At 42.3% G+C, this 57,671-nt stretch carries 42 protein-coding genes and 1 pseudogene (1 of these 43 running past the window's edge); 2 read left to right on the forward strand and 41 right to left on the reverse strand.

All coding sequences use genetic code 11. The features are described from left to right. Positions 1-282: 282 nt before the first annotated feature. The 13 genes and pseudogenes from BM049_RS03650 to BM049_RS12175 all read right to left on the reverse strand — a co-directional run bounded on the left by BM049_RS03650 (position 283) and on the right by BM049_RS12175 (position 19,513). The gene (locus BM049_RS03650; RefSeq protein ID WP_091528740.1) at positions 283-2,022 is read right to left on the reverse strand and encodes a glycoside hydrolase family 35 protein; all 1,740 of its coding nucleotides are present in this window, start codon (positions 2,020-2,022) and stop codon (positions 283-285) included. A gap of 33 nt (positions 2,023-2,055) precedes the next feature. Then, the gene (locus tag BM049_RS03655; RefSeq protein ID WP_091528741.1) at positions 2,056-3,939 is read right to left on the reverse strand and encodes a beta-N-acetylhexosaminidase; all 1,884 of its coding nucleotides are present in this window, start codon (positions 3,937-3,939) and stop codon (positions 2,056-2,058) included. Between the two features lie 421 nt (positions 3,940-4,360). Beyond that, positions 4,361-5,194 carry a carbohydrate ABC transporter permease gene (locus tag BM049_RS03660; protein ID WP_091528743.1) on the reverse strand — a complete coding sequence of 278 codons (834 nt, stop codon included), beginning with the start codon at positions 5,192-5,194 and terminating at the stop codon, positions 4,361-4,363. Beyond that, a complete protein-coding gene (locus BM049_RS03665; protein WP_091529184.1) occupies positions 5,191-6,036 on the reverse strand; it encodes a carbohydrate ABC transporter permease in 846 nt (281 codons plus the stop codon). Before BM049_RS03665 ends, BM049_RS03660 begins: the two co-directional genes overlap by 4 nt. Positions 6,037-6,182: 146 nt before the next feature. After that, positions 6,183-7,499 (reverse strand): ABC transporter substrate-binding protein, encoded by a 1,317-nt coding sequence (locus BM049_RS03670; RefSeq protein ID WP_218147199.1) that lies wholly within the window; start codon positions 7,497-7,499, stop codon positions 6,183-6,185. A 35-nt stretch (positions 7,500-7,534) separates the two neighbouring features. Continuing rightward, positions 7,535-10,588 carry a glycoside hydrolase family 2 TIM barrel-domain containing protein gene (locus BM049_RS03675; protein WP_218147200.1) on the reverse strand — a complete coding sequence of 1,018 codons (3,054 nt, stop codon included), beginning with the start codon at positions 10,586-10,588 and terminating at the stop codon, positions 7,535-7,537. Between the two features lie 233 nt (positions 10,589-10,821). Next, positions 10,822-12,279: pseudogene (gtfA, locus tag BM049_RS03680) on the reverse strand (sucrose phosphorylase). A gap of 344 nt (positions 12,280-12,623) precedes the next feature. Continuing rightward, positions 12,624-14,855, reverse strand: a complete 2,232-nt coding sequence (locus tag BM049_RS03685) for an alpha-galactosidase (RefSeq protein WP_091528746.1) — start codon at positions 14,853-14,855, stop codon at positions 12,624-12,626. Then, a complete protein-coding gene (locus tag BM049_RS03690) occupies positions 14,855-15,682 on the reverse strand; it encodes a carbohydrate ABC transporter permease (RefSeq protein ID WP_091528748.1) in 828 nt (275 codons plus the stop codon). Before BM049_RS03690 ends, BM049_RS03685 begins: the two co-directional genes overlap by 1 nt. A gap of 12 nt (positions 15,683-15,694) precedes the next feature. Then, positions 15,695-16,561, reverse strand: coding sequence for a carbohydrate ABC transporter permease (locus tag BM049_RS03695; RefSeq protein ID WP_218147205.1), 867 nt, complete (start codon positions 16,559-16,561; stop codon positions 15,695-15,697). A 152-nt stretch (positions 16,562-16,713) separates the two neighbouring features. Beyond that, on the reverse strand, positions 16,714-17,982 hold the full coding sequence (locus BM049_RS03700; protein WP_091528751.1) for an ABC transporter substrate-binding protein: 1,269 nt from the start codon (positions 17,980-17,982) through the stop codon (positions 16,714-16,716). Between the two features lie 156 nt (positions 17,983-18,138). Beyond that, positions 18,139-18,987, reverse strand: a complete 849-nt coding sequence (locus tag BM049_RS03705) for an AraC family transcriptional regulator (RefSeq protein WP_091528752.1) — start codon at positions 18,985-18,987, stop codon at positions 18,139-18,141. Between the two features lie 376 nt (positions 18,988-19,363). Continuing rightward, entirely contained in the window at positions 19,364-19,513 is a 150-nt protein-coding gene (locus tag BM049_RS12175; protein WP_177188579.1) for a hypothetical protein, read from the reverse strand. A 425-nt stretch (positions 19,514-19,938) separates the two neighbouring features. Here BM049_RS12175 and BM049_RS03710 point away from each other — a divergent pair, with 425 nt between their 5' ends. After that, on the forward strand, positions 19,939-21,129 hold the full coding sequence (locus tag BM049_RS03710) for a DUF8173 domain-containing protein (protein ID WP_091528754.1): 1,191 nt from the start codon (positions 19,939-19,941) through the stop codon (positions 21,127-21,129). A gap of 585 nt (positions 21,130-21,714) precedes the next feature. Here BM049_RS03710 and BM049_RS03715 read toward each other — a convergent pair. The 7 genes from BM049_RS03715 to BM049_RS03745 all read right to left on the reverse strand — a co-directional run bounded on the left by BM049_RS03715 (position 21,715) and on the right by BM049_RS03745 (position 33,069). Beyond that, positions 21,715-23,022: a TIGR02679 domain-containing protein gene (locus BM049_RS03715; RefSeq protein WP_091528756.1), complete on the reverse strand. Its 1,308-nt coding sequence runs from the start codon at positions 23,020-23,022 to the stop codon at positions 21,715-21,717. A gap of 8 nt (positions 23,023-23,030) precedes the next feature. Next, positions 23,031-27,158 carry a TIGR02680 family protein gene (locus BM049_RS03720; RefSeq protein WP_091528757.1) on the reverse strand — a complete coding sequence of 1,376 codons (4,128 nt, stop codon included), beginning with the start codon at positions 27,156-27,158 and terminating at the stop codon, positions 23,031-23,033. Next, complete coding sequence (locus BM049_RS03725) at positions 27,158-28,327, reverse strand: TIGR02678 family protein (RefSeq protein WP_091528759.1); 1,170 nt, start codon at positions 28,325-28,327, stop codon at positions 27,158-27,160. Before BM049_RS03725 ends, BM049_RS03720 begins: the two co-directional genes overlap by 1 nt. After that, entirely contained in the window at positions 28,320-29,819 is a 1,500-nt protein-coding gene (locus BM049_RS03730) for a TIGR02677 family protein (protein ID WP_091528761.1), read from the reverse strand. Before BM049_RS03730 ends, BM049_RS03725 begins: the two co-directional genes overlap by 8 nt. 740 nt (positions 29,820-30,559) lie before the next feature. Beyond that, entirely contained in the window at positions 30,560-30,814 is a 255-nt protein-coding gene (locus tag BM049_RS03735; protein WP_091528763.1) for a hypothetical protein, read from the reverse strand. A gap of 89 nt (positions 30,815-30,903) precedes the next feature. Beyond that, a complete protein-coding gene (locus BM049_RS03740; protein ID WP_091528764.1) occupies positions 30,904-32,346 on the reverse strand; it encodes an amidase family protein in 1,443 nt (480 codons plus the stop codon). Between the two features lie 27 nt (positions 32,347-32,373). Continuing rightward, positions 32,374-33,069 (reverse strand): nuclease-related domain-containing protein, encoded by a 696-nt coding sequence (locus tag BM049_RS03745; RefSeq protein WP_245751851.1) that lies wholly within the window; start codon positions 33,067-33,069, stop codon positions 32,374-32,376. 534 nt (positions 33,070-33,603) lie between these two features. Between BM049_RS03745 and BM049_RS03750 the strand changes: the two genes are divergently transcribed. After that, the gene (locus tag BM049_RS03750) at positions 33,604-34,509 is read left to right on the forward strand and encodes a nuclease-related domain-containing protein (RefSeq protein WP_091528768.1); all 906 of its coding nucleotides are present in this window, start codon (positions 33,604-33,606) and stop codon (positions 34,507-34,509) included. A gap of 192 nt (positions 34,510-34,701) precedes the next feature. Here BM049_RS03750 and BM049_RS03755 read toward each other — a convergent pair whose 3' ends face one another. From BM049_RS03755 to BM049_RS03855, 21 genes are all read right to left on the reverse strand, one after another. Further along, positions 34,702-34,971 (reverse strand): barstar family protein, encoded by a 270-nt coding sequence (locus BM049_RS03755; protein WP_091528769.1) that lies wholly within the window; start codon positions 34,969-34,971, stop codon positions 34,702-34,704. Beyond that, positions 34,972-35,463: a ribonuclease domain-containing protein gene (locus tag BM049_RS03760; protein ID WP_091528771.1), complete on the reverse strand. Its 492-nt coding sequence runs from the start codon at positions 35,461-35,463 to the stop codon at positions 34,972-34,974. It abuts the gene before it with no gap. A 663-nt stretch (positions 35,464-36,126) separates the two neighbouring features. Next, positions 36,127-36,792, reverse strand: coding sequence for a sugar transferase (locus BM049_RS03765; protein WP_091528773.1), 666 nt, complete (start codon positions 36,790-36,792; stop codon positions 36,127-36,129). 1,316 nt (positions 36,793-38,108) lie between these two features. After that, positions 38,109-38,783: an IspD/TarI family cytidylyltransferase gene (locus BM049_RS03770; RefSeq protein ID WP_245751852.1), complete on the reverse strand. Its 675-nt coding sequence runs from the start codon at positions 38,781-38,783 to the stop codon at positions 38,109-38,111. Then, the gene (locus tag BM049_RS03775) at positions 38,764-39,660 is read right to left on the reverse strand and encodes a LicD family protein (RefSeq protein ID WP_177188580.1); all 897 of its coding nucleotides are present in this window, start codon (positions 39,658-39,660) and stop codon (positions 38,764-38,766) included. The genes BM049_RS03770 and BM049_RS03775 overlap by 20 nt, the downstream gene beginning before the upstream one ends. 253 nt (positions 39,661-39,913) lie before the next feature. After that, positions 39,914-40,930 carry a glycosyltransferase gene (locus tag BM049_RS03780; protein ID WP_177188581.1) on the reverse strand — a complete coding sequence of 339 codons (1,017 nt, stop codon included), beginning with the start codon at positions 40,928-40,930 and terminating at the stop codon, positions 39,914-39,916. Positions 40,931-40,983: 53 nt separating this feature from the next. Further along, a complete protein-coding gene (locus tag BM049_RS03785) occupies positions 40,984-42,012 on the reverse strand; it encodes a glycosyltransferase family 2 protein (protein WP_091528779.1) in 1,029 nt (342 codons plus the stop codon). Positions 42,013-42,204: 192 nt separating this feature from the next. Further along, a complete protein-coding gene (rfbB, locus tag BM049_RS03790) occupies positions 42,205-43,233 on the reverse strand; it encodes a dTDP-glucose 4,6-dehydratase (RefSeq protein ID WP_091528781.1) in 1,029 nt (342 codons plus the stop codon). Positions 43,234-43,257: 24 nt separating this feature from the next. Beyond that, complete coding sequence (locus BM049_RS03795) at positions 43,258-44,256, reverse strand: glycosyltransferase family 2 protein (protein WP_177188582.1); 999 nt, start codon at positions 44,254-44,256, stop codon at positions 43,258-43,260. 161 nt (positions 44,257-44,417) lie between these two features. Continuing rightward, positions 44,418-45,536, reverse strand: coding sequence for a glycosyltransferase (locus tag BM049_RS03800; RefSeq protein WP_091528785.1), 1,119 nt, complete (start codon positions 45,534-45,536; stop codon positions 44,418-44,420). Continuing rightward, a complete protein-coding gene (locus BM049_RS03805) occupies positions 45,537-46,667 on the reverse strand; it encodes a glycosyltransferase family 1 protein (RefSeq protein ID WP_091528786.1) in 1,131 nt (376 codons plus the stop codon). A 105-nt stretch (positions 46,668-46,772) separates the two neighbouring features. Beyond that, positions 46,773-48,179, reverse strand: coding sequence for a lipopolysaccharide biosynthesis protein (locus tag BM049_RS03810; RefSeq protein WP_091528788.1), 1,407 nt, complete (start codon positions 48,177-48,179; stop codon positions 46,773-46,775). Between the two features lie 52 nt (positions 48,180-48,231). After that, a complete protein-coding gene (locus BM049_RS03815; protein WP_177188583.1) occupies positions 48,232-49,617 on the reverse strand; it encodes an O-antigen polymerase in 1,386 nt (461 codons plus the stop codon). Between the two features lie 109 nt (positions 49,618-49,726). Continuing rightward, on the reverse strand, positions 49,727-50,431 hold the full coding sequence (locus tag BM049_RS03820) for a CpsD/CapB family tyrosine-protein kinase (RefSeq protein ID WP_091528791.1): 705 nt from the start codon (positions 50,429-50,431) through the stop codon (positions 49,727-49,729). Between the two features lie 17 nt (positions 50,432-50,448). Further along, on the reverse strand, positions 50,449-51,192 hold the full coding sequence (locus BM049_RS03825; RefSeq protein ID WP_091528792.1) for a YveK family protein: 744 nt from the start codon (positions 51,190-51,192) through the stop codon (positions 50,449-50,451). Positions 51,193-52,324: 1,132 nt separating this feature from the next. After that, the gene (locus BM049_RS03830; protein WP_091528794.1) at positions 52,325-53,560 is read right to left on the reverse strand and encodes a hypothetical protein; all 1,236 of its coding nucleotides are present in this window, start codon (positions 53,558-53,560) and stop codon (positions 52,325-52,327) included. 396 nt (positions 53,561-53,956) lie between these two features. Further along, positions 53,957-54,262, reverse strand: a complete 306-nt coding sequence (locus BM049_RS03835; RefSeq protein WP_177188584.1) for a hypothetical protein — start codon at positions 54,260-54,262, stop codon at positions 53,957-53,959. Positions 54,263-54,522: 260 nt separating this feature from the next. Continuing rightward, the gene (mazE, locus tag BM049_RS03840) at positions 54,523-54,732 is read right to left on the reverse strand and encodes a type II toxin-antitoxin system PemI/MazE family antitoxin (RefSeq protein WP_091528796.1); all 210 of its coding nucleotides are present in this window, start codon (positions 54,730-54,732) and stop codon (positions 54,523-54,525) included. Between the two features lie 229 nt (positions 54,733-54,961). Further along, positions 54,962-56,380, reverse strand: a complete 1,419-nt coding sequence (locus BM049_RS03845) for a hypothetical protein (protein ID WP_091528798.1) — start codon at positions 56,378-56,380, stop codon at positions 54,962-54,964. A 2-nt stretch (positions 56,381-56,382) separates the two neighbouring features. Further along, a complete protein-coding gene (locus BM049_RS03850; RefSeq protein WP_091528800.1) occupies positions 56,383-56,934 on the reverse strand; it encodes a hypothetical protein in 552 nt (183 codons plus the stop codon). Positions 56,935-57,402: 468 nt separating this feature from the next. Continuing rightward, positions 57,403-57,671, reverse strand: the 3' portion of a protein-coding gene (locus tag BM049_RS03855; RefSeq protein ID WP_091528803.1) for a glycoside hydrolase family 5 protein. 847 nt of this gene lie beyond the right edge of the window; 269 of the gene's 1,116 nt are visible here — the last part of the coding sequence; the start codon falls outside the window, past its right edge — the gene reads right to left on this strand; its stop codon occupies positions 57,403-57,405.

Genomic DNA, 57,671 nt, shown 5'->3' on the forward strand with positions numbered 1-57,671 from the left:
TGAGAATAGAATAAGCTTATTTGATGTGCTCTTAAAACCACAAAAATCATCACGCTAATTTTGCACCCTATCGCTTGACTTTATATAGTTAGTCTTTCAGAAGGTGGAGTGACTTTATTTTTATACTAGGTGTCACGATAGATCATACACCTAGTATAACGAATACAGAAAGCAGTATACAAAAATATGAGCGGGTTCAGTTAAGAAATCTGATCAAGACCAATGTCAGTAAAAAAGGCAATGCTCAACTGAACGTTGCCTTTTCTTATAATATAATAGAATTTAGTACGGCGGTTTATCTGTAAAGGCCAGTTCGTCTTTCACTTTGCCTTCTGTTTCAAACACCACGATCTGATTTAAACCTTCTTTCAATATTGGTGCGGGGACGTAAAGTTTATACTGGGGACCGATCTCCCAGAAACGTCCGAGATTGAAGCCGTTCACAAAGACCACCCCTTTGCCCCACCCAGTCATATCGATGAAAGTATCGGCTTTCTCATCGATTTCCAGTTCAAACAGCGAAAAGCTCGGTGTATTTTCTTTATAAGGTTTTGTGAACTCCACATCTTCGATATTATCAAGCGGCAGCGGGAAATGAGTCCAGCCGCTTCGGTAAGTCCCGTTCACCAAAACACCGTCTGTTATGCCCTTGGACTGCTTCTTGAGCCACGGACCGTAGTTGACACGTCCCATGTTTTCAACGAGGATGTCCATGGTCATATCATTTTCAGTCAACTCGAAGGTCTCTTTCCGGCCAAGTTCCTTGGCGTATTGGGTCAGTTCCAGCGCTCCGTTCAGGAACACTTGAGCACGGTCACTCGTTCCCAGCAGGCGGAAGTCTTCCACTTTCCGTTTCTTGCCGGTGTTTTGACGGTACAGGACATAGCCATAGTCCTGATCCAGTTCTTCCATGGAAAGCGTGTAGGGACTCATTACGCCTTCACTTAAATTATCCAAGTTATCGAATAAAGACGTGCGAGACTTTAACAGTACGTTTCCGAAATCCGTTTTTTTGACAGGTTCCGGTAAGGCCGGCAGTTCTTCTGGAGTGAAGTCTTGGATCACTTCACGAAACGCCTTGTATTTTTCAGTTATGTCTCCCCACTCGGTCAAGGGTGCATCATAATCGTAAGAGGTGATGTCCGGAGAGAATTCTTCATAATAATTGGCTCCATTCATGAAACCGAAGTTCGTCCCGCCATGGTACATGTAGAAGTTGACATGGCCTTTATTTAAAATGTTCCGCAGCTCTTTTGCCTGTTCCTTATAGTCTGTCCGGTTGTATTTCCCATTGCCCCAGGCAGTGAACCAGCCGATCCAGAATTCCATCACCATTAAGGGAGAATCTTTACCAATGAACTGTTCAAGTTCGCCAAAGTGATGCGCGCCGTCCGATCCGAAATTAACGGTCGGATGAGCTTGTTCTGGGAAGGTTCCATTTTCCAGCATATCCAGCCAGGTCCCGTCACTGGTGACCAGCGGGACATCCACACCGTACCTCTTCATCAGCTCGACCAGAACCTTCAGATAGTCCTTGTCATTGTTGTAGCTGCCGTATTCATTCTCCACCTGCATCATGATGATCGGTCCGCCCTTAGTTGCTTGGAGAGGCGCGAGTTCTTTAAATAAAACTTCAAAATACCGGTCGACCATATCTAAATACGGTTCATAAAACGTCCTCAGTTTCATGTCCTTATCTTTCAAAAGCCAGCTAGGCAGACCGCCGAATTCCCACTCGGCACAAATATAAGGGGACGGTCGGACGATGACGAACAGGTCCAGCGACTGAGCTGTCTCGATGAACTTTGCTACATCTTGCATCCCGTCAAAATCGTAGTGTCCTTCTTTCGGTTCATGCACGTTCCACGGGGCATACGTTTCCACCGTATTGCCCCCCATCGCCTTCAGCTTTTTAAGCCGGTCTTCCCAGTATTCAGGGACAACTCTGAAGTAATGAATGGCGCCGGAAATGATCTTGATCGGCTTTCCGTTCCAGTAAAAGTCTTCTCTGATCTCAAACATTTGCCTCTCTCCTTTATTGACGATTTGATTGCCTTACACACCTGAGAGTTTACTCGTGCTGGCCAGATCTCTGTAAAAGCCTCTTCCCAAGCCGTTAGTTGTTGAAGACGGATCGAGCAGTTTGTCTTCTTCCAGTTCTTCGATAACTGACAGTTCGCCATTTAAGTAGGCTTCTAAACGTGAGCTGACTGTCTTCATTCGGGCCACCGCCCCGCCGTACCGGATATCCAGCACTTCCCATCCGAAAGGTTTGTTGTAAGTCGTCCAGGCCTTTTGATGAGCCAGGCGAAGCTCCTCCAGGTCTTCAGTCAATTCTGCAGCGATACCTGCTAGTCTACTCAATGCTTTCCTGTCTTTCTTATCATAGGCCGCTTTCATCCGAACGCCAAATTCAGCTTTCTTGGACAGGACAAAAGCCAGTCGCGTGTATAAGGCAAACAGCTCTCTAAAGGATTTCTTCTCGTTAGTGATCTGCCTCAGCTGTTCAGCCAAGTCTTTATAGTAGGTATTTAAGTCATGTCCCTCAATTACTTTATCAAAACGGCCCAGAAGCGGATCCTGCCATAAAAGCACCTTGGAACCCGCCGATGTTTCCAGATTATTCAACTCTACCCCCGGCGTCTCATCCAGACGGTTCAACAGATAAAAGATATCGAAGGGCATCCCGAAGTTATTTTCAAAAACGACAGCCAGCTCTTCAAAATCGACTGTTTCCCTGTAACACAAATCCGCAAAATATTGAAGTCCAGGCAAGGCAGCAATGGCTGGAGTTTCTGCACCATCGTCTCCCCACATCGTCGCGAAGACTTCTCTGATATCAAGCTCTTTACATATCGGTAAAGCCGCTTTCGTCGTTTCCAGTGACTTGCCGTAGTTCGGTGCGATACCGTTCCAGGTCCAGACACCTCCGGCAAAAATCACTTTCTGTTTCATTTCGATATGTTTCATTAAGAAGTGTTTGTACGCTTCGGGCTCGTCATGATAATAATCCCAGAAGACCATGTCCACCTCGGGGATCTCTTTGATGATTTCTTCTGGGACCTCTGCATCCTGATCATAGTAATCCCCCGTTTTGGAACCTGCCCGGTAATACATGTCACTCCACATCATCGCTTCCAGACCCAGTTTCTCTGTAATCCCAACGACTTTCTGGACATGCTCATTCATTATGTCGAAGGTATCTCTATTTCCGTTTTTCTGTCTATAACGCCCCGTCCCGACACCAAAGGCTTCATCCATACCAATATGTATCCGTTTGGAGCGAAAAGGCGCTGTGGCATTCGTTATAAGTTTCTCAATAAAAGCATAGGTTTCAGGTTCACCGACCAGAAGGACATCCGAAGTGTCCTGGATATCTGCATGGGTGCCGTACTGCAGGACCTGATACAAATGGCCGAGTATCTGAATGCACGGAATCATCTCGATGCCAAGGTCATCAGCGTAGTCGTCGAGTGCGTTAAGCTCCTCTTTGGAATACCTTCCGCGGAGATACCCGAAATAAGGAAAGCCTGCCACCTCGTAAGTATCTTCTGAATAAAGCATGGCCTGATTGAATCCCATTTTCGCCATATGCCGAAGGAGTTCTTTCGCTCCGTCAAGATGCAGCACGGCGTTACGAGAAACATCGATCATGGTTCCGACCTTATTGAAGGAGATGGTCTCTTCTTTATAAAAAGATGTTTCTTTTTCATAGAACGCCAGCCAGCGACTGAGCTGACGGAAGAAGGAGTTGCGGGTCGTATACCGAATCGTTCCTTCGCTGCCATCAAACCCGGTAGCTAAAGCGGCAGAACTTGGATCGTGTTGAAGTTGAATGACGACACCGTCCGAACTTATCTCGAATCCAAATTCGTCTTTAAAATAGTCAATTCCTTTTTCCAGACCTTCTATCTCTCCCTTAAAATGTAATTGAAGCATATTCTGACCTCCAATTCTTTACTGTCTACCTTCTCACCTTCTATCTAGCAATGAGACGGTAAGCGATCCGTTTAGCTTACTCACTCATCAGCTGCTTACTCCACGAGTTAACAGGCCATTCGTTTTGCTTACCAACCCGCACGGTACTCTATTAATGAGATAGTAAGCAATCAGTATTGCGTACATACTTAACCCATTTTCTTCTACTGAGTTGGTAGTCAATCAGGCTTTCCCTACTATCTCAAGGCTGCATAATATATTCAGTTAGTACGCGCTGTAAGTTGCTTACACACCCATGTTAGAAATCCCAATGAGTTGGTATGGAACTCGCTAACCTTATACACGGCATAGCAGAAAACACCCAAAAAGGATAAGCACATCTTTTCGGGTGTCTCTTCTCTATACTAACGTATTAAAAAACTTATTTGATCGAGCCGACCATGCCCTGAACGAAGTACTTCTGAAGGACAAAGAAGATGACGGCGGTCGGGATCGTCGTGATGAAGATGGCGATCATGACAGAGCCGTAGTCGATCGTGTAACCGGAACCCATAGCCGAAATGACCAAAGGAACCGTATAGTTGCTTGGTGACTGCAAAACGATCAGCGGCCACAGGTAGTTGTTCCAGGAGTTCATGAAGGTTACGATCCCAGCCGCGGCATAGGTCGTTTTCATCGTTGGAATGAAGATTTTGACGAAGATGCCGAGTTCGGACAAGCCGTCGATACGTCCCGCTTCGATCAGTTCTTTCGGGAACATCTTGGTGTTCTGTCTGAAGAAGAAAACCAAAAAGGCTGTCGAGACATAAGGCAGGACGACACCGAACAGCGTGTCGATCCCCAAAGCCGGTACGATGCCGGAAATGGTCCCGAACAGTCGGAACAGAGGAACCATTAGTGCGGCAAACGGGATCATCATGGAAAGTAGAATGATGTTATAAACGACTTCTTTTCCGCGGCTTGGATGGACTTCAAAGCCGTACCCTGCCAGAGACGACACAAAGATCGAAATGATCGTCTGGCCGACAGAGACCAGAGCCGAGTTCCAGATCGACAGGCCGATCGGAGTCGTTTCGATCATCGTACGGAAGTTTTCGATAAGATGACTTCCCGGCAGCAGATCCCCTCTAGTGATGTCGATGGAAGGGTTGGTGATGCTGACGATCAGGAAATAGAACGGGAAAAAGAAGATGAAAGAGACAAGTATGAGAAAGACATAGGTGGCAATACGTTTCATGCGTTTTTCGTTTTTCATTTTCTTTCCCTCCCGACTCTAAACTGAATGGCTGACAGGATCAGTACAAAGACGACAATACTGTACGAGACCGCCGCTGCATAGCCGAAATTCGGCGTATATTCGAACGACAAGTTATAAATATACTGCGAAATAGTCGTCGTGGCATTCCCGGGACCTCCACCGGTCAAGTTCATCGGTTCATCGAACAACTGCAAAGTCCCGATAGTTGAGGTGATGGACGTAAACAGGATGACCGGACGCAGCATCGGAATCGTGATCCGAAAGAACTGCTGCACGGCACTCGCCCCGTCGATACGGGCGGCTTCATAAATTCCCGGATCGATATTCTGTAAAGCGGATAAGTAAAAGATCATATTGTATCCGGTCCAGCGCCAGGTGATCGCGATGATGATCAGCACTTTCGCCCAGAAAGGATCACCCAGCCAGAATATCGGTGCATCGATGAGGTTCATGAACATCAAGGCCTGGTTGACGACCCCGTCATTGGAAAATAAGTACCTGAAAATCAGTGAGTAGGCAACCAGCGACGTGATGGCCGGCAGGAACACCAGTGTTCTGAATATCCCTTTGAAATGCAGGGTCTTCTGATTCAAAAGCACTGAGAAAAATAAAGCCAGAATGATCATCAGTGGAATCTGGAAGATAAAGAAGATGAAGGTATTCGTGACGGCCGTAATGAAGGCCTGGTCGTTGAACAGACGTCTGTAGTTATCCAGTCCGGTAAAGTCCAGATTGACCCCGGTCCCCGTGTGGAGTGAGATCCAGAAGGCCTGGATCATCGGATAAAAGTAAAACGTGATAATAAACAGCGTGGGAATCAGGACAAAGGTCCAGCTCATCCAGATGCGGTTGCGTTCTAATTTCCCTTTTTTAGTCTTTTTTATCTCCTCAGTCATTTCAGTCAACGTAACTCCCCCTTTTATACTGATATTAAAGACTCTCCCAAGATATAGCTTGAAAGAGTCTTTAACAGTCTAACTAAATATTACATGTTTGACTCTGCCTGTTCCTGGGCATTCTGGAGGACCTCGTCCAAGTCAGCTCCATTCAAGTAATCCTGAAGGGCCACAGCCAGGATATCCTGGATTTCGTAAGTTCTTTGACCGAATTCGACTTCAGGGATCTCCTGTGTCCATTCGGATAAGTCTTGGAATATCTGCTGGCCACCATAGAATTCACTTTCTTGTTCATATGCTTCACCTTCCATTGCCGGCTCATAAGCCCCTAAAGCATTGATTTCTGTGACCAGTTCCTGGTAGAACTCGACGTCTGAACCGAATGTTGCAGCCAAAAATTCTGCTGCAGCTTCCTGTCCTTCGCCCTGCAGGACATAAATGGATGATCCGCCTAAGTTGGAGGCGTTGACTGAGCCTTCCATATCCTGACGTGGGATCGGTGCAATACCCCAGTTGCCCGACTGGTCTTCAGCCTGCATGATGGAAGCGGAGATCCAGTTACCTGTAGGCACGGTTACGACATCGCCGTTATTGAATGTCTGGATAAACTGATCCCATTCATTATGGACATTCATGATGTCCGCCTCGACCATTTCTTTGTAGTCTTCAAAGGCCATTTTGAGTGCTTCGTTATCAGCTATATACGGTGTCGTACCGTCGTCTTCTGTCCACCACACGCCCGATGACTGAAGCATGATACGCATGAGTCCTAAATCGCCGTGATCATTCGTGATCCACTTGATGCCTGTCTGATCATAGACATCTTTACCGATTTCAATGTACTCGTCCCACGTGATGTCTTCCAGATCCTCAAGACTATACCCTGCTTCTTCCAGATAATCCGTACGGGCATACAGGCCAGTCACCCCTGTATCAAAAGGCACATTATAGACGTTGCCATCCACCGTACCTGCCGCTACTTTATAGTCGGCAAATTCATCGGTGTTGTAATAGTCGCCTAATGGATAGAACGCATCGTCATAAGAGTTCAGGAAACTTGGTGCACGGTAGTCTTCAATAAAGACGATCTGCGGCAATCCTGTATCGACACCGGAACTCAAGCTGGTGTTCAGACGCTGCACAACATCTTCCTGTGAGTTCTCAACGATATTGAGTGAGAAATCCGGGTTCTCTTCCTGATAACGTTCTTCAGCCATCTCCAAAGCCCTAACGTTGAAGTTAGGATCCCATGTCCAGACGGTCAGTTCGTTCATGTCCCCACTGGTTTCCTCAGTGGTTTCTTCCCCTGTATCACCTGTATCTCCCGTTTCGTCGTCTCCGTTACCACAAGCTGCGAGTAATAATACGGCTGAAGCACTTAAAAATAAATGTTTTTTGCTGAACATTGTAAAACCCTCCATTTTTATTTTTATTTGACTGCTTATCTTGTGTATGGTTCCAGACTTATATGATACTGATAACTCTCATTAGCCAACTTATACTTATCTAACACCCCCGGTCCGCAACTCGAAGACCCGATGCCGTTCAGTTTATAATCGACATTCAATTCCATCGTGTCTTCTTTAACAAGCTCATAGATGTGTTTCGCTTCATCCAGTGTTTCCGTGCTGCATTCCCTCAGACTGAAGTTCAAATCGTTCCCTTTTACAAGGAAGCCCGTTCCGTCACTGTGTGTGAAGCTTACCCAGTCGACATCGCTGCGGTTTCCATTTTCCTGAGGCATAATGTAAGGTGTTCCCAGTTCGTCACTCTTCAGTGTCCAGACATCTTTCCTGGTGGCGAACTGAATATCCGGATAAGATTCTCCCGGACCATTGCCGTACCATGTCACCTGGTCGAGCCATTTTGAGATGGCCATCTTCAGGCCGATCTTCGGTAAAGTCAGCGGGCCGTTCCCGAATTTGTCGCCTTTGACGTCTATCGTGATGACACCGTTCGGTCTGACCGTATACGTGACGGTCGAGCGAAAGCCCCAGCTGAGGACCGGTGGAGCCAGTGTGCTCTTAACCTTAATGACGAAATCGTCTCCGTCCAGATCGACCGACACCGCTTCGATACGCTCCTGGAAGTGATCCACACCGTACTGCTTCCAAGCCTCTTTATTAGGACGCGTATTGAAATCGTCGTGTCCGATACTGTCGTTATCAGTCATGGCCCGCCAGAAGTTGTTCGCCGGTCCCTCTTCTATAAGAAGGTCCCCATTGACCCTATACGTTCTGATTTTTCCTTCAAAGGTATCAAAGATCAGTTCGAACTGACCGTTTTTCAGAAGGAGCAAGTCGCCGTCTTCCATGACTGTGATCGGTTCATCTGTTGTGTGTCGTGTTGGATAGGTCACTCCGCTGCCGATCATAAACTGATGCCAGGCTACGAGATGACCTGAATCACTCCAGCGCTCAGTGTTTTTCGTGTGGCATTCGATCAGAAGCTGGGATTCTTTCGTGACAGCTGACATGTCAAGCGGCAAGTCGAACGTTTCGGATTTTTGAGCTTTGATGCCGGAGACATCCATTTCGCCCTGATCCAAAATCCTGCCATTCTGTTTCAGCACCCAGCTGGCTCTCAACTTGCTTAAATCGATAAAGTCATAGCGGTTGGTAATCGTGAGCTGATTGCCTTCCAGCTCTGCTTTCACCGGCTGGATCGCCCGCTTGTAGTCTAAGAGAGCCGGTGAGGGAGTGCGGTCAGGAAAAATCAGCCCGTCGATGACGAAATTGCCGTCATGCGGATGTTCCCCGAAGTCGCCGCCGTAAGCATAGAACAGGTCGCCGTCTTCATTGACCGCTTTGATGCCATGATCGATCCATTCCCAGACAAAGCCTCCCTGAAGACGCGGATATTTGTTGAACAAGTCGGTATATTCCTTGAAGCCGCCGGGTCCATTCCCCATCGCATGCGCAAATTCACATAAGACATGCGGCTGATCCAGATGAGTCTGTTTACCCAGTTTTTCCAGGCGACCGACATCTGTGTACATCGTTGAGAAGAAGTCGGCACTCTGATTCAGTGTTTTGGGTTCATAATTTGATTCGTCCAAAATACGGATCGTTTCACCTTCATAATGGAGCAGACGAGTCTCGTCCCGACCTCGTGCCCACTCAGCCATCGCCAGATGATTCTGACCGAAACCTGACTCGTTACCGAGAGACCAGATGATGACGGCCGGATGGTTCTTGTCCCGTTCCACCATACGTCTGATGCGGTCGATGTAATTCTTCTCCCAGTCCTTATTGTCACTCAGCTGGTCCAGATCGTTGATCAAGGTAAAGCCGTGCGTTTCCAGGTCCGTTTCATCGATCACGTAAAAACCGTACTCATCGCACAAATCGTAAAAACGCGGATCACTTGGATAGTGTGACGTCCGGATCGCATTGATGTTGTGCTGCTTCATCAGTTTCAGATCCTGTTCCATCACATCGATGGGAACAGCCCGTCCGTGTTCCGGATGAAATTCGTGCCGGTTCACACCTTTAAATAAAATACGCTTACCGTTCACCTTGATCAGACCGTCTTTGAGTTCCACTTGTCTAAAGCCGGCTCGCTGCGGCACGATTTCTAAAACGCTTCCATTATCTTCTATAGTAAACAGGAGATGATAAAGCGTCGGGTCTTCTGCCGACCATTTTTCCGGTGCCTCAACCTTTTTTGAAAAACTGACTGTCTCTTGATCGATCGATAGGGTCTCTTCAAAGACCTTGTTGTGTTTTTTATCCAAGAGTTCGATCTTCACATCTTTGCCGACTGTTTCTTCCGTCACATCCAGTGACAGATTCAGTTCGGCATCTTTATATTCGCCTTCAAAGGTCGTTTTAACGAAGAAGTCCTTGATCCCGGCAGGCTCTTTCGACAGGATATACACATCTCTGAATATGCCTGACAGCCACCACATGTCCTGATCTTCCAGATAACTTTGTGCTGACCACTTGTACACTTTGACGGCCAGAGTGTTGTGTCCTTTAATCAATAGATCCGAAACATCGAACTCTGCCGCGACACGGCTGCCGGTCGAGTAACCGATGTATTCACCGTTCAGCCAGAGATCGAAGGCATTGTCTACCCCTTCGAACCGGATGACTGACCGTTCTTTCACTTCGCTTAAGTAAAATATTTTCCGGTAGGCGCCCGTCGGATTTTCTGACGGAATGTGCGGTGGATCGACCGGAAACGGGTACTGCACGTTTGTATAATGAGGTTTACCATAGCCTTTCATTTCCCAGTGGGACGGAACATGAAGCGATTCCCACGCTGAATCATTGAAATCATTCCTGAAAAAATCCTCGTCTACGTCATTGGGATGCCTGCCGTAATGAAACTTCCAGGCGCCGTTCAGTAAGGTAAAACCGCTGGATCGTGACCGGTCATAGGTAAGTGCTGTCTCCTTATCTCTGTATGAAAAGAAGTACGCATGTTCAGGCTGACGGTTCACTTCCAGAATATCGTGTTTCAAATAATTCGTAGAGACGATGATGACCACCTTCCTTCAATAATTGTATCCAGAAACCTTTTTGTAACCCCTTTCTTATATTGTTGTAACAATCATATAAAAAAATGCCAAACATTGCAAGCGTTTACCTAATATTTTAGTAAAATTAGTAAAGATATTTAACTTTACTTTTTTAAACGTTTATTTAAAGAGAAAGAGCCGCATCGATGTGGTCGGAAAGATCCACTCGTGCGGCTCCAGCTATATTCATGATGTGTGTGCAACTATCTGGTTTCCGCTAACTGTTCAAAAATTTTCAGTCCATTTTTATGAATTGTGAATGCTTTTGTTTCCAAGTCAGCTTTAAGAATAGCAGTTGAAGCACCTTCTTTGTCAGTTCGCTCGATGATGATTTGTGATTCTGAAGGAGTATCGATCATGATCGTACCCTCAAGATCAAATGCTTGAGACGTGTTTCTAAACTCTAAGATTTTAAGCAGATTGGCTACGACCGGCTTGCTGACATCCTCTTTTATTTCTTCTACTGAGTAGTAGTGACGATTGATATTACGTCCTTCTTTAGTTTCCTCAAGCAGTTTGATATCATTCTTTCCTGCCAACAGACCAACATAGTAAATCTGCGGTATACCTGGAGCAAAGACCTGAATCGCTCTTGCTAACAGGTAGCTCAAGTCATTGTCGCCCAATGCACTATAGTAGGTGGTGTTGATCTGATAAATATCCAGATTATTGTAGCTTTAAGAGGAATAGATCCTTTTGACATTAGCACCGACCTTATAGAGTTCTTCTGACGTGAAATCGAGTTCGTCATCCAGCAATATATCTTTAGCATCGACGACCCCTATGCCGTCGTGAGTATCGAGAGTCGTAAACTGTTTCATCGGACTTTTCTTCAGCCAGTCAGCCAGACGATTGGTTTTTCCGCTGTATAAAGAGTACAAGGTCACCATTGGCAAAGCAAAATCATAAATGAAGTAATCATGGCTGGCGATTTTCATTTGTATCGAGTAATGTTCGTGGATTTCAGGCAGTAATTCGATCTCATACTTCGCAGCTTCCTGCCTGACATCTTCAAGCAGTTCCCAGATGTCCGGTTCGATAAAGAAACAATTAGTGTCCAGTTTTTTGATCGCATAAGCAAAGGCATCCAGCCGGATCAAGTCGCAGCCATGACTAGCCATGTCTTTTATCGTTTCCCGGATAAACTGTTTCGTCACATCTTTGGTAACGTCAAGATCGATCTGTTCTTCTCCGAATGTATTCCACACCTCTTCTATTTTTCCGTCAGCGAATGCAACTTCCTGGAAGGGTGCTTTGTCTTTGCGTTTGTATATTAAATCGATATCCTTTTTATTTGGTCGTTCATCCGGAAAGAATTCTCGGATACGGATGAACATTTCTTTGTAGTCTGACTCATTGTGCTTTTCTTTAAAATCCTTGAAGAATTTAGATTCTCTGGAAATGTGATTGATCATGAAATCGAACATCAGGTAATATTTTTCGCCTAACTCTTCGATGTCTTCCCATGTCCCAAAGGATTGATCGACTTGCGTGTAGTCGCTTGGCGCAAAGCCGCGGTCCCCCGTTGAAGGAAAAAATGGCAGGAGATGGACACCACCTATGGCATCATTGAAATATTTATCTAGTACCTCTTTTAATTCATTCAGATCTTTACCTAAGCTATCTGCATAAGTAATCAGCATTGCTTTATTATCTATCATTCAATTTCCTCCTCTAATTATTTCATTCGCCCCACGTTTATAAATCAGTGATGGTCATCCCCTTGTCGTAATTGAGTTATAGCAGTTTTTCACGAATAATTGGGACGAGCGCCCTGTGAACAGAGATAAAATCACAGTCCTGACGTCAACGACTGGGCCGTACCTCAGCAAAGATGTCAATAGCCCTGGGATCAAAGTACCGTTCAACATCATTTTGTATCTTATTACTTGATTACGTTCTCACTTCCAGTCTAAATGTTACAAGCTCATTTCCTGAATTTTAGATCAGTCAAAAGGTGGTCATAAGAACACGCTTCTAGTGACCACCTTTTGACGTATATATTTTAATTGGTTATGACTTTAGAAAGTTTGATGATTTCACTTCTGAAATCGCCGAGCGGCATCGGTTCACCGTGACCATCCACTGAAGCTAGAGGGTCTATATAGATCCCTTTATTCATCAGCTCATCACCGTAGTAATGCACATCTGAGTCATTTACCTGATACAGTGTTTCAGGATCCAGCCCTTTGAATTTCACTCGTTCAGATAAGGTATTGGCGCGGTCTAGGATTTTGTAATAGTACATTAAGGCTTCGTCCCGTTCTTTACTTACGATCATCCAGGATGTTCGGTCTTTTTCATCAAAGGGACTGTAAATGCGGTAGAATGTGCCATATTGTACCAATTTCCGGTGTTCTTTATAAAAACTAATTTGATCTTTGACTTCAGCTTTTTCTTCATCAGTCATCTGGGTGACATCGAGTTCATAGCCTAAGTTTCCAGCCATCGCTACATCGCCGCGCATTTTCAGAGACGTGATGCGATTGACTTGATGATTGGGAACAGCTGAAACGTGTGACCCCATCGAACTGATCGGCATCGTCATGCTAGTTCCGGTCTGAATTTCAAGCCTGGAGACAGCATCCGTGTTATCTGAGGTCCATGTCTGTGGCATATAATGCAGCATACCCGGGTCGTATCTGCCCCCGCCGCCTGAACAGCTTTCCCAAAGGATAGCGGGGTAAGACGTGATCAAGTCTTCTAATACCTCATAAAGGCCCAGCATGAAGCGATGACTCACTTCTCCGTCTCTAATGGAACTGTCCTGCGAACCGATCTCGCTCATGTTTCGGTTGTAGTCCCATTTAATATAGTCGATCGGGACTTCATCTAAAATCTTTTTCATCTGATTCAGAACATGTCTGCGTGCGTCTTTTTGACTGAAGTCAAGGACGAACTGATCTCTGCCGCGAGAAGGAGAGCTTGCTTTCGCCTTAAGTACCCACTCCGGATGTTCGCGGTAAAGGTCACTATCTTCAGATATCATTTCCGGTTCAAACCATAGCCCGAACTTGAGCCCCTTGCTTTTGATTTTTTCCGCCAGTGCTTTCAAGCCGTTCGGCAGTTTTTCTTGATATACAAACCAGTCACCTAAGGATGAAAAGTCATTATCTCTTTTACCGAACCAGCCGTCGTCTAAGACGAAAAGCTCGATGCCCAGCTTAGCTGCCTCATCAGCCATACTTAAGATTTTCTTTTCTGTAAAGTCGAAGTACGTCCCTTCCCAGTTGTTGATCAGTACCGGACGCTCTCTATACTGGTGTTCACCACGGATCAGGTGATGCTGATAGAGTGAATGAAGATCTTGAGACATTTTATTCAGACCCTGGTCACTATATACCATGACAACTTCTGGTGTATGGAAGGACTCCCCCTGGTCAAGTCTCCATGAAAAATGCTCTGGACTGATCCCCATTTGAAGTCTGGTTTTTCGGTACTCATCGACTTCGACATTTGCCACGAATTCTCCGGAGTAAACGAAATGCATGCCATAGACGTCACCGCTATGTTCAGTGGTATACGGCTCAGTCAGTGCCATAAACGGCTGATACGTATGACTGGTCGTCCCTCTTTTAGAGTCCAGTTTATGAATGCCTCGTGAAATGCCATGTCTTTCGATTTCACGTTCTCTCCCCCAAGCTCCGGGAAGCTGAACTAAATCGAAATGCGCATGATCAAAATCTACGGATGCACTTAATAGTTTTTCTATATCTATAGTTAGGTTGCTGTTATTGATTATTTCTGTTGACCGTGTGATCACAGGATAGTCTTTGAATATTGTATAAAAAAGATTTACCTCGATTTTTTTGGTCTGCTCGATGAGCGAGATTTTTAACGTTTCAGCTTCCCCATCTTTACTCACATATGTGTTTGGCAATCCATTTATCGCCGGCTTGCCTTTAATGATTTCATGAGAATCGTATACTAAATGAGTACTGAAAGACCCGTCTTCATAACGAAGATTCAAGGCTGATTCCCTGAAGTCACCGTTATTATCCCCCGGGAATTCCTGCGGCAGTGTCGTTAAAGAGAATTTTCTACCTTTGATGCTGTTCGGGTTAACACTGAAAGAACGATCAGCATAACGGTAGTCCGCTGCAGAATGGTTATCCGACACGGCTTTTCCCCAATAGTTGTGCGTGAGATACTTTCCTTCTGCCACTGAAAACTGGTAGCTTATGAAGTCGTTCCTTAAATGGAAACTTTGGGTCTTTTCGTTATAAAAAATTTTCATTATTTCCCTCCTGTTGTTGCGATACCTTGAATAAAGCGTTTCTGGAAAATTACATATAAAATCACCATTGGGATGATCGCCAGCACTGAACCGGCCATCAATTCAGGATAATTTGTTGCATATTGCCCCTGCAAGCTTGCCAATCCAGCAGATAAAGTCATTTTGTTCTGAGACATATTAACGATCAGTGGCCACATCAAATCTTTATACGCAAAGAGTGCTGTAAATATTGCCAGAGAAACTAAACCAGATTTAGCCAACGGTAGATAAATCCTATAAAATATTTGCCAGATATTTGCGCCGTCAATAGTCGCGGCTTCCATCAGCTCATCAGGTAGCTTCATGAAGAACTGGCGAAGTAAAAATGTACCAAAAGCCGAAACCAGACCTGGAATAACCAAAGCCGGTACTGTGTTCAGCAGTCCGAGATTTTGAACCAGTAAATACTGCGGTGTCAAAAAGATCTGTGGTGGAATCATCATTTGTGTCAGTACGATCATGAAAAAGACGTTTTTGCCGGGGAACTCTAACTTCGCTACGGCAAAAGTAGCCATGGCACTAAATAGGGTCGACGTCAATATCCTGAAGAATATCATAAGCCCAGTATTGATAAAGAAACTGATAAACGGCAGAGCATCCCAAACCGTTGAATAATTTTCCCACCTGAAACTATCTGGAAGTATCTGTGGAGGGATCATCGTCGATTCTGCTACTGTTTTTCCGGAAGTTAAAATCATCCAGACAAAGGGAAGGATCATGGCTACAGCGCCGATGATCAAAATCACATGGATAATCGTCTTCGTTTTAGTATTTAGCTTTTTATGCATGTTTCGTTCCTCCTAATCATAGTTGACCCATTTTTTCTGACCCAGAAGCTGAATAACTGTAATAATCATGATGATTAGAACTAGAACAATGATTATAGCTGATCCATAACCTTTATCATTCAGTACGTACGATTCATGGAAAAACACATATACAAGTGACTGAACTGAAGAAAGAGATGGGTTTGTCACATCAAACATAACAAATATGACATCAAAAACTTGTAAGGCAGAAATAATACTTGTGACTAATACAAAAAATAACTGAGGAGTCAAAAGTGGTAAGGTGATTTGAAAAAATTGTCTTAGTTTACTGGCCCCATCCATAGTCGCTGCTTCATAATAATCTTTGGAAATCTCTTGCAGACCAGCCAGCAGTAAAATCATGTTATAACCCACACTAGACCAGACACCTACTATTATTACTGCCCATAGTACAAGGCTAGGGTCTGATAACCACTGAATATCCGCATTGAATCCTAAGCTCTCTATCATCAAATTTATCAGACCGTATTGGGAGTTGAACAGCCATCTCCATACCATCGCAACGGCTGCTGGGGCAGCTATCATTGGCAGAAAATATAACGTTCGATATACACTCAATCCTTTAATTTTAGTATTTAGTAATACTGCTGCCAAAGTAGAAAGCACGACTGTAACGGGTACTTGTATTCCAGCGTAGAGTAACGTATTACTGAGAGACTGCCAAAAATCAGCGTCGTTGAACATTTTAATGTAATTTTCTAAACCAATGAAAGTCGATTGACCAAATGTACTGACGCTGTGAAAACTTAAATACACAGTCTGAATAACAGGGAAAATATTTAACACCAGTAAACCTATAAGAGTGGGTGCTATCAATATCCATCCCCAAAACATCATATTTTTTTTCTTGTTTAGCTTAGCTTTTTTTGTCGTTAAAGTGTTTACTTGTGGGTTGTGAGCTTCCATAATTTACCTCCTATGTGAACACGGGCCTGGACAAATGTCTCAGGCCCGGAACAGTATAAGCTATTAACCAGTTGATTTTTAAATTAATTTTCGCTTTCCAAAACTTCTTCGACACCCGTAATGATGGTTTCAGAGACTTCTTCAACCGTGGCCTCTCCTTCAAATACAGGAATGAGGGCTTGATTTTCTACATCTTCCCAGCGGGCTGTGTATTTGGAATACGGTTTGATCACTGCATATTCCATTTGATCTAGATAAGCCTGGATATTAAATTGTGGATAAGCTTCAAGGAATGATGTGTCTGTTCCACTCAGCGCAGGAATCGCGCTTCCGTATTCACCTTGAATGATCATAGCTTCTTCAGAAGATAAAAATTCTAAAAATTGACGTGCCTCTTCTGGATAGTCTGTAAATGCTGATATTGAATTAGCCAATCCATTATAAATCACAGCTTCTTCAGTGCCAGCTGGCATTGGAGCGACATCAACATTTTCATTGGTATATTCATTTTCAGCCAGTTGCGAAATCATCCATGAACCGAAGAACCCCATTGCTGCACGTCCAGATTGGAAAAATGATAAATTAGAGTTATCTGCAAATTGACCTACTGTAGGGGATACGCCATGCTCAACACTTAAGTCAGCATACCACTGAACAGCTTCTACAGTCTCATCTTCCCGAAATCCAGAGGTTGTTTTGTCTTCAGATATAACATAGCCTCCATTTTGGTGAATAAAGTTATGGTATCCTTCTTCTCTGTTTAGAGGTGCTAGAACACCGTACACATCGTTTTCTACGTCAGTAAGGATCTCTGCATTTTCCAGAAGATCATCCCACGTCCAGTCTTCATCCGGATAGTCTAACCCCGCTTCGTCGAATAGTGTTTTGTTATACCATAAACCAATATTCCCGTAGTCTTTTGGAACACCTAATAATTCATCGTTCTCCGTTGTATAAAGTTCGACTAGCTCTTCAGGAAAATCTGCCATATTTAGTGTCTCACTTTCGTCTGCCAAATCAGTGACGTCCATGAGTATTTGACCTTCCGAATAATTGGCAAATTCGTTGGAGTGCATCCAGAAGAGATCTGGTAAACTTTCTCCCTGTGCACCTGATTCGAGTTTGGTCCAGTACTGATCCCAAGGTGTCACTTCAACATTTACCTGAATAGTAGGATTCTCTTCTTCAAAAGCGTCCGCAATTGCATTCATGCCTTCTGCCTGGCCCTGATCCCATATACTATATGTGAGTGTAACATCTTCATTGGCAGAACTATCAGAACTACATCCTGTTAAAATAAGAGCGGTTCCCAAGCCGATTGTTAAAGATAATTTTTTCCAGTTACTTTTCATGATTATTACCCCTTTTATTTTCTTTTAGTAAAAAATCCACTTGTGTAAAGGCTTTGTAAACGTTTTACTATGATGTAATCTTATCAGAGAAATCTGAATAATAATAATCTTGAGAATAGCGAAAACATACCTTTTTTTAGTTTTAGTAAATGTTTACTATCTGTCTTTATAATGTTCTCGCTTCTTTCTATACTCGCGAGGGGTCATTTTCATCTTGTTTTTAAAGATTCGTGTATAACTCAAAGGATTTATATAGCCAACACTTTCACTGATATCCTGGATCGATTCCTGCGTCGTGTCCAAGAGCTCTCTTCCTTTTTGGATCCTGTAATCGATCAGATAGTCATTCATGGTCCTGCCGGTCGTCCTTTTAAACACTTGAGAAAGATATGAGGCATTAAGAGCAAGTTCATCACTCACTTGCTTTATCGAAAAATCTGTATCCTTGTAATTATCCTGAATCAGTTGAATAGCCTGGTTCGTGTAGGCGACGTCTTTGTTGATAATGTCAGGGCGTGTTTCGCTGTCATACAGTTCTTGTTCGATCGACAAATGAGCCAACAGTGAGTAAAAATAACTTTGCAAGGTGATCAGTGAAACATTATCCGTATTCGGGGTTTGGATTATTTTCTTCATAAGATTGATCGTTTCTTTCCTGTCGTGGGTTTTCCCTACCGGTGTCTGACGGGTGATCCCTACACTTTTAAGCAAAGATTCAACCTTGCCTCCTTCAAAACCAATCCAGTAATACTTCCATGGATCCTGTTCATCCGCTTTATAGTAGTTGGTCTCATTAGGATAGATCATAAAAAACTGACCGGCTTTTAGGTTGTATTTGACCTCCTTAGATATGAAGGTGCCCTCCCCTTCTTCAATGATATGGATGAGATAATATTCCCTGCGTGCAGGTCCATAGTGATGCCCCGGTACGCATGACTCGTAACCTTTAGTCAAGTAATAAACATCTTCAAACAGGGAGTTCCTCTGGAAATAATCTTCTTTCATGATAATACTCCTCTCCTTATAGCTTTTCCTTTTGATTATACCTTAAGAGAACCTTTGCTTTTAGGTTAATTCAATTTTCTTAAATAATAAGTGCCATCAGCTTGACGCTCTAATCGAATATCTAAAGAAGCAAAAGTCACATGATTTTCTGCTTTATTTATAAGGCAGTTTGTCAGTAAATGCAAGTTCTTCCTTTACTTCTCCTTCTATTTCATTGGCCAAGATCTGGTTGATTCTGTCTCCCAAGAGCCGTGCGGATACATAGTGTTTGTCCTGAGGTCCGATTTCCAAAAGTTACCAAGGTTGAAGCCATTCTCAAATGCTGCTCCTTTGCCTGAGCCTGTCATCAGGTAGTCTCTTCCTCATTATCCTCGTCTTAAATACGTTCGATCGGTTTATCATTCTCAAAAACTTTTACTTTAAAATCCACATCGGCACTACAGCGTTGGACGACGATCTGAGTGAAGCGGTCCTCAAAAATCCCTTCTTCCCAATAGTCCATGCGAACCAGTTTATCTGTGATCACGGTAAAGCGGTACTTATCTCCCTGACTGATTGACTTATCGATGCTTTCTGCTTTCTTTATTAGAAACGGCTCCTTTTTCGAGAGCTATTTTCACTGAGTCAGTTTGCTTATCTTCATTATGACGAATGTTATGGCTACTATATAAGATAAGAAACAGGATCATTTTGTAATAAACTTCTGTTTTTTGCCTCATATGAAAAGAATCGTTATCACTAACGACTTTTTTCACATAGTGGTAAAATAGACTAAACGAGACGGGGCCTGCTGCTTTCCACGCTCATCATCCGGCGTGTGACTTTTTGCTGTATATGCAACTGTCCTTCTCAGGTTAGTTTATTCACATCCGTCATCAAGTGAGGTGTTTTTATGCGGAGAATCAAATAAGTCCATATCCAAACGCTCATGACACAGGAGGTAATCAAAATATGAAGAATTTCAGTGTAAACTCAAGAACAAGGCGGCTTTCTGTCATCATTTTATTCTTACTTTCACTTGTGACACTGGCCGGCACAGTATCTGCACGTCCCCATATGTTCAACCGTGAAGCCAGACAAATCCACCAGGAAAACGAGACACTTGACGGGCCGGGATTTTTTGCCGGGGATAATGTCCGGATCGATGGCGACATCAACGGCACAGCCTTCGCTTCCGGGGATAATGTCGAAGTGAATGGAGACATCAACGGTGCTCTTTTTGTCATCGGCGGATCCGTTCGCGTAAATGGTGAGGTAAACGGCAACATCTACGGGCTCGGCCAGACGATCCGGTTCAGCGGTCAAAATGAAGGCGAAGTCTTTTTAGCCGGTGAAAGAGTGACCATCGATCAGGCCGCTCAATCTGGTCGAGATGTATTTACAGCCGGTATGGATGTATTCATCGACGGCGATGTGCCGCGTCATCTGTTTGCGGCAGGCGAGAACGTCGCCTTGAACAGCATGATCGGTGGCGACGCCAATGTCTCGGGTGAAGACATCACCTTGAGCGATTCGGTCTCGATAGAAGGAGACTTTTTCTACGAAAGCCCAAGCGAAGCAGAGATTGCTCAAAATGCGACGATCGCCGGCCAGACGGATTACTCTGAAAGAGAACCCTGGAATACTATGCAGATGACGATCGGTCAGCGGGAAAGATGGCTGTTCAGAATCTTGTATGCGATATGGTACTTCCTGTCAGCTCTTGTCATCTGGCTGGTCATCCGTCTTCTGCGTCCTCACTACTGGACAGACAACACCCGCCCCATCGCCACCACGCCACTTAAAACGATGGGCTTCGGTTTACTGTCAGTTATCGCCACACCGTTTGTGATCCTGTTCTTGATGATCACCATTATAGGGATCCCGATGGGTATCATCCTTGCTCTGCTCTACGGCATCGCCATTGCGTTCTCAAAAATCGTCGTGGCCACGTTTATCGGGTCATACATTTTTAAAGCGTCTGACCGGGAAAGTTTCGGCAAGGAATTCCTGATCGTTTTATCTGGTCTTCTGATTTTAGACCTGCTGATCCTGATTCCATATGTCGGCTGGGTCGTCCGTTTATTCGTTGGGATAACCGGTGTCGGTGCCTTGGTTTTATTCAGACATGAACCGACCGAAGCGAAACATGCAGAATATTGATGAAACAGTATTGACGTAAAACAGGCGGCACAGTCGAAAGATATGACTGCGCCGCCTGTTTTTGTGTTCTATAAATTCTCTGCATGTCGACCAATCTGGCCCAGCCAGATTGTACATAATAAAGCAGCAACTGTAAACAGGTTGTGTGACGTGCAGTTCAGCGATTGCTTTATGAGCTGAACGCCACATTTCTGGCTGGAGGTGCAGTTTAGAAGATCAACATCCTTCTGAACGGCATATATCGAAAAAATATTTAAGTTCAGTGATCCAGTACGCCACCGAACTACACGATTCATCGATTTCATTTAGTTCAGGATTTTGAAACACGTCTGAACTTCACGATGTGCACCCCTTCTGCTGCCCCAAAAGAAGTTCAGATGCTTTGCGGGGTGCTGAACTCGCTTCAGCACATTCCTTCCTGCCCTTCAGTCTATAATTTTTATCCTGAACTTTGTGAGAATCTTCAAGTGCCCGATCATATCAGCATCCCCCCAGTAATGACGATCTGGCACGGCCAGATTATACGATCCTGACAACATACGAAAAAGTGGCATCAGCGAGCTTGCACTCGCCGGTGCCACTTCTTTAATATGCTTGTTTTAATTCACTGATCATCTCATCAAGTAATGCTTCCTGGTATGCCGGCCTTTTTTTCAACATCACGGCTGTCTTGACTCCATCCAGAAAAGGATGTTCGATCATTTTAAGCTGGTTCAGTCGTCTTTCGGAAATGTTTTCGTCCTCGGATACAGCTTTATCATAAGACGTGACATCCATTTTCCATAACTTGACAGAGTTAGGATATCGCAATAGCAAACGGTAAGCCATACCGATTCCTTCAGGATCAAGGTCACTGGCATAATGTAAAAGACAGTCTTCCTCGACTAATAAATCAAAACACTTCCAGGCGGATAGTTTAAACTGTCCATGCGTACATATAAGAGGAAGATCAGGTATTTCATCCAGAAGACTTGAAAAAATACCAGAATTTTCAACGATCCAGATGTCTTTTGCTGAATGATCCTTCCTGTCTTTCGGATACAAGGCTGTAACATCAAGCAGTTCGCGGATCGGTAGATTTAATACCGTGTGTGTTTCGCATGCCATTTCCCATACTTTCTCTTTACCGTTCGGAGTATTCGCTAGAATATTAGCCATCGTTACATAATTCGTTATATCATCCCGAAGTATATTGAAAGTAAGCAGCAGCTCTGTGATATCCTCGCTGGTTGAAGGGATCTGTAAAGACTCTTTTGCCAGCAGACTCTGTTTAAAAGCGAGCAGATGAACCAGTAGACGTCCAAGCTCTGTATTCCGGTCGAACGCATGAGGCTGCCCTGTCAGTTTCTGAGCAAAAACTGGTAACCTGACTGGACTCTCCGGCAATGCTTTCATCGAGCGGCTTAATATCGATGCATTTTCCTTAAAGGTCTCACGGGAGGCGTCCATCGTCCGGTGGATCCAGTACGTGTCTTGGGACTTGGCTTTTATATAGTTCAGCCATTCAGAAAGCATCGGATGACACATGATCATCTGCTCAATAAATGCCTCTTTTTTCGCTGCTTCATTCTCTGATCGTTCTTGATTAGAAATCAGCGGCTCATCGAAATAGGCCTCTAACAAAGTTTTCAAATCATCCACGTCAAATTTGTATTGAAGCAACTGTTTTTCAAACTGAAGCAAGGTGACTCGTCTTTTTTTCAGCATCTTATCCGAGCGCATTCCGAGAAAAGTGGCGATCTCCATAAGTTCTTCTTCTGAATAAGCAGCAAGCGAAACGCTGCCTCCCACTCTACCGTACGACTGATATTTCTGTTTGAAAGCAAGAAACAACTTTCCGTAAACCTTTTTTGATCTGAAAAATTTCACAGCATCCTTAAGTGTATGGTCCATAAAAATCCTCAACTTTCCTCATGTGCGATCAGACGTCGCTTGCTGCCGTCCCAGACGTAACGGATCACAGCGACATGATCGGCATTCTGCGGGCGAAACAGTTCACTGATCGCCAGTTCGGTTACCGTCGGATAGTCTCCCCACAGGCCTTGAGAGTTGATGATATAGTTGAAACCGAGTTCTTCCAGCACTTCAAACAAATCGGCGATATTATGATCATCCACACCCGCAAATGCTTCGTCCATAGAAAGAATGAACGGTGCTTCGTCACTCGCTTCCAGATATCTTGAATAGGATGCAATGAATAAGGGGATATACATGGCTCTGGCTTTTTCGCCACCGCTGAATTTATAAAACTGGTTATCGGTCAACTGCCGTTTCCGGCCATCGCCTGTCCGCTGGTAGCTCAGTTCGAATGAGAACCAGTTCCTGTAGTCAAGTACCTGCTTCAGCACTTGCAGCAGCGTCTGCATTTCAGTGCCCTCTTTCATCAATGCTTTCGCCCGGCTGATTTTCGTTCGGAAATGTGTGGTGACCTTTGCGATATCCTCTTCACTCAAAAGTTCAGCCTTTTGACGCAGAAGGCTCAAGAGATCCTTCGTATCCATTTCATCTTCAGTCTCAGCTGTTCTTGGTTTCCACCGGATCGAAAAGAGCAGGCCGGATGAATCATTTCGCGATTCCATGAGTGCCTTCATCTCTTCCACCCAGCGTTCAGCCCGACCGATCCTGGCACGAAGTTTATTCCCCACAGACTGAAACAGGATCTCTTCATAAAGCTTTCTGTCCTGTTTATCCAGATAGACCTGCTGGCGTTCCCTTTCACTTTTCAGATGATCTGCTACTAAATACGGACTGACACGTTTCCCCTGCAGATGAAGTTCCACGAGTTCTCTCGACCGTGCATTTTTCCATCTCTCCACATAAATAGCGTGGCTGCCAGATATGGCTTCGTTCATCCAATCAGGGATATCTGAATAAACGGTACGCTGGACGGGCCCGTATTCGATCAAATTATCCTGGTGATCGTTTCGTTTTCGTGACAGTGACCCTGAAAGCTGAGATATTTCTTGTTTAGATAAATGATCCAGAGACAAAAGGATCGTATCAGCATATGCTTCCAAGGATTGATCATTACGTTCAATTGAATGAACGTTTCGCTTGCTCTCTTCACTGAATGTCTGCGCCCAAGCAATTTTCATCTTGTTCCAGAAAGTTTGCTGACTTTCTTTTTCGACAATCTGGTCAGAAGTGAAAGTCAGCTCCGTTTCTTTTCTCGTCCGCTCTTCTTGCTTGCTTTTTAACAGATCATCCAGTTCAGAAAGTTTTCTCAAGGTAGCCTGGATCTGATCTTTTATATCCTGGACTCCTTCTTTCGCCATCTGTTCTTCGATCTGCTCAATCTCTTTTTCAAGACGATCGATATCTCTCTGGTAGGTAGCTGTCTCATCTTTTATATCCAGCAGTGTTCCTTCCAGCTCGATCAGCTTTTCAGTTAAGTCGCTTCTCTTCTCGTAATGATTGATCAATTGCAGATGAGTACCTTTGAGTTCAGCCAGCCCCTTCTCATAAAGTCGCATCGTGTCCAGGGCTTTTACGTATACCATCAGGTCCAGTTGAAGCCCATCGCTGATCGTCTGTCTGTCCAGCTTCACTTTCAATGACCGTATTGCCGCAGAAATCGCTTTGAGCGTTTCGGACAGATCATTTACATTTTCATCTAATCGTTCGATACGCAGCTGGACACTCAAAAGATTCGAGTAACCCTCGGACAGGTCTTCATCATCAGGAAAATCAAGGAGGTGAGCCTTCGCTTGAACGATCGCCTGTCTGTTTTCATTCATCTTTATATCCAGCTCATCCAGTCTTATCTGGCTTTCTTTAAGTTCCTTTTGGATCCGAACGATTTGTTCTTCTCGGTAACGTTCTCTGGCGTGGCTGCCGATAAACCGGACGGATTCCACAGGTACTGCATGCCCGACGAGTGGTCCGATAGTGTAACGGCCATCTTCAGAAAGTGACAAGACTTTGCTGCTCGAATCGTCGATCAGGATACTTCTTAAAACATCATCCACTTGAGATTCTGTAACCTCAGACGCTGTATCGAGATCAGGCTTCAAAAAATCTGCCAATGTATAAGCCATCAATTGAGGGTCCGGCCTAAGGACACGGTCATGTTCGACTTCGATTCCTTCTGCCGTGATCAAGGCATCAAGCAGACCCGTTTCGATCAGGGCTGCTTCCAGTCTATTCTGTGTCGCTTCGGGCACACCTTCGTGAAACTCCACAGCGTTATATAATGGAACAGCCCTAATACCCTGGTCTTTTAATTTGATACGGGCTTCTTTGGTCAACGGATGCGTATCTGGATCCGGATCTTTCCTGTTTTTCCACTCACTAAGCTCGCTTTCTCTATCATTTTTCAGTTGCTGTTCCGCATTTTTTCTTGTTTCCAGTTCAGCTAATGTCCGTAATTTGTCACTCTCAAATGCCGAAACGGCATCACGAATCGGAGCTTCTATTTGTTCATATCTTGTATCCACAAAAAGACGATCCAGAGCACGAGAAACATGCTGGATTTTTTCTTCAGACAAATGAAGGTAATCTGCCTCAGCCAGCCACTCATGAATAGCATTCAACTGTTTCTGCTTTTCTTCACTCAGCCAGCTTTCCCAATCCTTCTCCTCATCTCGTTTTCGGTCTAGCTCCAGTTTCGCTTTTCCCAGCTCGCTGTCTTTTTCAGTATGCTGATTTTTGAGACTTTCAAACTCCCTTAACTCTTCCACTGTTTTCTGTAAGTAACTGTAATGTTTTTCTGCCTGATTAACCCAGGCATTAAACTGAAAAGGTGATTCAGTATTGGCTTTAAAGTCTTCTTCGTTAATGCTATGCGTTTCCGAAAAACCAGCTCTTGAAGCATCATCCGATAAGCTATCAAGCGAATCTGCCAAAGATTCTTTGATTCGTTTAATGCTGAGCTCCGTCTGGTCCAGCACGTCACGAGTCACACGTTCTTTTTTCTGTTCAAAACTGTAACGCGTTTTGAGGTTTCCCAGTCTATCTGTCAATCGCTGGAGCTTCTTTAGATCATCCTGTTTTTCTTTTTCGAGGTTCCATATTTCATGCTGAATCAATCGGGTCCGCTGTTTGTCTGCCGTATCTTTTTCATCCTCGTGGTCTGATATCTCCTGATTCAGCTCAGAGATATGTGCATTCAGCTCAGCCGTTTTAGATAGTATGGCTAATCGTTCTGCTTCTGCCTGTTCATGATTAGAGACCGCTTCTCTGTATCCTTTGGCCTGATCATATAAAACTTTTTGGTTATAAGTAGTGTACACCTTATTAATCGCAGTGACCGCTTCACTCTCGCGTTCGGACTGTTCCAGCTGCTGTTTTGTCTGGTCCATATGCTCGATCGTGTCCGAAAGATAGCGAAGATCTTCATCTGAAAGTGGCGGAAGGGCTTCTTCGAGAATTTCAAAAATCACAGACGGTTTAAACTCTTTAGATAATTTCGGACTCCGAAGCTGAATAAGCAGTTTGATCAGATCTTCGTATTCTTCGATCGATTCATAGCCGAAAATATACTGATTGACCAGACCGGCGTATTCCTTACGCGTCTCAACCACGTGTCCGCCTTCTCCCACTTGGTTGCGGAGTTGTATTCTGGAAAGCGGGATTTTCTCTTCTCTTCCTTCATTTTTTTCTACTTTGTACAGAAGGATATCCTTCCCGACCCTTCGGTTGTCTGTCAAAACAAAGCCCCAGAAGTTAAGTGGTTTACCGCGTCTTGCATTTAAGCCGATACCGATAGTCATGTACTGATCCGTTTTATTCTTTTTGAACTCCATATACAAATACCCCGTCCGCTCGTCCAGACCGGATACCTCTTTTTCGCCTAAAAGATAATCTTCCATGCGACGTGCCCTTGAATTGAAAGGATCCAGCCGCTCAGGCCGAGTCGATCCGTCTAAAAGGACCGGAAGGAAGCTCTGCATGGTCACAGATTTACCAGCCCCGTTGTTTCCTCTCAATAGCAGTTTTCCGCCAGCAAAGTCAAAGACTTCATCTTCGTAATACCAGTAGTTAAACAGCCCGGCCCGATTGATCTGCCATTTGTTTTTCGTCGATTCCATTATACGTGATCCTCGCTTTCAAAGTCTTTAGGATAATACCCGGTCATTCGTCCAAAAGCGGGTAGCAAAACGATCAGATTCGTCTCTGCTTCAACCTTGGCAAATGACCAGTCCATAAGATGCATCAGAATATCCTCTGATGTTTTTTTAAGACCGCGTTTCTCCCGGTATTCGATACTCCATCCGACTTTATAGTCAGCTCTCACCTGCTGGATAAGCTGTTCAAACTGGGCATGGGTCAAATGGATCTGACCGAACGTATCGATAATATACTTATGGATAGTTGCCCTTACGTATGCCTGAACATGCAGCACCAAAGTCGACAAAGCTTTCCTGTCCGGGAACAACTCATAGAGCTGCTTCTGCTCCGGCAGGGTCAGCATCGCAGCGTTTTTGGTCACCTGCAAAGCAAAAGGCGTATGTGACTCGATATCTTCTCGTAAACTGTTGCGGTAACGTCTGATATAGTCAAAATCCAAATCGTCCTCACTTTCCCGGTACACGACTGGTTCATACATCAGCTTGCGGTAAACACGTTTCCGCCTTAAGTCTTCCTGATTGCGTTCCCAGTCCATATCCAGGATTTCTGCAAGAGACTCGCATCGACGTATATCATGGAGGTGATTACGCATAAAGTATCTTGAATAGATCGTTCCTTTATAAAGGACTTCCTGCTCTTCTGAATAGGCAAAGCCCTCGACCCCTCCAGAATAGCTGTCGACTTCATGAATACAGTCCAGCTCCACCAGTTTTTTCAGGACACGAACGAGTGACTTACGGTGCTGATAATTCGTCCAGTCTAAAGCGATAACACCGGGATACATCTCTTTTAGTCCGTTTGCAAACTCAGATAAAAGAAAATGATCCTCCACTGAACGGTTTTCGAGGTAAGCCAGACCGCAGGCAAACAAGGCATAGTCTCTGGGTTCCTGAAAGGTTCCTATCCCCATCCATTTTTCAGGATTCAGCGGCACTTTTTCCAGTTTTATAAAATCTTTATGAACGATCAGCGAGAGACCGAACTTTTCGATGATATAGCGTCTCAATGCCCGTTCATTTTCACGTATAAGCTGATAGGCTTCTGGGTCTTTGTCCCTTAAGATCCAGAATTGTTCAAAAAGAGCGCCTAAAGCATCCTGCTGCTGTTCATTGAATCCCATATCAGGCATGATCGGTCACTCCTTTATCCTCTAAAAGTTCAAAAGTCACGTTTGGCATATCAAGATCGCCATCAACGGAACGCAGAACGATACGGTCCTCTTTCATGATCACTTTGACACGCATGCCAAATTCAGTCTGAATGATCTGATCTTCCTGTCCCATTGCCTTGCCGATCCACGATAAGAAAATTTGTCGAACGATCGGCTCAATGATCTCCACCTTATCCAGTTCGATCAACCGGTCGCGCATATGTCTTTCTATCCCTTCGCGTTCAAGCTGTTTCTCTTTTAAATATAGTTCGCGTGCAATTTTCCGTTTTTCTGACCGGTCGATCACCGCTCCTGGCGTTCTCCGCTGACGGTATGTACGGAGCATCGGTTTCGTTTCAAATGCCATCGGCTCACATTCCCAAGTAGCCGTGTATAGATTATCTGTCGGATTCTGATCAATATAATAATGGCGGGTATGATCCATCCCAAAAGCCGCAGAATATAACTGATGGGCATCATCTAACGTCTCCAGGCCACTGAACCAATCGGCCAGGTAGAGGTACTCTTCTCGCCGACTACGGAAATTCTGATTCCGCTCACCCATACGCTGGACGACCTGAGTGATTTTCCTGATCGCCTCGGTCGTCCTGTCAAGCAGGATCTCTGATTCACTCTTGCTGAAAGACTGTGAGCTCCTGAACCACTTCTGCAAGGTCCGCCACCTCTCGATGTATTCAACAAATGCTTCTGACTCAGTTAAATCAGTGGGCTCTTCCAGCAGTCCCTTGGACTTATGAGCATGGACCTGCCGAAAAAAATCAGTCATTTTCTTTTCGGATAAAGCAACAAGTAAAGACTTGATCTGTTCTGAGGTTGACTGCATGGCCCGGATAAATTCTCTCAGATAGCGCGTAAAGCGGTCCTTGTAAGCCAGAAACGCCTCTGTTTTCATACGTTCCTCAACTTCCTCACTACTGATATAGGCAATATACCCTGACGTACTTTCAACGATCTGGCGGAAATAATTCTGCAGATCATCCCATAAATGGCTCGCCTTTTCATCGCTTATAGCTTCTTCTTTTATGACAACCGATTTGAGCTCCTGCAACAGAAGATAGACTCGCTCGAACTGAGTCCGTTCAAGCGCACCTCCAAATGATTCGTTTCTGTTTTCCATTTCTATAAGCAGCCGCTCAAATTCGATCGTATAAGGTGTTGGCTGATAGCGAAAACGTTTCTTCTTGTACTCTTCAATGGTTCTGGGGCTCCCCATCTCCTGCCTGGGTATAAGGTTCCCCCACCTCACAAGCTGATCTAGATCCAAATAAAGACTGTTCTCTTCAAAATCAGAAAAATCCCCCGTAGATTTCAAGTAGTTGTAGACTTCTTCAGGATAGATGTACTCCTGCATACGCTCATGCTGTATAAAAAAATAGCGCAAAATCGCCCGATACCGCTGGTGATTTTCCGCCGTAAGGTACGCCGCCTCTTTAACTTTTTTTAATTCCATCTCTCACAGTCCTTTAGTAAACGTTTTAGATGCTATAATCTTAGCATATTGCCCGGTGTGCATAAAGAACCATAATGAAATCATACAAAATAAAAGCTAGATAGTATGTAAAAAAATTGTCGCACTCAGCCCAGAATTTTTAACGAGTGAACACTTTGGTGAGGCGAATGTCGCAGTCGCTGGTGTGAAAGTCGGTGAGTGAGCACTTTTTAGACCTAGTTGTCGCAGTCACTAGATATTTCAATCTGAGTGAACACTTTTCAGCCCCCTATGTCTTACTCGTGAAACGAGCCGTGTGCTAGTCGACATTTTTAAATGCAAAATGTCGCACTCATCAGATAAAAAATGCTGAGCCAGCATTTTTCCTTCTGAAATGTCTTGCTCACTTCTATCTACTACATGAGTGAACATTTTCAAGCTTGGGATGTCGTACTCGCTGACAATACCTTTAGTGAGTCAGCGCTTGTCCCTTCCCAATGTCAGAAATGACGAACTCAGCTATCATACTTTTCTGACCTGATTGTATATGGATCAGAATGACAAAGTCGCGAAATAATTATGTATGGCTTTGCCGTTTTTATTCAGAAATGTCAGGGTCTCAGCTTTAATAAGGGCTCAGTTTGTCATCACCCCCAATAATGACGATCTGGCACGGCCAGATTTTACGATCCTGAAAACATATGAAAAAGTGGCACCAGCGAGCTTGCACTCACCGACGCCACTTCTTTAAATCATCAGGTTCAGCCTTTATACTTCAATTTTTCAGGGTAGAAATAGGTGATTTCCTGACTGCCTTCTGGACGATCCAGAAAAGCTTTCTTGCCGGAATCATCGTCTGAACGCAGCTCGAGTTTTCCTTCATCATAGAGCTTTTCTACGTCGTCGATGATCTCACCATCTGGAAAAGCCGGTTTAAGTTCAGCGATCTTTTCGTTGATTCCGTCATCACTCTTGTAAATCTCCATTATACGGTCTCTTAATACATTCTCTGCCACAATAATTCCTCCTGTCTGAGTTCTTCACTATCCTAATTATAGCAATAGACGAAATAGACATCAAAGCAAACGGTTTAGCGACAGACGAGCTATTTTCGTGTCATAAGCTGCTGCTCATAAGCATACGCCCATTCAAGAAGCTGCATATCCTGTTCATTTTTCCCAATAAAGGTTACACCAACGGGTTCACCCGTCGACCGTCTGTATCCAGGTAGTGTTATTGCAGGATACCCTGCGGCCGCATACAAAACGGTCGCATAGTTACTTAAAGTGACCAATATATCCACTGATTCAAATGCGTCATCTAAAGCTTTGCGAGCAATCATTTTATTCGAGCGTATCGTTTCCGCCATTTCTTCATCAGTATACTTCTCTTCGATGGACTGACGGATCAATTCCTGGTTATAAGGAGCATAGTCTGGTTCATTTTGCTTATTATACGCGAGAACCTTATCTAAAGTAAAGGCACTGGATTTAAAATAAGACTGAACACCCAAATTAAATTCATATTTCAAAATATTCAGGTAGTTGACATTAAACCCTTCTTCGTCAATGTCTATAGAAGAAACAACAGCACCCGCATCACTTAACTCTTCTTTAACGCAAGACATAACCTCTTCATCTTCTGACCGGTACACGGCTTTTACGGCTTGATTGCCGATGACTCCAACTCTGAGACCAGATAAACGTGCATTATCCCAGTCAGCTGTTTCTTCCATCTCAGTCATCGCTTTGAGTAAAGCAGCAGCATCCTTCACGGTTCGGGTGATCGGCCCCGCCGTGTCATGCGTTTCTGAAATCGGGATGATCCCGTGCTGGGAAACCAGCCCCAGTGTCGGCTTGAGGCCCACCACACCATTTTGACTGGCGGGATAGATGATCGATCCAGATGTTTCTGAGCCGATCGTTACAGGTGCCATGCCCAGAGCTGCAGCGACCGAACTGCCCGAACTTGACCCGCCCACATCAAATTCACCGTAAGCATTCTTCGTCTGGCCGCCGATCGCAGAATAGCCATTCGAGCTGTCGGTCGACATGAAGTTGGCCCACTCGGATAAATTGGCCTTGCCTAAGATCAGCGCTCCTTTATCTTTCAGACGCTGAATGATTTCGGCGTCCTCTTCTGGCTGATAGTCTTTCAACACAGCAGCACCGGCTGTCGTTGGCAAATCTTTTGTAGTGATATTATCCTTGACCAATACAGGCATGCCGTACATCAAGTCGTTGGCTTCGTCATAAGCTAAGGCCTCTGCCTGCTTCACCAGGTCTGGATTCAAGGCGATCACAGCATTATACTCTTTGTATTTTAAAACCTGGTTCCAGTAACACTTGACGATTTCAGCATAAGTCACTTCCCCATCGCGAACGAATTGCTGCAGTGTATTGATATCACCGGCAGTTACTTTCTGCATCAATGTTTCGTCTACATCATACGGTTCATCGTCCAGCGTCTGTTTCACCGATGATTCTTTCGGATCACGGTACTGCTTGTTTAGCTGTCCCTGCATGTAGTCATCGTTATTGAATCCCATATGTTTCTCCCCCAGTAATTTATTACATTATTTATTATGAATAGCTTTCAACTTTTCAATATGAAGGGCCTTCGTTGCATCATCAGCCAGCTGATATTTTTTTAAATTAGCATAGATCGTATCCACCTGCTGATATGTCAAAATAGATGGCATGGCCTTTAAGTCCCTAATTAAGTAAGGTGTGAGCTGACTCTGTTTGATTACTTTGACTTCATCAGACAGCACAGTGATATCTTTTAACGTACAGTCGTCACCAAATACAATATAAGAGTAATAGTAATTTGCATCCTCTAAACCGCTGGCTGTCATTAAGGCTTTAACGTGTCCCTTGTTCTGCCAAATCGGATTAAAAAACTGGTTCTTGGTGCCATTTTTGAATGTCTGCATCCACTGCTTACGATTTTCAGATCCAAATATCCATCCACTATAATTCTTTGATTCGAAAACAAAGATTCCTCTCTGGTTGATCATGACCAGATCAACTTCAGTCGTATGGCCTTTTTCAGTGGGTATGTAAAGATTAGTCATCACGTGTTTTTTTATTTTAATATGTTCCAGTTTAGCATAGATTTTAAATTCTCCCCAATTCCCTTTATTTGAGAATGTTTCGAAAAAACTGTTCCCACTTGCTTTTTCATAGGTAGTATCTATAAATCTCAAATAACTTGGCAGTAAAATGATGACCACCGTAAAAAGTACTATCATTATTGGTATAACTAGCATGTATCTCCCTCTTTTATAAAGAATTTCTCTTTTGCAGTTTTCTTAAAAGACGCTTTGATTTTAATAAGTACATATACTAAAGTATACATTTATTCTGATCTCTTTTCATCAATTTTATCGTTTATTTTTTAATACACGCCTGTTTTTTCTCTTTTAATTAAAGCTTAGTTTGAATTAGTGATTATAACGAGGGACACTGTTTGCGTTACTGTGCTCATTCACGGATCTGCATCTTCTTAGAAAGAATATTTTGTCAGGCAACTGACAAAATAAACATCCTTTCAAAGCTTTTTGAGCTTAATCTTAAGAAGTTTCAGATTTTTTCCAGCCCACTCCTGAAGTTTCGGTCTCATCTTCAGGAGTGGGCTTATTTTTCAATCATACTTCTTAAGATAACCGCCAAACGTCAGGAGTTGACCTTTATTACTGGCCAACTCCTGACGTTTTCCAATAGATCCTAAATTATTTTCGTGAGTTATTGGTTCATTTGCACAATATATAATAGTAAGCACTTATAAAGGAGTGTAACAACAAATGATACTCAAAGAACGAACAAAATCTGTCAACCATCTCATATATGAATCGCTGAACTCCCGGATGACTTTATCGTCATATGAAAAGGTTCAGTATGACAATCAGGTCAAAGGATTTCTAGGTGAGCAAGTTTTTGACGATTGTATGAAAACCTGCCAGCCGGACGGTCTAATTATTCAGGACCTACTACTGAGTACCCGGGATACTTTTTATCAGATCGATTCTCTGCTGATCACGCCCAATCATATTTATTTGTACGAGGTTAAAAATTATTCGGGCTCTTACCACTATAAGGACGGCATGATCCAGTCAGAAGCAGGCTATGCACTTCAGGATCCAGTCGCTCAAGCGGACCGCAAACGGGCGTATCTCTATAACCTGCTCTTGAACCACGGCATGCAGACAGAAGTATCTTCTCACGTCGTCTTTATCAATCCGGACTTTTACATTTATGCGTTTCCTGAACAGAAGGCCGTCCTCTTCTCCGGCCAGCTGTCGGCTCATTTCAAGAATCTGTATCAAGACATTACCGCTCCAGGCCACTTGAGTACGTCCATCGCTGACAAGCTAATCCGGATGCACATTACCCACTACCGGCCTACGAATTTACCTGACTACTCTTTTGATCAGTTAAAAAAAGGCATCGTCTGTCCGAACTGTTTCTCGTTCAGGCACACTCATTCAAGACAAACACGTACGTGCCTGAACTGTGGTGCTCAGGAAAAAATTTCTGAAGCTATCCATCGCAGCATTGAAGAATATAGACTGCTCTTTCCAGACACACCAGTGAAGAAGGCAGACATCTATGAATGGTGCGGACATGACCTATCTAAATCACGTATCCAGACGGTATTGAAGACACATTATTGCAGAAAACAGTCAGGTCTCGGCAGTTATTATGATTGATTGGTCCTAAACTTAAGCAGTTTTGCGTATTTTGCATTCAACTCCTTAAGTTTCAGCCGAATCTTAACAAGTGACCAGAATAAACACAAAAACTCCTGAAGATTAGCAGTAATCTTCAGGAGTTTTCGAATAATTCGCACCCACTTCTTTAATTAAGTTGTTATTTTTCGCCAGGCGAAAAATTTACTTCTCTTAAATCACTTTAACCTTAATATTCCGGTTCACTTTCTCGACGTCCATAAAGGTCTGGACCAGTCGTTCGCCGTAGGGACCAAGGTGTGCGATGAGTTCGGGTTTGTTGATGAGCATGATCGACAGGTCCTTGTCATACACACTTAAGGCATCATATAAGGCATCAAGATTATAGCCGTAGTAGCTGGGGATCTCAAGCTGCTCCTGGATATAGCGGTGTGCGGCTTCATTGTTCGTCATGCGTTCCCCGTACAGTTTGACTGTTCTCATTTATTCGTCCTCCCCGTAAAGCTGCTGGAAACTGTCATAATGATCGTCCGTATAGTAAATCAGGCCGTCATTGGAATACACGAGGCGTTCGGCCCCGCGGTAGCCGCCGTCATAATTGATATCAGCTTCATAGTAGTCCCGTCCCTCTTCTTCCGGAAGCAGGCCTTCGCGGTTTCCAAAATAATCCCCGCCGATAAGCATCTCATCGGTCACTTCCCACAGGTTCCCTTCACTGGCTTCCCATCCCAGTTCACGCGCCTCATCTTTAGTTAAGTAATTGTCCGGCAGCTCGTCATATGTATGGATATATAAGGCCACGTCTTCCGGCGAACTGTAGTAGCCGTCTTCGTCGATCGTCTCATTCCTGATTTTATCAGTCTTCTGGGACAGTTCTTCTTCAATGATGTCATCCAGTACCGTCTCCATCTGACTGCATCCTGAAAGCATCAGACTGGCACCCAGCACTACACCAGTCAGCATCTTTTTTCCCATAGCCTTATCTCCTTTGCTCAAACCGTTTTTATACTCTATACCTGAAAGTATAGCACATTTCTATATGATTAAGCTTAAATGAAGTATTTCAACAGAATCAATATGTACGCATATAATATCATTGTTATAAATTAGTACTTCTTTCTTGCCGGTCGATGTTATCAGTCCGCTGCACTAATATCATATCGATGCCACCTTGCAGCCAAAAGGGAAATGCGCTAGATAGGTTTTTAGAATGATCCAGCTAAAATCGAGATGTTTCTCTTAAAACGAAAACATCCTTTGTGAGACGATGATAAACGCAATCAATAATAAGTTATTTCAAGCCGATATATGCATACCCAAGTCGAATTTCCAGTTGATTCTCCAGGTTTGCCTGATTTTCGGATGCCTGTGATTGAACAAAAAATCTGCACTGAATCGATTCGTCTTGCGTTTACTTTACGCTAAAAATCGATTCAGTACAGTTTTTTTGATTAAAGTTAATAATATACAGAATTTAATATCATCCCTTTCTAGACTTTTGGTTTAGTTTTTGTTTCAAATATAGAATAACTACACTTTTCCACCCTATTCAGGCTGCTTGTAGAGGAGGTATGTAGTTGTTATCTAGATAATCGTAACGAGGCTCTCATTATTAACTGATTGTTTCAGTCATAATATTCAATAAGCATCTTCGCTTTTCAGAACAACTTTGACGGTTTTCAATAAAATGATCATGTCATTTTTCAATGATAAATCGCGGATGTATTCTAAATCGAGTTCCACCATTTGAGGGAAGGAGACAGAACTTCTCCCGCTGACCTGCCACAAGCCTGTGATGCCCGGTTTAACCATCAGTCTCTGCTTATCGTAGTCAGTGTATTCTTCCATTTCTCGAATCAGTGGTGGCCGGGGACCAACTAAGCTCATTTCGCCTTGGACCACGTTAATCAGTTGGGGTAATTCATCCAAACTCAGCGCCCGAAGAAACTTCCCGACACGCGTTACACGCGGATCGTCCTTCATCTTAAACATAGCACCTTCCATTTCGTTGTACTGAAGCAGTTCTTCCAGTCTTTTCTCTGCGTCACTGTACATGGATCTGAATTTATACATCTTAAATACCTTTTCACCTTTTCCTACTCTCTCCTGACAGAAAAATATCTTTCCATGAGGATCATCGATTTTGACCAATACTGAGATGACCACCAATAGAGGTAACAAAAATAGGATAAGGAAGAGTCCGGCAGTAATATCCAGTGTTCTTTTAAATAAATCGTAGCTTAAGTTTTCTTTCAATTCTAATGTAACAGAATTTGTACTGTATCTTGTTTTTTCAGAAGCCATTGTAAGTCCTCCTTTAATAGATTACGGGGTAAGATATCTGAGGATCGGTCGAAGGCCATTCGTTGAGGGGGTTACGGGGGAAGTTTTGATAGAATTGAGAGGGTTTAAAGGCTGATTATATACATGTTCAGGACTGAAAAAGGATGCTCTATGAGTACCTTGAATTACATTTAATCGATCAGTTATAAATTTTCCGTGCAGATAACACCTCCAAATAAAGTTCACTAAGTATAGTTTGTGACGCTGACTATTCAGTGAGCGGTTACATCGTCAGAATACAAGACATCATAGGTCAGATAAATGGTCTTTCGTTTTTCTGATTCCAAATAAGGGAAAAATATAAATATGAGAGTAGCTTGCGCTGAAGTTAAAAAGAGAGGGTAAATGTATAATTGAAAGAGGAACGTGGTTTATTTTTAATAGCTGGTGTGAAATGTGTAGTAAATTGATGGAGTTAATGACCCGTGACAGGTCCGGGGGTAATCTGAGGATTATTGATTTATTGATGGTCGCTTCTTTATTTCTTCTTCAAAGCGTGTGGGGGTGAAAAGATTAGAGTAAGCATCAGCTCGATTGTATGAGGATGAGCGTGAAGAGTGTCCGAGGGAGATAAGATGAGATAAAGTGAGATGATGCACTTGACAAACCGCCGGAAAAACATAATAATTTAACCAATGCATGTCATCAAGTGAAAAAACGATGGATATGAAATGTGTAGATTATCTGATATCTTTAATAGTCTTAATATATACAAGTATAAAATCAGTCAACTTTTATTGCAATCAATAGCACTTCACATGCTGAGATGCTATGAAATCCCCTACTGTTATATAGAATAACAGCCTTAAGACCGTCGATTCACATTCGAATGTTTTCTGAAACAAGAAAACACTAGGTCAAACCCCTTAATTTAATAAGCATATCATTATAGACATCTCAGTGTATCCAGATTGGAGTGAAACGTATTGAGTAAAGACAAAAATATTCTTAAAGGCATAAAATGGGGATCCGTTCTGGTTCTTCCGCTATGGGCACTCATCATCGGTCTTTTTAAATGCATCTCTGTCTAAAAAATCGTGACCTATAGTCATTTGATTCTAACTATCCGGCACAGCACTTGTTTTTGTCAGGCGCTGCATCGGATATTTTTTTATTATGCAGTAGAATACTGCTACAGTTCCAGTAAAATAACCATCCGACCCACTCGCCTTTCTTAGCTGAGGGCCTAAGGAAAATCAGGGGCGCAGAGTGGCTGGACAATATCCTCGGATACTGAAAAAGCTTCTGATTCCTATGACCAATCATAAACACTATCACTATTTCAACCAGTCAGCCTTCTCCGTTTCAAGGATAGCCTTAAACCGATAAATATCAAAGGTCGATGTCAATTTAAAGTTGATTTCGCTCCCTTTGGAAAAATATAGTCTCTCGCCGTATTCATGCATCAAAGTGTTTATAGAATGGTTGCCTGTCATAGCTTTCCCGTCCTTATAAGCTTTCTCATAGGTGTTCACTATAGCTCCCAGTTTATAAGCCTGTGGGGTCGTAACGATTTTCAGTGTATCTCGCGGAATAGATTCAGAAGTAGTTGATGCACTATCTTTCACAACGATTTGATCCACGACAGGCAGCGAGGAAATGGCATTGCCAAATGTATTTGCAGTGACGATTAGGTCAGAAATGATATCTAACGATACTAAAGGACGGACCGCATCGTGTAAAATAATAAGATCCTCTGAACCAGCGACCTCCTTCAGTTTGTTCAGCCCATTCAAGATCGATTTTTGTCTCTCATCACTACCAGGTACCACCCATTCCAATTTAGTCAAGTCGAACTGTTCAGCGTAGGCTTTTAATACGCTATCCCAGCCTTCCAGACACACCACGAGAATTTTATCGATTTGAGGATGTTTTTGGAATTTTTCTAGTGTATAGACAATGATCGGTTTATCATGTACATTAATGAACTGTTTAGGAATACTCTGTCCCATTCTTTGCCCTCTGCCACTGGCCATTATCATCGCTATATTCATCTGCCAGACCTTCCTTTCTGTAAAACTCATGCTCTTCATGAATCATTTGTTTTTCCTTGGGCGGTATTTCCATATAATCGTCTCCATACAACAGTGACAGATAGGTATGAGCATCTGCTATTCCTTTAAAGTAAAACCCTTCAAATTCATACTCGTCGATTTCTTCCCAGATACTTGACGGATAGCCCATGTTCGATTTATATCTGGACAAAAGGTGCCCGCATTTAACAGAATCGTCGATCCTGAAACGTTTGGATAATGTATCTATTTCTTTTATAACTGCTGTTTTTCCGCCTCTTATTTTTGTATAGATATACACAGGAAACAATAAAGCCAGCCGCATACATGCTTCTTTAGAATGTATGGAAGACGCATACGAAGGAAAAGCTGATGACCTGACCATCAGATATAATCGGTACAGCTTTTTTTTCAGCGCTTGGATTTCTTTTTCCTCAGGCGGCAACCCGTCTATCGGCATGATATCTACTGAAATCCCATACGTCGATCGGGAATCAAAGTACTTTTTCTTCAAATCGATGCTTTTTTTGTCGACGAGCTTGGCCCAGCCTAAATTATAGTCCTCTTGCAGAGAATACTCATAGAGATCGTAAGTATCTTTATTTTTCAATATATCGATCAGTTTTTCGTAATCATGTCTCGGTAAACTAATGTCAATGTCGTCATCCCAGGGGATATAACCTTTATGACGCACCGCCCCCAGCATCGTCCCTCCCCACAATGAGTAGGTTAAATGGTTGTCTGATGCGATCTGATCTATATAGAGCAGGATTTCCAGCATGTTTTTTTTCTGATCAGCGAGTGTTATTTTTTTCACTGTCTTTCCTCCCAACGAACAACTGTAATAATTGAAAGCGATAGTCATGATGACTTAAATCAAAAAACTCATTGATCGCTTTTACCTTTTCTGAATTCACTGCCACCTAACTTATTATGAAGGATTTTCAACAGGGGAAATATGAAAATCACTTTACGCACTATTTTTTTCATAAGTTCCTCCCAGTAGTTTACTCGTTTTAATATATTTTAGTGTGCTCAAATTGAGACGACATCGATCAATGGACTTTTCACTAAACTTCCTGTCTGTTGTGTATCCTAAAAGTTTCTTTTGGTTTAAAGGCAGTACTTAATGCACTGCTTTTTAGTCTTTTATAAAGAACGACTCCTGCAGGTAAATACATTAGCATGTTCAATTTTATTTTCCTTCTGAGGGGCAACGAGTCATACAAGCGACGGAACCCCTCAGGATCGGTATTTTTCATTGTGTGATCGACCATTAAATAGTCAAGTTGGTTATGTTTGATCTGATTTTGGATCACATCAGCATACTCACGATCAGTATACTCGTCAAAAGACTCCAGCAAATCGATCATTTCATAAATGTGCTTTTTCCTTTTACCTGCGTCATTTAAAACCAGTTGAGTAAAGGAACCTTTTGACCCTACACGAAAGGCACACATCACGTCATTCAGATAATAAAGATCTCCTTTTGTGGATAAAATCAAATATAACGGATAATCAGTGATATTAGCCTCATTGAACCACGCAGGCATTGAAAAATCCCCAGTGAAATAATTTTTCATGAACAGGGAATTGGAAGCAAACTTTCCCTGCAGAGCAATAACCTTTTCAGTATTCAAATAGCAGTTGGACTGATCGACCCGCTGTGTTCCAAGGATTCTGGTAGCTTGCTCATTGACGCTCTTCCCGGCATGCACACAGGCACTTATGTGGGGATGAGCCTCCATATAGTCAAACTGTTTCTGCAGTTTATCAGCGTCTGTCCAGTAGTCATCTCCATCACAATACGCGATATATTTTCCCTGCGCACGCGTGTAATTGAATGTGTAATGGACTTCTTTCTTCTGAGAATACTGGTTCACGGTCTGATAAATCGGTTTGATGATGTCAGGATACGCCTTTTCATATTTTCTGATAATGTCAGTAGACTTATCCGTTGAAGCATCATCATTTATCAATATCTCATAATCAAAATCTGTTTTCTGCATCAGTATACTGTCCAGCGTTTGTTCGATGTATCGTTCCTGATTATAGGTGGTCACACTTACACTAACTTGTACACTCATTGTGATTCCCCCGTTTAAATTTTTTCGGTTTATACTAATAGCTGGTGCTTTAATCATTTGAAATACTTTGAAGGCAAGGCATAGATGCTGCTGATGACCGCTAAGGTATACACGCCCCTTTTTTCAACTACCCACTTTAACACACGATCAAGGATAGACAGTGCAGGATAGTGGCTGATACGGTAGTTTGTAAGAGGATGATGCAGCATTGAATAAATATAATCACATTTTTCTTTAAAGGTCAGATCATTGCTATGCTTAAACAGGAGTGAACACGTTCTTCGGATCGCAAGCACATGAAGTCCGGCCACTATTCCATCGATCCGCTCTTGATCGATCTCCCATTTCTCAAAAATCTCTTTGCGAGACCGTACAGCATCCAATTGCCATTCAAAATGTCTGTCCTGAAAAGTCGTGATCAAACTCTTTCGGTTTCTCATTTTATAGTGATAAAAACTGTCGCTGATTACCTTTAATGTATCTGCCGCCTTAAATACTTTTTCATTGAATGCGATATCTTCCAAAAACATTATAGATTCATCAAAAAGGATAGTCTGCGCATTCAAAAGCTTTCGTTTGTACATTTTATTCGTACAGTAGCCGATCAGATCGATGGACGTATCGTCGAGAGTAAAGGTCTTGAATTCCCTGTCTCTAAAGTCACGTTCACTCATAGTTATCTCATCCGTTTTTACTACTTGCTCACTGATCCCGACTTTTTCGAAGTACATGCCGTACATCAGCACATCCGGATACGTTTGCCTAATGACCATTTTTGTAGTTTTCAGCAGGTTTTCATCTACTTCATCATCGCTGTCAATAAAACATACATACTCTCCTCGGGCCGCTTTAAGTCCCCTGTTTCTGGCAGCAGACAAGCCTTTATTCCGCTGATTGAAGATTTTTATCCTGTCATCTTCACGTGCCAGCTTTTCAACGATCAGCATCGCGTCATCCGGGGTCCCGTCGTTGACAATGATCAGTTCGAAATCGTCAAACGTCTGGGTCAGTACACTTAACACTGCTTTCTCTACATACTTCTCTACGTTATAAACAGCCATGACAATACTGAAGAAGGGCATATTCTTGCTCCTTTCACTTTTTGGAATGATATTTTAGTCGCGAAATATAGAACTTGCCGGTCATATATTTTCTAAAGGATGAAACAGCCTCATACTGAAATGAAAAACAAATAATGTCAACCAAGCATCAAGAGACAAAAAAGCAGATGATGGATGGAATGTGTTCAGTATTGATCGACGCGAGAACATACCTTACTGTCTGCTCTTAGCGTACTTGGCTTCCACAGCTTCTTTTTTAGCCTCCCACCATGACCAATTTTCTGTGTACCATTTAATTGTGTCTGCTAAGCCCTCCCGAAAGTTGGTGTACCTCGGTTGCCAGTTCAGTTCGTCATAAAGCTTGGTTGCATCAATGGCATATCGTAAGTCGTGCCCCGGGCGGTCCTTGACGTGATCATACGCATCTTTAGGCTGGCCCATCAGTTCAAGGATGTGTTCCAGAACGTCCTTATTGCTCATTTCTCCGTCGGCCCCGATCAAAAATGTTTCACCGATGCGCCCGCTTATCAATATATCCCATACAGCAGATGAATGATCATCTGTGTGAATCCAGTCACGCACATTCTTGCCATCTCCGTAAAGTTTAGGGCGTTTTCCTGACAAGATATTAGTGATCTGACGCGGGATAAATTTCTCGATATGCTGATACGGCCCATAGTTATTCGAGCAGTTAGACAAGGTAGCCCGGAGACCGAAAGAACGCACCCAGGCCTTGACTAATAGATCTGAACCGGCTTTTGTTGAGGAATAGGGACTGGAGGGGTTATAAGGTGTCTCTGCTGTAAATTTTTCGCCTGGTCCGGCTCCTTTGCCCGGCAGATCTTCACGCAAAGGCAAATCACCATAAACTTCATCTGTTGAAATATGGTGATAGCGGACATCATGTGTCCGGCAAGCATCGATCAATACATATGTACCGACCAGATTGGTTTGAACGAACGGAAAGGGATCTATAAGCGAATTGTCATTATGTGATTCAGCCGCATAATGAACTACCGCATCGCTCTTTTTAACAAGCCGATCGACGAGCTCGCCATCCGTTATATCTCCGACGACTAAGGACACGCTGTCTGCAGGCAAGCCCTCCAGGTTGTCCTTATTCCCGGCATACGTTAATTTATCCAGTACGGTCACATGGACGTCAGGATGATGAGTGACAACATAGCGGACAAAATTTGACCCTATAAATCCGGCACCACCTGTTACTAATAGAGATTTCATGGGAACTATCCTTTCTGCATGGCTTCAAGAAAAGGCTCTTCTTATTTTTACCAGGACCTTAAGTGAATTCGGAGAAAATCTGTTTAGATGAATCATCAGTTTTTCTTTTTTACTTAATCCCTTATAAAAACCATATATTTCTTTTTTTTCTTTTAGTTCGTTATAAAAATCGTTTAAATCTTTTTCTGCCAGCTCATTCAACCTTTTCTGTTCCAAATGAAGGTATATTTTATCTTTTAATATCGTTTTTCTTATTACTGAAGCATAGGCATTATCCGTATAGTCATTTACGCCTGCTAACATCCTCTCCATTGCCTTGTAGTGATTGATGCGTCTTTCACTGTTTAAATATTCCCGCTCTGTCCAGGAACCAGGCACCGCATACCTGTAGGTAGACATGATTTCATCCAGATAGTAGACCTTTCCAACCAGAGAAAGGAATATCGTCAATGGATAATCACCTACAAAGGAGCTGTAATAAAAAGCAGGTCTGACGACACTATCTTCTCTACGGTAAACCATCGAGTTTGTCGGGAAAAGGCCGCCTCCCCCAAAGATGATGTCTTCCGTACTGAAATATTTAGAGCGATCGGCAGGTCTGACCTTATACAAAGGTTTGTCTGTGCGTCCTTCAATGATGGTCGCCCCATGCACACAAAGGCTCACATCTTCATTGTTTTCCAGAAAGTCGACTTGTTTTTGAAGTTTGTACGGATCCGTCCAATAGTCATCACCTTCGCATAGGGCAATGTACTTCCCGACCGCTCTGCTTTCGTTGATCCCACAGATCCTCACGCCTTTAGAATGCTGATTCTCAGTCTGATACATTGCATTTATGATATCAGGTGATTGGCTCTCATACGCCCTGATTATCTCGGCTGTATTATCTGTAGAAGCGTCATCGTTTATCAATATCTCAAAATTGAAATTTGTTTTCTGTTTCAGGAAACTTTCTATGGCTTGAGCAATATAAGCCTCGTGATTATACGCATTACATACTATACTGACCAGTACTTCACTCATAACGTGATATCCTTTCTGTATTTTGTTCATATTCACTGTTAGCCGAAGATGATCTCTGTGCAGTATCAAAATGCAGATCGGAGAACTAAAAGTGAGAAAATCATAAAGCAATAGCGGTATATTCCTGTATCGAAGAGGCTTGTGATACTTCAACCATACAGTCAGTTTGTTAAATTCATCTCCAGATTTCTTGAAGTATCGGAGATATCGTAATGATTCTTTTTCACGATGCGATCAAAGAATCGCCTATTCTGATCAACTGTCCGACTTTCGTCGATAACCTTTACCCATGCCGCAGGTGACTCTAGCGACAAAAATACTGTCGTATCGATGACTTTTGCCTGTCTTGTGATCGTGTCAGCTAACAGGCATTTCACCCCCGAACATTGGGCTTCTATCCCTACGATAGGGTTCCCTTCAAAGAGCGACGGTAAAAGAAAAATATCGATCGCCGAATAAAAACTGGAGGCATCATTGACCGTTCCGATCAGATGGACGTTCTTCGCCAGTCCATATTCCGTGATCTTCGCTTCGATGCTATTTCTCAGTTCTCCTTCGCCAGCAATAAGCAGCGTGAACGACACCCCTTTTTTACGCAGTTCACGCGCGATATCAAGCAGAAACAGCTGATTCTTCTGGTTGTTCAACCTTCCCATATTCCCAAGGACCCATTCATTTTCTGATAAGTCATATTTTTCTCTAAATGCCCTTCTTTTTTCTTTATCATAACGAAACTTAGTCGTGTCGATACCGTTTTTCATCAGAATCACTTTATCTTTATGCTTTTCGCTGAACAGCCATGCCCCTGCGAGATCAGAACAAGCCCAATAGTCAGAAACAAACTTCTCATATCTGAGTTTACCGAGCTTATGAGATATAATTTTCAAGGTCCTTAATCTCACCTGACCCATAGCCGAGTTGTGAGAATGAGCAATGACCCGTTCAACCCCACACTCTCGAGCAATTTTTGAGTAAACGAGTGACACGCCGTTATAAATATTGAGGTGCAGGACATCATATCGCTCGTTTTTCAGGACTTCTTTAAATGCTCTTAAACTCTTGAATGTTCTCGTGAGTTCAGAATCTCTGCCTTCCGGGAGCAGTTCTTTGATTTCGATCCCCATGCGTTGAAGTCTGTCATCGTATAAGTCACTGAACTTCCGCGTAGTCAGGATAGTGATCGTGACATTTTTAAGATTCATGTTTTCAAAATTTGACACAAGATAAGATTCGATCCCGCCCGACAGCCATCTATCGACAAACACGCCTATATTTTTCATTTATGCCCTCACACTCTCATGAATAATTTCAAAATAATATGCTTCTAGTTTTTCGGCAGTATGTTCAATGTTATAGTCAAAAATATCTATATTGGACTCCCGACCTGGGTCGCGTTTATACTGGGTCACTGTTTCGACCCATGGTTTAACGCCCTGATCGATCGAGAGAAACTTACACTTCCCTGTCAAGCATGCTTCCTGAGGGACGTTATCAGATAGGATGACAGGCATTCCTGACACCTGTGCCTCAATGGCGGAGATTCCGAACCCTTCGTATCGGGATGGGAAAGCAAAGATGTCCATCGCGTTATAATAGCGGTTGACATCTGATTTATTCCCTAAAAAGTGTATTTTATCTCGGATATCAAGCCGTTGGGCCTGCCGGATCAGCTTTTCACGTTCCTGTCCATTACCCAATAGAAGCAAGACGACATCCGGTTCCTTTTTAGAGAGTTCATGTATGAGTGAGATCAGAAATTCCTGGTTTTTCTGAAAACTCAATCGTCCAGTATGCCCAATAACATATTTATCTGTTATGCCTAATTCTCTTCTTATTTTCGCTCTTTCTTTTTCATCAAACATGAACTTTTCAACTTCGATCCCATTATTGATGATAGTCAAACGATCAGTAGTCACAAACTTTTTCCCAAACAGCCATTCACCAGACCCTCTCGAACATGAACAGAAATGTGTAGGATAGGTTTTAGACAGAGGTCTGAGGATGTTTTTAATTATGTTTTTCACCGTCTCTCCCGGTGCTGCCGTGCTGTGACTGTGAGCGATGCGAATGGGGACGCCTGCTCTCTTTGCCGTACTTAAAGGAAAGACACTCAGCGCATTAATATGAGAATGAATGATGCCGTAATGATTTTCTTTCAATATAGTCATCAGTGCCTGCCTGTATTGAATGACTTGCTGATACGCCGGGACGATAAAGACCCTGCCGCCTAAAGCCGTTATCTCATCATAAGGGACTATGGAAGAATCCTCATCCACGATAAAATCAAACTGAATCCTGCTTCTATCGATGTGCCGATAGTAATTCATCACCATCGCTTCAACTCCTCCCCCATGCATTTTTCCCAGTACATGTGCGATCCGTATAGGGGGTGCTTTTTTTTCGATCTTCATATTTGTCTCATCTCCTTATGAAAGACTTTTCTGTTCTATTGAACAGATGACCATTGACTGGCCCTGCCCTTTACATTAAATGTTTATTTATGAAGCTATCGCTATTTATTCTGCCCGCTGAATGAAATCAATGATGACACGATGATTGACGGTGCCAATAAACGCCAACTGTATTGCTAAAAGGATCCATCTTAAGACAAATGCATCCAGGAAAAGGTAATAGATCAGAACATTAGCTGTTATAAACAGAAGGGGTTTGAAAACAAGTTTTAAAGGGAATAAATCCTGTTCAAGTTTTCTTGCACTGCGGTAATGCAAACAGAATAAAGCTAAATAGGAAACAAAAGTGGTAACGGCTGCCCCGTGAAAACCAAACAGCTGGATTACATAGTAATTCAGACCTATGTTCAGGAGTGTCGCCAATAAAGTATTGACAGCCACTGCTTTTGTTTTCTTATGAAAGTGTTCGATGTTGACATAGATGATATAAACAAACATGATATAACTGGCTAATATGATAAAAGGCAAACTGATATCTGCTGTCCAGTACTCAAACGGTGCAATGATCCTTAAAATCTCTGGAGCCGTCAGTATCAAGCCTACTGTGGGTATCGTCATGATAAGAAGATAAACTTCTGCTTTTTCATTTATTTTACTTATGGCTCTTATTTTTATCTGCTGAGTAAACCACGGCAGCCAGACATTATTCAGGGCTAGGAAAATCACAGTGCCCGCCATACTGAAGTTATAAACGAGACTGTATACCCCTGTTTCCGACGCCCCTACTAAAGAAGTAAGCATGATCCTATCTGATTGATTGAGAAGCGTCATGGACAAACTGTGAAAAATAAAGGGGAAGGAAACCTTCAGGGCAACCTTGGCATGGGTTTTATTAAAAACCTTACTTTCCCCATAGACAAGACGTAAAACCAGGAAAGCAAACAGGACCATCAATATCGAGTGAGGGATGATCTTACCCATGTGTTTGTCGTCATTTATGAAATAAATAATAATGATGATCGAACTGAAAAGAGTGAAAAAGTTTGGTAATATCTCTAAAGCCGACTTCCTGACATACTGAAATTTAAATTTCAGATACATATCATAATTTTTCAAAACAGCTGTTGCTCCCGCTTGTACAAGAGCAATAGTCAGTAACAACCGACTGATACCCATATCGACTTTAAATAAATAGGAGACCGCAATGACCAGAGAGGAAACGATGACAGAGTTCACAAGTGTCACCGTCGTCACACTAGACATGTAATCATCGATTTCATGTTCATATTCAGTAAACCCGATCATTACACCCATATTCATAGATAAGCCTAATATACTGACAAATACAGTAACCCATGAGATATACGTATTGATAAGACCGTACTCATGGGTCGTCAGTATTCTCGTAAATATTGGAATGGTAAGAAAAACCATGCCTTTGTTAAACACATTACCTAACAGGTACAGGCCCCCGGCTTTTAAATAACTGTTCTTTTTCACTATGTTTATCATATCCACATCTTCTTTCAGAAAAGATCCCTATGACTATTTATTTACACTCCTCTTATTTCAGCTTGAGTCTGCCCGGTAAATGACATTTACTGATCACATAGATAAGCATCAAAAATAAGAAGAAGCCCATCAATCTTAAAAATGTCGGTTGTAAAGCCCCCCTATAGACGTACACAAGAAACCCAATGACAAATGAAAAGATTATTTCAGTAAAATACACGTGATCAGAGTCTTTAATATACTCATAGGTCTTATAGTCGAAATACTTAGCTGCCTTTCCGAATAAAACTCCATACAATACAACGCCGAATGCACCAAAATCAATGAATCCTTCTGCAACGATCGGGGAAGAAAGATTAGTGAACGATACGTTTTGAATTTTAGCGACCAGTTCCCCTGAAGGATCTCCTTTAATATCCCAGATTTCTCTTGGCACGAAGAAAAAGATAACGCTCCTCAATTGTCTGCCATATTGATACCCATATCTTTCTACAAATCGAATGGTCCTGCCGATCATCTGATAGGCATCAAAATCCACCGAGTTATAATTGTTGATCTCCAGCGTATAGCTTGGCGATAATATCTGTTCAACTGTGTAAAATTTAAAAGCGTACATAATGGGAAAAATGATCACAATGGAAAATATGAGGAAAACATCAAACCTTTTTCCTTTAAAAAGAGTGATATCGAAGAGACTGATTATCAGTCCTAAATAAACGGATCCGACTAAAAAACGTGATAAACTTACCGGATAGTTTAAAATGAAGGTGATCGCAAATAAGATAAAACTCATGAGGTATATCTGGTGAGTCGGGAATATCCTGATTTTCTTTTTGATAGTCCATAAGTATATGGCCAAACTTAAAGGAGGTGTGGACCGTACAAGAAAGAATACAAGGATGCCAAAAGTGCCGTCAGCTGAATCAGCTTTCCCTCGAATAAACAGGTTGGCAAACCCTGTTGTAACGATCGCATATGCCAGAGCTGTCACGGAAACGACCAGTAAAAAAATATAAAAAAACTTACTCTTTGGAAGGGTTGAACCCTGTCTGGTTTTCAGTCTTTTCTCAGTGTTTCTCAGGTTGTAGCTGAAATAATAGGTGATACACCATAAAAATATCAGGATATTTGTAAAGAGCATCTCGTTTTCAGTCAGATACAAGTTACGGGGTGCATATCCCGAGGACAACTGGTAAAAAGGGATGATGACTAAAAAGATCAAGAAAAAGTACCAGTTTATCTTGTTTAATGAAATCGGCATTTCACTTTTCAATATCCCAAAAACGACCAGGGCAAAGTTGATAAAAAAAGTAATGTAGATAGTGAACGATAAACGGGAAGGGTTATTCAAAAATGTCACGACATAGACGAAAAGTGCGCCGATCAGTAAGAGATTCGGAATGACTGCTTTTCTTTTCAATTTTAAAGAATTCAACATTTACCTCCAATCTTTATGTTCGAGGTTTTTTCTTGACAGCATCAATAAGAGACGTATTTATGATGAATGGCTCTATGGTTTATTCCTGAACGGTACTTAAATCACTCGATTATTCTTTATCGCCATAATAGTAATAGTAATGGTCACCTGAGGTCTCTACACGATTCATGATCGCTCCGAGTATGTTTGCCTGGGTCATTTCCAGCAACTCTTTAGCCTTCAGCACTTCGTCTGTCTTAACCCGTCCTTTAGGTATGACAAATATCACCCCATCGGTTTCAGCTGCCAGGACTTGTGAATCAGTCACAGGCAGAACAGGAGGCGAATCAAAGATGATCAAGTCAAAATATGTCTTCATTTCTTCCTGTATCTCCAGCATCCGGTCAGAAGCAAGCAGTTCAGCCGGGTTTGGTGGTATGATGCCACTGGTTAGAATATACAGCCCCTCCGTGTGGGTGTGATAGATCACATCTACGACTTTCGTGTCGTCATCTGTCAATAAAGTGGTAAGCCCGTCATTGTTCCGGACGTTGAATGTTTTGTGAACGGTCGGCTTTCGTAAGTCGGCATCAACCAGCAAGACCCTCTTATTCTTAGAGGCAAAGGTAGCAGCTAAATTTGCAGAAATCGTTGATTTTCCCGAAGAAGGCGTGGCGGATGTCACAACCATTGTCTGCAGTCTTTTGTTTACCATGGAAAATCGTATGTTTGTCTGGATCGTACGGAATTGCTCGGTCAAAACGGATGAAGGATTATTCTTGACTACTAATGCCAAACGATTGCCGGAACTTTCTTCGATTCTCTTATTAAACATTCAGACTTCCTCCTCTTTTATACTCTTGAGCGTGAGCTCTGCGATTCTATCAGTCTATCAGGCGATTTTTCCTGTTCGTCTTGTTTCAATTCATCTGCCGTCATTTCAGAAACGCTTCCCAGGTTTATCCATCCCAGCTTGTCATTAATAAACTTGTCATCTTTAACAGTATTGTCTGTAAATTCAATGACGAAAACCATAACAGTTCCCAATAACCCTCCGACTATGGTACCTATAACAAGATTAAGTAAGTGATTGGGACTGACCGGATCAAGATTTGCTTCAGCCTGATAAATGACTGACACATTGTCCACGTTCATGATATCATCGAGGTTTTCCTGAAATACAGAAGCAGTGGTGTTGGCAATATCGGCAGCCTTATAAGGATTCGTATCGGTAATTTTGATCGTGAAAACTTGTGAGTCGATTTCACTGGTGACAGTCAACTGGTTTGATAATTCCTGATGGGAGATTCCCAGATCCAGCTCTTCCTTAACCTCGGTAAGGATAGCGGGATTTTTCAGAATATCTTTATACGTGTTGATCAGCTGGACATTGGTGTCGATATCGGAACGCTGAATTAAAGTCGTTTCCTGTGCCCGGTTGACGAGCATTTGCGTAGTTGAACTGTATTGAGGGACAGCAATGAAGAATGTATAGACGGCAAAAATAAGAATACCGGCTAACGTACTGACTACAATCAATCCGAGCCTTTTTCTGACGATCCCCAACAATTCCAGTAAGCTGATTTCTTCTTCCATTTCTTCTCCTCCTCTAAGTATGTGATGATAGACCGCAATGATTTGGTTAAAGACGTGATTTCATCCAGCATATTGAACGTGACTTCACATGGGATCCTAGGATGTTTGATGCAAAGCAGTCATTTGTCAGTAATTGCTTTTATACGTTTAATGCTTCTTTGTGAATTTTCTTTGAAATTAATCATTATTATAGCAGTCAAATATATTTAAGACGAGCAATAACACTTTTTTCAAGAATGCAAAAAAAACAGAAATGAGCACCGCACAAGATAAGACCTCTTGCTGTTTATAGCTGATATAGTTAGATAGTTTAGTGTTTGATGTGGAATAGCTTTAAGCACTCGGGGAATCGAACGTAATAAGTATAAGTAAGGACCAATTGTGTGAAGGACTTTTTTAGCGCAGCAGATGGGTTCATAATCCGCGTCTGTTATGTTCAGATGATAACAGAACGCTTTGGGGCGTGGCTAACGAACTGAAGTATAATACTTTAGTGATGAAAAAAATATAAAGTCGAACGGTCATTTTCGTTAAATTTTAGAGCTGATCATTAACTGAATGTTCTATACAGATCCCCCCACTCTTTACTTTGGAAGATATATTTATAATAAATAAATTATAGCATTATACAAAAGCGCTTTCATCTCATAGCGACTATAATTAAAATTTTTATCCAAAAAACGAATATAAATAGATAGGCATAAAGGTGTGTCGAGCTTCACGTTTAAGAAGCTGTTAATCATATGAGGCTTCCAGTCCCTTCACATCCACTTCGCAGCTTTTCTTCAAACAGATTCTTTTGTCAGAAGGGGAAATCACACACAGTCAGTCATAAAAAGACCAGCAATCCCTGAGAAATGGATCGCTGGCTTCGACATCTAATGTTTCACTGCGTCATTTTCTCACTTGCTGTTTAACGGATCCGCTTACTCCAATGAACGTGTAAGGAAGCCTATACGATCGCCAGGTGAACAAGATGGTGTGCGCATTCAGTCTGATGATTTTGACTTCCATTAGTCTATGTCACTTCCATAACTGTCTTTGTAATCGTCCCTTAATATCCCTTGGACCCAGGTAGTCTATTTGAAAAGAAGACCTCCATAACAGAGGCCCTTCTCCTGTATTATCCGGTTTACAAGTCATCAGCGGCATTGTATAAAACGACACCGTCTTCCAGCCACAATAGAATATACTCATCGTCCAGTGGGTTCAGTAAGATGACGCCGACTTCGCTTGCTTCATAGACTACTTCGCTCAAGTAAATAAAACTCTCTACCATATAGTCGAACTCTTCCTTGACTTCAGGCATTTCCGAGAACACGAAGGCATCGGCGATCGCCGTATCATGCGGGGTGACGGCAACGGCCATCATGTCTTCATCGTAATGAATGTCAGCCGTCTGACCTATTTCATCATTTTGCAGGAACTCCACGATGACTTCCGGTTCGACGGTATTGCCTTCGCCTATCCCTTCGATGCGCTCAGGCGGGACCATTTCATCCTGGATCACTTCTTTTTCAGTTTCTTCCACTTCGTCTTCGACAGGCTCCTCTGCAACTGCCTCTTCGGTTTCAGCCTTTTCTTCTTGCTCATCCTTCTCACTATCTTCCGCTGCTTTTATATCAAAGAACACGGTGCTGTTTTCATACCACTTGATCAGATACGACTCGTCGACCGGTGCGATCACTGCCTGCTTGCCGCTGGTCGTTCCGCCATCGAACAGATCGATGTAACCGAATTCATTATTTAGCGTGGCATAATGACCGTCTGGTGATTCCGCGCCGCTTTCTGAGACGGTGGAAATCATCGGCATCGGCATGTAAGGGATGTTCTCGTCGCCTTCCAGCAATGTGGCCTCGATATCGAACACGATCCACTCATAGCCTTCGGGTGCTTCTTCGTTGTACGGATTTTCTTCCAGTAAGAACGCATAAGCGTCATCTCCGGTCACAAGATTGCTTAAAGTGACTTCTATTAGACCTTCTTGCGGGTTATAGTCGTCCGCTTCATAATCCACGATCTGAACAGCAAACTGGAAGGACTCGCCCAATGGGACCGGGTTGGTACGCTGGCCCAAATTGGCTGAAGGTTTTTCCTCTAATTCTTTTTCGGTTTCATTTTCTGGTTCTTCAACTTCTGTTTCTTCTGACACTTCTTCCTCTTCTTCGACGATGGCTTCTTCATTATCTTCGGTTTCTTCGGTATCTTCCGGTTCGTTTTCTGCGGCCACTTCTTCTACACGACTGACTTCTTCTACTATGTCTGCGTCTTCCTGCGTCTCTTCTGCGTCACAGCTCGCCATTGCAAATATAAAAGGTGACATGACCATCAGAAGAGGCGCTTTGTTATGAATAAACTTTCCTGACATTATTCTTTTCACCTCCCACTTTTTGTCCTTATTTAACTTGAGAGTAGCACTTTCACGTTTGAATATTCAAATGAAATGAATCACAATAACACTTATTTTTTACGGTCGTTCTTTATCCATTAAAAGTTGAAAAATTTTTTTAAAAGTCAAAAAAACTGCTCATTATACTTGAGCAGTTTTATCATTATTCAATTAGACTATTTTGTCAGGCTTCTGACAAAATAACCCATATTTATAGTTCAAATCATCTTTATCTTAAGGAGTTTGACCAAAATCACTTTCAACTTCTTAAGTTTAGTTCTTATCTTAAGAAGTTTAGCCAATTCACCAACCGACTGCTTACGATTACCGATTATCTTCAGCACTTTCACCCAATACGAAAAAAACTTCTGAAGATTAATTAATAGCATTCAGAAGTTCTAACAGATCGTCCAATGGTTCATAGCCTTCATCATTGAAGAGATATTTCCTGACTTCTCCATTGACCGTTGCTGTGACCAATCCCATTACCTGCCCTTCTTTTTTTCGGAAGGTCATCGGCAGTTTACCGAAATATTCCGAATCGAATGATGCGGTAATAAATTTCTTTTTATTCAGCTTAATCATTCGAATAAAGTTAAAAATATCATATTTAATTTCTTCTTCAACCGTTAAGTCCTTAGCTTTCATTAACTTATAAATTTCCATTTCAGTATATATCAACTGTCTACTCCTTATCTGATTTTTTCTATTTCTTTCGACACATTATAAGTTTACCTCTTCCATGCCTTGCATTATGTTTATACACTATGATTATATAACTAATTCACCGCATACTTCAGATTATTTCTAAACTTTTTAAGCCTGTCAAATTCTACAGGGTTCTACTCGTATCTACTAGCGTCTCGACTTAATCCTGCTTAATATGCTTCTCTTCATTTAGTACTTTAATCATTGTCGGTATTTCACTTCCTTCAACTAACTTATACCTGCCCTGTCCATACATCTTTCTCGTAAAATTCACCAGGTTTTGCAGTTTTGAAGGGATTATCAAGTTTAGTAATTAGAGATATATTTCCATTTCCATCTATTCTCACAAAATATTCTTTGTCAAGACTCACGTTATCTGCTTCAGTTGCGGGTATAATGAGGACGATAGAATCTCCTTGTTTACATAATTTAGCCGTTGCCATTTTCATCACTCCTCTTAATTAATTATACTAAACCACGCCTTATAACATATAGTACTTGTACTTAGACTATTGGCATATGTGCAGCAACAAAGCATTTCTCACTGTTGTGTTTTCCATTTTGGAGCATGAATGATTCTAACATACTAGTGTTACTAGGAACTTTTTATATAAAAAAAAAAACAGGCATATAGCAAATCGCAATTGATTTGCTATATGCCTGTTCAGAAATTTAGATTTCATCAAACATTCTATCTATCTCTTCTATTTCTATTTGTAATCTCTTAGATATCTCGCTCTGAATGAACTCATCTTTTATTTGTGCTATGAATCTGACATCTGTAAATAAATGAGTTATGGTATTAAGTAAACTACCGATATCTAAATTCTTAGGATTGTTTGTAATACTAGCATTGATGATAGTACTATTAGAAGCAATAGCATTTGATATCAATAGTATTTTTCTGGTTCTTACCTCATACAAATCTTTAGACTCTTCTTCCTTCCGAAAGAGGCCATGTGTTAAAGAAATTATGATATCGAAAAGTTTTGATACAACAAAAGAAGATCCTACTATTTTAACGTCTCGAGAAAAACACAAGGCGTCATAATTCTCTTTATATAATTTGCTGGCAAAATCTTCATTTATACTTGATAAAACTGGTACGGGCAATCCCAGTTTAGTGAATTCATCTGATTTCAAGTGCTGAGCCTGTGCAAACACTGCAGCTGGCAAATTCAGATAGTCTATCACAGACATATCATAAGCTTCTTTAAACATTAGCCACATTGGAACTGCTTCTGGTGTGATCAGCATTTTCTTACTACCTGTTATAGGATCTATTCTTATAACCCGATTGGAATGAAACGAGTGAAAGGTAATACAATCTGTGAGAATGTTCGCAGTACCAAAAGCCCATCCTAGAATGGGATCGTGTCCCAGGGTATACATCCTATGATATTTCCCCCCCATATTAATACCAAGATCTCTAGAACCCCTGGTAATATCGTACGGTGGAGTTTGATAAAGCAATTGAATCCAATAACCTGTTTTATGTTTGTTCAAGTGTTTATCACGATAATCATCATTTGCTTCTCTGTGTGCTTTCTCAATTGAATTATCATTATGCGCTAATCTGTCATCAGAATCGAATTTTTCCCCGTAATTAAATTTTTCAGCGACATATGGAAAAACCAATGATTTTGCTACCTGTAATGCAGTAGCTATTGCAAGAAATGATAAATCAGTTTTGTTGGCTATGCTTGTTTTTCTTGAAAACTCTTTATTAATCTGATTCAATTCCTGAAATGTTTCCTGGATCTCTGCTTCAGTCATCAAATCCTCTAGAACTACGGGATCAGGTTCAGCAATGTTTGCCTGAGCTACTATTTCATCCCAATCTTCAAGCTGAGGTTTATGTTCAAGTTTTCTATCTTCACTACGTTTATCAATCTTTGTTGATAAACTCATGATATCTTTTTTTCTCCCTAGCGATGCTAGAAGTTCTAACGACGCTTCTTTATTCTTGTCTGCACTCTGTCGTGCTGAAGATAATTCCTCATCATTAATGATCGACTTGGAAATATCTTGATTCATTTTAAGTACTTTATTTATTTCCATTTCTTCTTCAGAATAGTCAAAACGACTCAAAGTTAACGCCCCCGACCCAAATCATGTTCTAAGTCTTTAATAGCAGACTGTAACAGAACATTAAGACCGTTCAGATATTCCATTCTTTCTTTATCAGCATCTGATTCTTCTTTCATCGCTTTTAATATTGCAGTTTGTTTAGCTAAAGCATTTTTATAGAGTAATTCTTTTGCTTCTCTTAGTCTTTTATTTTTCACGTGAGAAGCTACACCTAATCCAGCACCGCCTAAAACTACAGCTGGAGCTGCTAACACAGCGATCCCCGCAGCCATCCCGCCACCAATAACAGAACCAGCTGCCGCCAAGCCACTAGTGATTCCGGCTGCACTCAAACCAGCGACTGAACCACCCAAGTATAGGCCTGCAAACCCAATACCAGAACCAACTCCTACACCTACTGCTCCTGCTAATGCTTCGCCTATTGGGGAATCCTGTATTCTTCTAGATTTATCCTTTAAAGCAACATCTGCCTCGTCAATAACGCTCTGAGCCGTTTTTAAAGCATCTGTACTCTGAAACTTCATATCTTTCTTCTTTTTGACGTATTCACCCATGTTAAATCTTCCTCCTGTTTTTAAGTTTATTCTTTATAAGACTATTATTGAACAGATAATTAACAATCACCTATCACAAATATTTATGTAATATTAGTAATTATACAGCTTACGCGGTAAGCGCTATCATTTAGTGATGATATAAATTATCACTCTCCCTTTTAGCGTAAATCATTATTGTCATTTTAAACACTATACCCTATCGTACGAGAATTTCATTAAAACTCTAAAACCAATTTAAGTATATCATTTTATATTTAATAATTCATACTTTTATAAGTGATTTATGTTAAAAAGTTAGCTATAGTCTAGTTTATTTCATCTTGTAGAAAAACTAAACTAATTCATCTTTATAGTGATGAATTAGTTTAGTTATACTTTAGCTTTTACCTTAATTTTTTCAATCAAAATAAGCCAAGCCCAACTGATTCTGCAGTTGGGCTTGGCTTTTTACAGTTACGATTACGATTAAACTTGCGCCCATCCACGAGCGATGGCGCGGCTGACGTCCCAGGCGTCCTTGCCGATTCTGTCCGGGGTATTCACGGTATCGATCGACAGTTTGTAAGTCCAGTAGAAGTAGCCGTCGCCTTTGTTCCAGGCGTCGACTGAAGCTCCCCACAATTCATTGTAGAAACTAGTGACTTCGTCGTCGGTCATGTTCGGCTGGTTTTGGGCGATATGCTGGTTAAAGAGACACCACTCGCCGGTCACCACAGGGACATACTGGGAGACCT

This window comes from Alkalibacterium subtropicum (assembly GCF_900112455.1).
GTDB classification, from domain to species: domain Bacteria; phylum Bacillota; class Bacilli; order Lactobacillales; family Carnobacteriaceae_A; genus Alkalibacterium; species Alkalibacterium subtropicum.

What these genes read in the sequence shown, in the direction of transcription:
- BM049_RS03830 (WP_091528794.1), bottom strand. Translation starts at nt 53,560, where the DNA reads ATGTCAGGAAAGTTTATTCATAACAAAGCGCCTCTTCTGATGGTCATG.
- BM049_RS03705 (WP_091528752.1), bottom strand. Translation starts at nt 18,987, where the DNA reads ATGAAAGAAGATTATTTCCAGAGGAACTCCCTGTTTGAAGATGTTTAT.
- BM049_RS03695 (WP_218147205.1), bottom strand. Translation starts at nt 16,561, where the DNA reads ATGATGTTTTGGGGATGGATATTGATAGCACCCACTCTTATAGGTTTA.
- BM049_RS03795 (WP_177188582.1), bottom strand. Translation starts at nt 44,256, where the DNA reads ATGAGTGAAGTACTGGTCAGTATAGTATGTAATGCGTATAATCACGAG.
- BM049_RS03820 (WP_091528791.1), bottom strand. Translation starts at nt 50,431, where the DNA reads ATGTTTAATAAGAGAATCGAAGAAAGTTCCGGCAATCGTTTGGCATTA.
- BM049_RS03745 (WP_245751851.1), bottom strand. Translation starts at nt 33,069, where the DNA reads ATGCTAGTTATACCAATAATGATAGTACTTTTTACGGTGGTCATCATT.
- BM049_RS03710 (WP_091528754.1), top strand. Translation starts at nt 19,939, where the DNA reads ATGAAGAATTTCAGTGTAAACTCAAGAACAAGGCGGCTTTCTGTCATC.
- BM049_RS03755 (WP_091528769.1), bottom strand. Translation starts at nt 34,971, where the DNA reads ATGAGAACAGTCAAACTGTACGGGGAACGCATGACGAACAATGAAGCC.
- BM049_RS03765 (WP_091528773.1), bottom strand. Translation starts at nt 36,792, where the DNA reads ATGGCTTCTGAAAAAACAAGATACAGTACAAATTCTGTTACATTAGAA.
- BM049_RS03660 (WP_091528743.1), bottom strand. Translation starts at nt 5,194, where the DNA reads ATGAAAAACGAAAAACGCATGAAACGTATTGCCACCTATGTCTTTCTC.
- BM049_RS03650 (WP_091528740.1), bottom strand. Translation starts at nt 2,022, where the DNA reads ATGTTTGAGATCAGAGAAGACTTTTACTGGAACGGAAAGCCGATCAAG.
- BM049_RS03740 (WP_091528764.1), bottom strand. Translation starts at nt 32,346, where the DNA reads ATGGGATTCAATAACGATGACTACATGCAGGGACAGCTAAACAAGCAG.
- BM049_RS03815 (WP_177188583.1), bottom strand. Translation starts at nt 49,617, where the DNA reads ATGTTGAATTCTTTAAAATTGAAAAGAAAAGCAGTCATTCCGAATCTC.
- BM049_RS03690 (WP_091528748.1), bottom strand. Translation starts at nt 15,682, where the DNA reads ATGCATAAAAAGCTAAATACTAAAACGAAGACGATTATCCATGTGATT.
- BM049_RS03800 (WP_091528785.1), bottom strand. Translation starts at nt 45,536, where the DNA reads ATGAAAAATATAGGCGTGTTTGTCGATAGATGGCTGTCGGGCGGGATC.
- BM049_RS03730 (WP_091528761.1), bottom strand. Translation starts at nt 29,819, where the DNA reads ATGGAATTAAAAAAAGTTAAAGAGGCGGCGTACCTTACGGCGGAAAAT.
- BM049_RS03770 (WP_245751852.1), bottom strand. Translation starts at nt 38,783, where the DNA reads ATGGGACAGAGTATTCCTAAACAGTTCATTAATGTACATGATAAACCG.
- BM049_RS03780 (WP_177188581.1), bottom strand. Translation starts at nt 40,930, where the DNA reads ATGAGTGTACAAGTTAGTGTAAGTGTGACCACCTATAATCAGGAACGA.
- BM049_RS03720 (WP_091528757.1), bottom strand. Translation starts at nt 27,158, where the DNA reads ATGGAATCGACGAAAAACAAATGGCAGATCAATCGGGCCGGGCTGTTT.
- BM049_RS03700 (WP_091528751.1), bottom strand. Translation starts at nt 17,982, where the DNA reads ATGAAAAGTAACTGGAAAAAATTATCTTTAACAATCGGCTTGGGAACC.
- BM049_RS03825 (WP_091528792.1), bottom strand. Translation starts at nt 51,192, where the DNA reads ATGGAAGAAGAAATCAGCTTACTGGAATTGTTGGGGATCGTCAGAAAA.
- BM049_RS03670 (WP_218147199.1), bottom strand. Translation starts at nt 7,499, where the DNA reads ATGTTCAGCAAAAAACATTTATTTTTAAGTGCTTCAGCCGTATTATTA.
- BM049_RS03750 (WP_091528768.1), top strand. Translation starts at nt 33,604, where the DNA reads ATGATACTCAAAGAACGAACAAAATCTGTCAACCATCTCATATATGAA.
- BM049_RS03655 (WP_091528741.1), bottom strand. Translation starts at nt 3,939, where the DNA reads ATGCTTCAATTACATTTTAAGGGAGAGATAGAAGGTCTGGAAAAAGGA.
- BM049_RS03665 (WP_091529184.1), bottom strand. Translation starts at nt 6,036, where the DNA reads ATGAGCTGGACCTTTGTCCTGATTCCCACGCTGTTTATTATCACGTTT.
- rfbB (WP_091528781.1), bottom strand. Translation starts at nt 43,233, where the DNA reads ATGAAATCTCTATTAGTAACAGGTGGTGCCGGATTTATAGGGTCAAAT.
- BM049_RS03760 (WP_091528771.1), bottom strand. Translation starts at nt 35,463, where the DNA reads ATGGGAAAAAAGATGCTGACTGGTGTAGTGCTGGGTGCCAGTCTGATG.
- BM049_RS03810 (WP_091528788.1), bottom strand. Translation starts at nt 48,179, where the DNA reads ATGATAAACATAGTGAAAAAGAACAGTTATTTAAAAGCCGGGGGCCTG.
- BM049_RS03715 (WP_091528756.1), bottom strand. Translation starts at nt 23,022, where the DNA reads ATGGACCATACACTTAAGGATGCTGTGAAATTTTTCAGATCAAAAAAG.
- BM049_RS03725 (WP_091528759.1), bottom strand. Translation starts at nt 28,327, where the DNA reads ATGCCTGATATGGGATTCAATGAACAGCAGCAGGATGCTTTAGGCGCT.
- BM049_RS03850 (WP_091528800.1), bottom strand. Translation starts at nt 56,934, where the DNA reads ATGGGTGAATACGTCAAAAAGAAGAAAGATATGAAGTTTCAGAGTACA.
- BM049_RS03785 (WP_091528779.1), bottom strand. Translation starts at nt 42,012, where the DNA reads ATGCCCTTCTTCAGTATTGTCATGGCTGTTTATAACGTAGAGAAGTAT.
- BM049_RS03805 (WP_091528786.1), bottom strand. Translation starts at nt 46,667, where the DNA reads ATGAAGATCGAAAAAAAAGCACCCCCTATACGGATCGCACATGTACTG.
- mazE (WP_091528796.1), bottom strand. Translation starts at nt 54,732, where the DNA reads ATGGCAACGGCTAAATTATGTAAACAAGGAGATTCTATCGTCCTCATT.
- BM049_RS03685 (WP_091528746.1), bottom strand. Translation starts at nt 14,855, where the DNA reads ATGAAAATTTTTTATAACGAAAAGACCCAAAGTTTCCATTTAAGGAAC.